Below are 57,671 nucleotides of genomic sequence, written 5' to 3'. Positions count from 1 at the left end.
GCAGGCGAACACGGCGGCGGGCGAGCCGGGGATGCGCCTGCTGACCGGAGCGGGCCCCTCCCGGGCGATCGAGGCCTACCTGGCGCCGTTGGTGGCCGGGGGCTCCGTGGTGCTGCACCACGATCTGGCGAACCTGAGCAACGAGGAACGCGAACACCTGGCCGCACAGGAGCAGGTCACCGTCACCGACCTGGGGCCCTCCCTCTAGAACTCCAAACTGAGGACGGGTCGTCCCCGACCAAGTCGGGGACGACCCGTCCTCAATTGCTGAAGCCCTTACCCGAACACGAAGCCGGGCGAGCGCAGGCCCAGCCGGTAGCGCACGTCGGCCCCGGTGAACGTCTTGGTCACCTTCTTGCCGTCGATCTTCCCGGTGACCTTCACCCCGGCCAGCCGCGAGGCCTTGCCCCGGCCGGCCACCGACCACGAGCTCACCGAGTCGAACCCGAGCTTCTTGGCGAACACCTTCCGGGTCATCCCGACGCTCCAGTTGCGGTACGGGTTGTCGGAGGCGGCGTCCCACCGGCTGTCGTCGACCGGCTTCAGGTAGCTGATCTCGTAGTTGCCCCAGACATACTCGCGGTTCTCGGTGTAGCCACCCATCGACGAGGAGTACAGCGCCTCGATGGTGCGGCCGGAACCGTCCACGATCACCTGGTCACCGGTGGCGATCACGGCCTTGCGCCAGTTGCCGCCGTAGCGGGCGTCGACCGACTCCACGTCCCAGCCCTTGTAGACCTGGTCGGAGGTGGTCGTACTGAGCACGTAGGCCCCGGCCGAGCTGCTGTACTTCGAGCTGAGGAAGGTGCGCGCGGCCACGGTCTGGGCCTTCAGCGCCTCCAGCGGCCAGGCCACCGGCACCTCACCCAGACCCATCAGGTACTTCTGCACCGCGCTCTGCCCGTCCGAGGCAGTGATCGTCTCGGTGACCTTGATGCCGGAGTCGGACCCCACGTAGCGCGCGGTGTCGTAACGGGTGGAAAGGGCCGAGGACCCGCCGTAGGGGTAGACGTTGACCACCTTGCCGGTGTGCGCGGCCGACATGACCCCGGCGTTGGGCACGAACATCCGCCGCTTGCCGGTGTGGTCGAACAGAGCGATGCCGGGCCGGCTGTTGATCGTCTTCCGGCCGACCGTCCAGGTGGTCCCCCGGGGCTGCACCACGCTACGGACGCTGCTGGACCAGCGCACGGTGCCGGTCTCGGCCTCCAGCCGGGAGGTCTTCGCCCCCGAGGCCAGGTTCAGGACCACCGGCGCGTTCAGGTCCTTCTTCACCATCGAGGCGTCGTGGTAGTAGGTCTTGAGAATGGTCTTGTAGTCGCACCCCAGACGGGCAGCACCCTGGGCGCCGTACTGGCTCATGCCCATGCCGTGGCCCCAGCCGTGGCCGTAGATCTTGACCTCGCCCTCCGGCACGGAGGCCTTACCGAGCTTGCCGCCCGAAGACGAAGGGCACTTGCCCTGGGCGCCGATCTCGGTGGGCGTGGAGGCGGCCACCGCGGCGGACGAGGTCGCCATGACGGCCAGTGCAGTTCCCAGGACGGTCAGTGTGATCGAGCGGGGACGGCGCATCGGGTGGGGCTCCCTCGGGTTGTGGACACAAGGGTGGCCGGGCTGATTCGTCTCAGCCGGCCACGAGGTGTCCATCGGCCGCATCCGTGCACGGGTGAGGGGTCGCCCCCGGCGCCCATCGTCCGGAGTAACCCCGAGGAGACGTAGGCAAAGTCCACGAACCAGCCGCATTCCGGCCCCCGCAGCACGCCGCCCGTCCCCTGTAGAGAGCAGTCCACCACTCTCCTGGCGCTTCTCTCGACTCCTCGGAGCTACCTTTGCCGATCTTGAGCCCAACGGAACGGGTGATGCGGAACTGTGGGTGAGCGATCTACCCACCATCACCGCACATATCCGAGGACATCCACCCGAACTCCGGTGTTCCCCGCGTTGTTGAACAAGGTGATGGCCCCCGCCGTACCGATCGGCACCAGCACCTGGTTGGAACGCGTGGCTCCCTTGGCCACCCTCAGAGCGGCAGCATTCGTGGCTGAGCGCCCCCAGGGGTAGGCCCCCAGCGCGGTACTGGAGGCGGGCTTGTCGGCAGTCAGGCTGATCAGAACCCCCGAGGCGGTGCTGGGTACGGCCGTCTGGCTACCGGTGACGGTCACCTTTTTCGGCGTCTGGTGCTTCAGCGTGGCGCTGGTGAGCAGTACCGGCTTGACCGCCGTGAACTGACCCGCCACCTGGCTGGTGATCACACCCCGTACGTCGAGCACCGCATTGGTGGGCGAACCGGAGTTCCGTAGCAACAGCTGACCGTTCACGACCGGGACGATCGCGAGATTGTCGATCGTCTCGCCCTTGCGGTAGTACAGCGTGGGCAGGTCGCCCGGACCGGCGGTCAGCGTTCCCGCGCCCGAGGGCCCGATTGCCGAGACATCAACCAGAACCGCACTGACAGTGGACGAGTCAACGCCCCCGACGGTGGCCGGGAGGACGACGGTGCGGGGCTGGCTTTCGGTCAGCAGGCCTCCCTCGGCACGGCTGTCGAAGACCCGGGTGCCCTCCACGGCCTGGACCTGGCCGGCCTCGGGCACCTCGTCGGTGTAGTAGCCGACGATGTCGGCATCGAGCTCGGTCACCCCCTGGGCGTTCCCCACGCTGATCGAGCCGTCCGCACCGACCCGGGTGGTGACCAGCACGGAACGGGTCACACCGGCAGGCACGGTGGCCACCGGACGGGCCGAGGGACGACCGGTCGGGTAGGCGGTCAGCGTGGTCTCGGCGGTGGCGCAGGAGGCGGTCAGGTTCAGCACCACCGAGGTGACGCCGCTGACCGGAACTCCGGCCCGGCCGAGAACGGGGATGCGCGCGTACCCGTTCGGGCCCACCCCGATGTTCAGGCCGGCGCGGGAGTCGTACAGCCGGGCCGGGGTCACCGGCACGTAGCCGCCGGCACCGTTCGAGGGTTCGGTCATCGGCTGGGCCGCCTGCTTGGGCGGAAGCACGAGAACGGTTTTCGTCACCGGCCGAGCCTTACCGGCACTGGACGACGAGGTGAGGGTGAGCGTGTAGTTGCCGGGACGGGCCGGCGTGCCGTCGGCCAGACGCCCGTTCCAGGTGGCCCGGATCTCCTTACCAGCCGCCGCCTTCCCCGAAAGGCGCGCCACTCGTCCACCATTACAAGGAGCCGTCACGTCGAGCTGCCAGCTCTGCGCTCGCAACGCCCGTGCCGTGACGGTCAGCGCACTGCCGCGTGGTGCGGTGCTTTTCGGCGTGCTCGGGTTGACCAGCGCGGCCTGCATGAGCTTCGTCGCCTTGGAACGGATCTCGTCCATGTACGAGTACAGGTACTTGCCCGGGCAGGCGGTGTGCCCGGTGTTCCGGTGCCCCATGATCACCGGGAAGGTCACCGACTTGCCCGAGGCATAACGCGAGGTGCCGCCCCCGGCCGAGACCAGCGTGGCCTTCCCCTTCGGATCACGGTGGTACTGCTGCAGTTTCCAGGCGAAGACCTTGGCCACGGCATTGACCGCAGCCGCGCTCGGGCGCGCGGTGTCGTAGTTGCCGATCATCGACACCCCGAACGTGTTCGTGTTGAAACCGCCCGCGTGAGCGCCGGTCACGGCCCGCTCCAGACCTCCGCCCCGGCCTTCCCAGATCCGGCCGAACTTGTCCACGAGCACGTTGTAGCCGATGTCGCACCAGCCGCGGGACAGGTGATAGGCGTAGTCGCCGCGCAGGATCGAGGGCACCTGCGAGGCGGAGTAGCGGTTGGAACCGGCGGTGTGGTGCAGCACCCCGGCCTTGATCGTGGAAGTGAGCTCCGGGGGGCAGTTCAGCTTCGATTCGTCGGCCCCCCACTGCGCCCGGCGCAGGATGGTCGGCTCGGCCGCCTGGGCTGCACCGTAGGTACTGGTGGCGGCGATCGCGTCATAGGCCGACGTGCCGGGGTCGACGAGTTCGAGCTTGAGGTCGGAAGGCAGCTCCCCAGAAGCAACCTCGATCCGGGCCTGCACACCCTCACTCGGACCGACGTACAGCGGATCAGTGCCGCCTCGTACGTTCTGCTTCGCCACCGCATCGTCACCGACGTCGTTGTGCAGGGCCTGCCAGCCACCCCAGACGCCGCTCTGCAGCGTGCGCACCGAGATCCGGAGGTTCTCGGCCGTGACGTCACGCCCCGGCCAGGTCACCCCCACGGTCTGGAAGTCGTCGGTGGACAGCTGCCGGGTGAGGATCGCCGGCTTCCCGGCCGCGGACGAGATACCTCGTCCCAGATCGATCTTGACGATGGACGGCTCGACCACCCTGGGCCCGTCGGCCGTTGCGGCGGAGCTCGCCGCCGTCAGGCCGGTGAGCAGGGGCGCGACGGTGAGGCAGGACAAGAGGAAAACGGGCGCTTTACGCATGCTTGGAGTGACCCCAGACCACAGAAATTACGTTCAGTTTCACACTAGATACTCAACGTAATTTCACTGGAACGTGGCCATCCCCCGTCCGCCCGATGCCACCTGGTGATGGCAGCAACGGCGATCGGCCGGTCGGCCGAATCAGCTCTTCACAGGCTTCCGCAGCACCAGCAGGAAGTAGTCCCGGCGCAGATCGGCCCGCGGGTACCGGCCCAGCACGTCCTCGAACCGGGTGTAGAAGTCCTCGTCGATCGGGGTCTCGGTGAAGGCCCGGTGCGCGATCTCGAAACCGAGCTGATCGGCGTAGAACTCGTAGTGCAGCCAGCTCAGCCGGTTCACCCAGGCGTGCCCGATCGGCCGTCGCCCGCAGGCCACGTCCCATTCCCGCACCACCGCATCGGTGAAAAGCAGGTGCGGCCAAGGGAAGTAGATGTCGCGATAGCGGTGCGAGGCCTGCGGCCCGGCGTGCAGATTGGCCCGGATCCACGCCATTCCGCCCGGTTTCAGCAGATCGTAGGTGGCCTTGAGCATCGCGTAGGGGTGGGTGACGTGTTCCCACACGGTGAAGCTGATCACCCGGTCGAAGCTGTTCGCCGGGTACGGGCTCTGCAGGGCCAGGTCGGCACACTCGAAATGCACCTTCTCACCGGCCAACTGGTCCCAGGGGCGGTAGTGCGTGACATCCACCCCGTGCGCGTCGCAGTCCAGGTTGTGCGCCAGTGCCCAGACCTCGAACCCGTTGCCGCAGCCGATCTCCAGTGTGCGCTGCCCGGTCAGGCCGACCATGTCGTGCACCCAGCGCACCCGTCGCTTCGCCGACTCGGCCAGCGCGGTGTCGCTGTACGAGGGCGGGCTGGGCACCAGCCGCCGGTCCTTGTACTCCTCGTTCAGCTGCTCCAGCAGGGCGATGTCGTAGACCTGCCCGCCGCCCTCACCCGTCTCGTACAGGCTGCGCACCTTGTGGCCGGATCCGGTGATGCCCTGCGGTAGTTGCCATTCCAGGTTCTCCGGCAAACTGGGGACGTTTGCCAGCCCAGTCGGTCGGCGCACCATCGGGCTGGGGTCGGCTTTCAGGACACGGGCGGCCGGCCTGCGGCCCAGCACCAGGTCGCGGGTGGCGAGGGCGGCGCGGATCGCCGCCTCGTCCCGCGGCTCGGGCAGGCGCTTCAACGTGTTGAGAACGCTACGGCGCAGGTTCATCGGGCCGCCAGCCAGTCGAGGATCACCTGGGCAATGCGTGGGCCGGCCGCGCCGTCCCACAGCGGGGGCCGCTGCTCCGGCGGTGCCGGTCGCGGCCGGGCCGGCTCTGCGAGCACCTCGTCCAGGGCCGTCAGCACCCCGTCGACACCCACTAGGCGGTTGGTGCCGTGCGTGATGGTCACCGGGCGTTCGGTGTTGGGCCGCATGGTCAGGCAGGGCACGCCGAGCACGCTGGTCTCCTCCTGCACTCCCCCGGAGTCGGTCAGCACCGCGGCCGCCCCGCGCACCAGGCCCAGAAAACCGGTATAGGGCAATGGATCGAGCAACCGAACACCTGAGGACGAGTCCAGGCCCGCCTTCTGCAGTCCGGCCCGCCCGCGCGGGTGCAGCGGGATCACCAGCGGCATCCGCTCGGCCGCCTTGTGCAGCACGGAGACCAGTTCGCCGGCTGCCTCCGGCTCGTCCACGTTCGCGGGCCGGTGCAGGGTGGCCACCAGATAGCTCTCCGGCAGACCGAACTCGGCCCGGGCGGCGGCCGGGTCGAACCGGTCGAGGTGTCTGAGCAGGGTGTCGATCATCGGGTTGCCCACGAAGTGGATCCGCCCGGCCGGCACGCCTTCCCGGGCCAGGTGCCCCACCGCGTCGGCGCTGGTGACCAGCAGCAGGTCGGAGAGCTGGTCGGTGACCCGGCGGTTCACCTCTTCCGGCATGCTCAGGTCGAAGCTGCGCAGCCCGGCCTCCACGTGCGCCACCGGGATCTGCAGCTTGGCCGCGACCAGGGCGGCGGCGAGGGTGGAGTTGATGTCGCCGTAGACCACCACCAGGTCGGGCCGCCGCTCGGTGAAGACCTGCTCCAGGCCGATCATCACCGCGGCGGTCTGCTGGGCGTGGCTGCCGGAGCCCGCGCCCAGGTTCAGGTCCGGCTCGGGCAGGTCGAGCTCGTCGAAGAAGACCCGGCTGAGCCGATCGTCGTAGTGCTGGCCGGTGTGCACGAGCACCTGCTCGGCCCGGCCGCGCAACGCCGCCAGAACCGGCGCCGCCTTGGGGAAGTTGGGCCGTGCGCCGGTGACGTGGACGATCCGGCTCATCGGGCCGCCCCCGGCGGGATCCCGGCCGCGATCCCGGCCACCACCTCGGTCTGGACCGAGAGTTCGGCGGCCGGGGCGGTTTCCGGAACCACCCCGGTATCGGCCCAGGAGCGCATGTCGGCGGCGAACCGTTCGCTGATCAGCGTGCGGTCGATCCGGCGGCCGGCCGCCGCCGCAGCCCGGTCCAGCGCGGCCAGATCAGCGTCCAGGCAACGGAAGACGGCATCGGTCAGCGCCTCCACCCCGTCGGGCGGATACACCAGGGCCGCCCCGCCGTCGACCACCGGCAGCGAGCCCGAGTTCGACGGGAGCAGCACCGGACGGCCGAAACTCAGGGCCAGGGCGAGCACTCCGGAGTTCAGCGAGCGCCGGTAGGGCAAGGCGACCAGGTCGGCCGCGCGCATCAGCACCTGGATGTCCGTGTCCGGCACCTGGGCCGGGAGCAGCCGCACGGCCGGATGGGCGGCCGCCGCCGTCACGAACTCCTTGGTCTCGGGTGCCTCGTCGGGCCGGCCCGCCACGATCAGCACGACCTCACCAGGCCGCGCCCGGGAGACCCGGTCCACCGCCTCGAGCAGGTCGGCAATGCCTTTGTAGGGCTTGACCGCACCGGTCAGCAGCAGGGCCACCGCCGCGTCGGGGATACGCAGGCGGCGCCGCGCCTCCACCCGGCTGATCCAGTCCGGATACACCCCCTGATAGCCGGGATGATCGCACTGGTAGAGCTTCTCGCGGGGCAGGGCGAACCAGTCCTCCACCGCCTCGACCGTGCGTGAACTCATCACGTGCACCAGGTCGGCCCGCTGCACCACCTGCTCGCGCAGCCGCACCTCCTGGGCCTCGAACCGGGCGTCGTGCGGCAGCACGTTGTGCACCGTCCAGACCAGCTTCGCGCCCCGGGCGAGGAGCTTGTCGAGCATCTCGCCGTGCCGGCCCACCGCCTCGTCGGCCGTCCGGTCGTCGGCGGCCCGGGCCAGCACCTGGTTCAGCCAGTGCAGGTGCACCACCAGCGGCACGTCACCCGGCCAGTTGCGGGTGGTGGTGAGCAGGTCGGCGGCCCGGAAAGTGGGCGCGGCGACCAGGTTCTGCGCGCCGAACCGGCTGTAGAGCACGCTCTGGAACGGGTTGCCGGTGTAGTACGGGGTGAACGGCCAGACCACCGGCTCGGGGCCCTCGACCGGCATCCGGGCCAGGGCCGAGAACGTCTCGGCGGCCCAGCCCTCGGTGCTCTGGTCGCGCCCGGGCATCGAGATCAGCATCAGCGGGCCCTCTCGGCGTAACGTTCTACGGCGAAGCGGTACACGGCGTCGAACGCCTTGCCGTTCCCGGCCCAGGTGCGCTCGCGGCGCACCCAGTCGGCCGCCTCGGTCACCTTCTTGGCCAGTTCCTGGGGGTGTCCGGCCAGATCCGCGACCACCGCGGCCAGCGAGTCCGCGTCGCCCGCGGTGAAAACACTCGCCCGGGAGAGCCCTTCGCCGGCGATCTCGACCAGCGCAGGAAGATCGCTGACCAGGACCGGGACCTCCATCGCCATCGCCTCGAACGGTTTCATCGGCGAGACCATCCGCCCGGCCCGTTCCGGCACCCGGGGCACCACGAACAGGTCGATCTGCGCGTACCAGTCGGGCACCTCGTCGAACGGCACCGAACCGGCGAACACCGCGGCCGGCCCCAGCCCGAGTTCTTTGGCCTGCTGCTCCAGTTCGGCCCGCCGACGCCCTTCGCCGACCAGCAGCACGCTGACCGCCAGGCCCTGGGCGCGTAGCTTCGCCGCGGCTGCGAGCAGCACCTCCTGACCTTCGCGGAAGTGGTCGAGGTTGCTGATGTAGCCGAGCACGAAGGTTCCGTCCAGGCCGAGCCGCGAGCGCAGTTCCGCCGAGCGCGGGCGGGGCCGGAACCGGTCCAGGTCGACCGCGTTGGGAATGACGAAGACCTTGTCCTCGGCCACCCCGTGACCGTGCACGATCTCCTCGCGCATCGGCCCGCTCAGGGTGACCACCGCGTCGGCCGCCCGCATCGCCCGGGTCTCGGCCGCGAACCGGCGCCGGTAGTACTCGGCGTGCTCGGCGTAGCGCTCGTCGGCGGTCCAGGTGGTCTCGAAGAACGAGCGCACCTCGTAGATCCACGGCAGCCCGGCCCAGTCGGACAGCGCCTGCCCGACCACCCCCAGGTCGTAGCCACGGTGGCCGGACCCGGCGTGCAGCACCTCGGGCCGCACCCGGGCCACCTGCCGGGCGAACGTGGTGGTGGTCAGCTGCACGTACTCCTCCCAGGTCACCGCCGAGAGCTGGCCGGCCCCGGGCATGACGTGGTGGTACTCGATGTCGTCGACCCACGAGGTCGGCGCGACCGCCTCGTCCTCGTCGGCCGCCGCGGGGAAGCCGGGCAGGGTGACCGCGACCGGCTCCCGCCCGGCGCCGCGGACCGCCAGGAGGGTCTCGTGGGTGCGGGTGCAGTAGCCGTTGTTGCGGTGCGGCATCGACTCCTTGGCGAGGTAGAGCACCCGGCCCGGCACCGGGGTCGGGAGCCGAGCGGGGCGGGCGCCGGGCACGCTGGGCCGCCAGGCCGCGTCGGTCTCCACCAGCCGGCCCTGCACCGCCCGCTGCAGCCGGACGTTCTTGCTGCTGGGAGCGGCCATGGCCAGCCGGGAGGCCTCGGCCACCGCGTCGGACAGCTGACCGGTGCGGGCCAGAACCTGCGAGCGCAGCCGGGCCACCCGCATGTCCATCGGGCTGCGCCGGGCCGCGTCCTGCAGCAGCCGCAGCGCGTCGTCGTGCCGGCGCTCCTTGTCCCGCCGCACCGCCGCCGCGGTCTCCGCGTAGGTGATCGCGATCCGGGCGGCCCGGCGGCTGCCCTTGGGTACGGACCTGACCTGACGCCTGAGCTTGCGCCGCCAGCGGGCGAGCGCTCCCATCCCCGGACCTCTCCTCGAACGAACGATGACCGCCGACCCGTCCGATGCGGACAGTGACTGGATGCACCGGCTCTGCGACCGCCCAGTCTGCCGTATGTTGAACCCCACCACGGTTACCGAGGGTCCACCCCTCCGAACGGCCGAGGTGGCAGAACCGAGACAGCAGCCGGTGACAAGGCTCTGAGATGCAGATGAGGACGGCGACCTCACTCGATGCGTAGCGGACCGCCCACGGTGGTGCTGGCCACCACCAACGGCAAGGGCATGGGGCACCTGTCCCGCCAGCTGGCGCTGGCCCTGGCCTCGCTCGGCGGGATGGACCCGGTGATCTTCTCGCTGTCCTCAGCGGTCACCGTGGTCAACCAGTACGGCATGCGCGCCGAGTGGGCCCCCAGCTCACTGCGCAAGCAGGTGCCCCGCCGGCACTGGGACGCGTACCTGGCCGAGCGGATCACCGCGCTGGTCACCGAGACCAACGCCAGCGCGTTCGTGTTCGACGGGGTCTACCCCTACGACGGGGTGCTGCGGGCGCTGCGCCGGATGCCCGACGTGCCGTTCATCTGGAGCCGCCGGGCGATGTGGCAGAAGGGCGTCGGCGCCCGGGCCCTGCGCTACCGCCGGCTGTTCGCCGCCGTGCTCGAGCCCGGCGACCTGGCCGCGGCCGGTGACGTCGGCCGCACCGTCTACCTGGAGGACGCGCGCCGGGTCGGCCCGATCACCCTGGTCGGTCAGGTGCCCCAGCTCAGCCGCGAGCAGGCGGTGGCCGACCTGGGGCTCGACCCCGACCGACCGCGTCTGCTGCTCACCCTGGGCAGCAGCAAGCGCAGCGACCTGTACGCCGCCTACACGCGCACGGTCGAGCAGTTCAGCGCAGCCGGCTGGCAGGTGGTGGTCACCTCCTCGCCGTTGCGCGGGCGGGCCGCCACCGCCGCCGGGCCCAAGCAGATCTCGGTGTTCCCGCTGGTGCGCTACATGAAGGCGTTCGACGCGGCGGTCTCGGCCAGCGGCTACAACGCCGTGCACGAGCTGCTCTACTCGGCCGTGCCCACACTGCTGGTGCCCAACGCCGACGCGGTCACCGACGACCAGCGCACCCGGGCCCGGATCGTGGCCAACACCGGCCTGGCCCTGTCGGCCGACCCGGACCGGCCGCGCGAGTTCGACGCCGCCCTGACCCGTCTGCTCGACGAGCGGGTGCGCAGCCGGCTGACCGCCTCCTGCCTCGACCTCGACCCGCCCACCGGCGCCACCGAGGCCGCCCGCGCAGTGATCGGCCTGGCCGCGGTCGGGGTGCCCAGCGGCGAGCGGATGGAGGCCGCCTCACTGCACGCCCAGCGTTTCGCCCGGCGCACGGTGGGCCGGGTGCTGCCGCCCGCGCTGGCCAACACCCTGGGCCGCCCGCCCCGCCTCACCCGGCCCGGCGACCTGCGCGGCCCGCTGACGGTCAGCCCGGTGCTGGCTCCCGGTCTGCAGGGGGTGCCCCAGATCAGCCGCGAGGAGCTGCTGGTCACCGACGCCCTCACCCCCGGCCTGTTCGACGGTCGCTATGTGGAGCACCTGCTGCCCGGGGCGAGCGACGACTACGTGAAGGCCCGGGCCGAGATCGCCGCCCGCTACTACCGCCTCAACGGCCGCCCGAACGCCGAGACGATTGCCGAAATCCGGACTAAGAGTGACGAAAGGGACTGGTCGGCCCTGGGCTGGCCCGCCGTGTGACCTGCTCCTGAGCAGGCATTGATTACATGCCGCCCCACCAATGCGCACAGCGTGTCACAATTCAGTCCGGGCGCCCCGGACTGAATCCGGGCGGGCAGCATCGGGGGATGTCGGGATCAGACCTTCCACCTCGAGCCGAGCGCCCGAACACGCGGCCGGCGGGCGGAAGGACCCTGAACAGATGTCGCACGACACCCCGACAGGGCCCGACGCACCCGACCTCGTGGTGGTCGGGCTCGGCTACGTCGGCCTGCCCCTGGCCCAGGAGGCCTGCCGCAGCGGCCTCCAGGTGGCCGGGCTGGACCTCGACGTGGCGGTGGTCGAGCACCTGAACTCGGGCCGCTCGCACGTCGACGACCTGTCCGACGCCGACATCGCCGCCATGCGCCAGGCCGGGTTCAGCGCCCACACCGACGCCTCGGTGGTGGCCGGCGCCCGCACCGTGGTGATCTGCGTACCCACCCCGCTGTCCGAGGACGGCGGCCCCGACCTGCGCATGGTGCTGGCCGCCACCGCCTCGGTGGCCGCCTTCGTGCAGCGCGACACCCTGGTCGTGCTGGAGTCCACCACCTACCCGGGCACCACCGACGAACTGCTGCGCCCGATGCTCGAGGAGGGCGGCCTGAAGGTCGGCCAGGACCTGTTCCTGGCCTACTCCCCCGAGCGGATCGACCCGGGCAACGACCGCTGGGGCTTCCGTAACACCCCCAAGGTGATCGGCGGCACCACCGGTGCCTGCACCGACCGGGCGGCGGCGTTCTACCGCAAGATCGTCGACGAGGTGATCACCGCCCGCGGCACCCGCGAGGCGGAGATGTCCAAGCTGCTCGAGAACACCTACCGGCACGTCAACATCGCCCTGGTCAACGAGATGACCCGGTTCTGCCACGAGCTGGGCATCGACCTGTGGGACGTGATCCGCTGCGCCGCCACCAAACCCTTCGGCTTCCAGGCCTTCTACCCGGGCCCGGGGGTGGGCGGGCACTGCATCCCGATCGACCCGAACTACCTCTCCTACCGGGTCCGGGCCGCGCTGGGCTACCCGTTCCGGTTCGTCGAGCTGGCCCAGGAGATCAACCACGCGATGCCGGGCTACGTGGTGCAGCGGGTCCAGGACCGGCTGAACGACGTGGCCAAGCCGCTGCGCGGGTCCCGGGTGCTGCTGCTCGGAGTCACCTACAAGGCCGACATCTCCGACCAGCGCGAGTCGCCCGCGGTGCCGATTGCGATCCGATTGCAATCCGCGGGGGCCGACATCGCGTTCCATGACCCGTTCGTGACCGACTGGGCACTCAGCGGTGATCCGGTCCGGTCGCCGGGTGAACCGGTTGGTCACGATTTGGCACCGGAAGGTGAACCGGGCAACCCCGCCACCTCGCACGGGATGCTGCGCTGCGTCCCGGACCTCGCCGGGGCCCTCGGTCGGGCCGACATCGTCGTACTCCTGCAACGCCACTCAAGCTACGATCTCGACGAGATCGCCCGGCTCGCACCACTGGTGCTGGACACCCGCGGCGCCTTCGACAACGCAGCAGACAGTGCAGACAGCGCAACCGTGGAGCGACTTTGACCAGCATCCTGCCGATCCGGCCCGAGACGGGCGCATCGCAGCGGGCGGCAGCAAGCGCGGCCCAGTACGGGCTGGTCCAGCTCGGGGGCCGGCCCCCGCTGGGAAAGTACCTGAGTGAACTGTGGTCACGCCGCCACCTGACCTGGGAGTTCGCCAAGTCGCGCTTCCGGGCCCAGAACGAGGCCAACCGCCTGGGCATGGGCTGGGTGGTGCTGAACCCGCTGATCCAGGCCGGTGTCTACGGCCTGGTGTTCGGCCTGATCATGCCGAACAGCAGCCGCCCGGAGAACTACCCCGCGTTCCTGGTGGTCGGGGTCTTCACCTTCTCCTTCTTCTCCGGCTGCTTCGCCGACGGCGCCAAGTCGCTGATCAGCAACCGGGGCATGGTGCGGGCACTGCACTTCCCACGGGCCGTGCTGCCGCTGGCCACCGTGCTGCAGAAGATGTTCGAGCTGGTCGCCATGGTTGCCGTGATGGCGATCATCGTGATGTTCACCGGTGAGACGCCGGACCTGGACTGGCTGATGATCATTCCGGCCTACGCGCTGATGGCGCTGTTCTGCGGAGGGGTGGCCTTCCTGGCCGCCCGGCTGACCGTGCACATGCGCGACATCACCCAGCTGATCCCGTTCATCACGCGACTGTTCTTCTACATGTCCGGGATCTTCTTCATCATCGGTGAGCGCTTCAAGGACAGGGCCTTCGGGCCGCTGCTGGAGCTGAACCCGCTGAACGTCTACATCAGCCTGATCCGCTACTCGATGCTCGAAGGGCTGCGGGGGGTCGAGAACGGGATCGAGATCACCGCCACCACCTGGGCCCTGGCCGGTGGTTACGGCGTGCTGCTGTTCGTTGTTGGGTTCCTCTTCTTCTGGCAAGCCGAAGGACTGTACGGACGTGACTGAGCCGACCTCTTCCCCGCGCGGTGCGGTTGCCACCGACGTGAACGGGGAAGATCTGGAGAACACCCCTGGGCAGGACGCCCCCCAGCCGGCTGCGGCCGTTCAGGAGGAACTGCCCGCACCGCCCCGACCCCCGGCCAAGAAGGCGGCCAAGAAGGGCGTCGGCCCCTCCGGGCTGAAGAAGATCAAGACCCGGGTCCCGGCCGGTCCGCGCGAGCGGCCCACCGTGATCGTGGACAACCTGCACATCACCTATAAGGTGTATGCCACCGGCAAGGCCGCCAACGGGCGCAACGGCGACAAGAAGGGGCTGCTCTCGCGCACCCCGGGCATCCGCCGGGCCCGTGAGGTGCACGCCGTGCGGGGCATCAGCTTCACCGCCTACGAGGGCGACGCGATCGGCGTGGTCGGCACCAACGGCTCCGGCAAGTCGACCCTGCTGCAGGCCGTCGCCGGGCTGGTCCCGGCCCGCCGCGGCTCGATCTACTCGCTCGGCAACCCCACCCTGCTCGGGGTCGGGGCCGCGCTGATGAACGAGCTGTCCGGCGAGCGCAACGTGATGCTCGGCGGTCTGGCCCTGGGCATGAGCCGGGAAGAGGTCCGGGAGAAGTACGACAGCATCGTCGAGTTCTCCGGCCTCGACCCGGAGTTCCTCGACCTGCCGATGCGTACTTACTCGCAGGGTATGGCCGCCCGGCTGCGGTTCTCGATCGCCGCCTCGGTGTCCCACCAGGTGCTGATGATCGACGAGGCGCTCTCGGTCGGTGACCGGCAGTTCCAGCAGCGTAGTGAGGCGCGGATCCGCGAACTGCGGGAGTCGGCCGGTACGGTCTTCCTGGTCAGCCACGCTCTGCCGGCGATCACCAAGACCTGCAACCGGGTGCTGTGGATCCACAAGGGGAAACTGATCATGGACGGTGGCGTCGACGAGGTCATCGAGGCCTATGTCGAATCGGAGAACGGCCCCGAGTGAAGCGCGCGGGTGGGTGAGAAGGACGTGACCCAGTGGGGGTACCGCCCCGAGCCGGAGGCGGTTGAGGACGAGTCCTCGATGCCGCTGGGCACGTCCCCCTCGCCCGTCCCCGTCAGTGTCCCATTGGCCCCGAAAGCCCCACGCGTCCTGGTGATGACCGTGGTGCACGATCCGGACGACGCCCGCATCCGCTACCGCCAGCTCACCGCTCTGCTGGCCGCCGGCATGCAGGTGACCTACGCGGCACCGTTCGAGGCCTCCCACCGTCGCCCGCCTGAAGGTGTCACCGCGGTGGACCTACCCCGGGCAGCCGGGCGGCAGCGGCTCACCGCCATATCCTCGGCCCGTCGCCTGCTGCACAAGATCGGCCCCGAACACGATCTGGCCCTGCTGCACGACCCGGAACTGCTGCTCGCCGTACCCGGCCTCGACCGCCGTCGTTCCCCCCTGGTGGTCTGGGACGTGCACGAAGACACAGCGGCCGCCCTACGGATGAAGTCCTGGCTCCCCCGCGCGGTACGCCCGCTCACCGGCGCTGCTGTGCGGGCCGCCGAACGATGGGCCGAAGGTCGCTGCTCCCTGCTGTTGGCCGAAGAGGGGTACCGCGACAGGTTCCGGCGGGAGCACCCGGTCGTGCCCAACAGCGTCCCTGTGCCGCTGGAGAAGCCACCGCCGCCCCAGGCGGAACGCGTGGTGTACCTAGGCCGGATCACCCGCGCCCGGGGCGCTTTGGAGATGATCGAGCTGGGCCGCCGCCTGGCCGGTGATGTGCGGGTCGAGCTGATCGGCCCGGCCGACGGCGACGTGGCCGGCCTGATCGCCCACGCCCACACCGAGGGCTGGATCGTGCACCACGGCTTCGTGCCCAACCGTCAGGCGCTGGGCCTGCTGCCCGGCTCCCTGGCCGGTCTGGCTCTGCTGCACGACGAGCCCAACTACGCGGTCTCCCGCCCCACCAAGGTGATGGAGTACATGGCCTGCGGGGTACCCGTGGTGACCACGCCCAACGCGGCGGCGGCCGAACTGGTGGGCCACTACCGCACCGGCACGGTGGTGCCCTTCGGTGATGTGGACGCGGCCGAGGCGGCGGTCAGGGCGTTGCGGGGCGACGTCGAGCGGCGCGAGCGCATGGGAGCCCTGGGCTGGTCAGCCGCCCGCGCAGATCTGGACTGGGCCCGGGACGGTCGCCTGTTCGCGGATCTGATCCGGCAGTGGAGTGTCGGCTCCCCCGTCGGCTGATCACCGACACCCGCGGGCCCCAGCACGTCTGTCACGAAGGGCCTGACAGACGTCCCCAGAGCTTTTACGGACGCTCGTGGGCACCCAAGCTCCCCGGTCACCGAAGGGGTTGGCTGGCGTCCAAACCCCTTACTGACGCCCGCGGGCACCCCAACGCTCCCAGTCACCGAAAGGGGCTTCAGGTGCCAAAAAGCTCTTACGGACGCCCGTCAGCACTTAAGGCTTCCCGGTCGCCAAAGGGCTGCCAGGCGTTCACAAAGCTCTTACGGACGCCTGTGGGCACCCAAGCCGCCGGGTCACCAGTGGGCTGGCAGACGTCCCCAAACTCCTACGCACGCCCGCGGGCACCCAAGCCGCCAGACCACCAGTGAGCCGACAAACGTCCCCAAACTCCTACGCACGCCCGCGGGCACCCAAGCCGCCAGACCACCAGTGAGCCGACAAACGTCCCCAAACACCTACGCACGCCCGCGGGCACCCAAGCCGCCAGACCACCACTGGGCCGACAGACGCCCCAAACACCTACGCACGCCCGCGGGCACCCAAGCCGCCAGACCACCACTGGACCGGCAGACGTCCCCAACTCCTACGGACGCTGGTTGGCACCCAAGGAGCCGGGTCACCGATGGGCTGGCGGGCGTCCGCAAAAGCCCCTACGGACGCTGGTTGGCACCAAGCCCGCCGCACGCTGGCAGGCGGACGGACGTCTGTAATCGGCAACCATCCAGGCCAGACGGCTCAGGAGGTGGAGGCGTCCGGCATGGTCAGGCCGGTGATCCGGCTCGGCAGCTCGGCCAGCTTCTTCGGGCTCAGCAGGAAGCCTGCTCCCCAGCTGAGGTGCATGGTGGCCGTGACCACGGGCAGCCGGACCCAGGCGCCCGGGGGCAGCCCCCGGCCCTCGAACGCCGACCCCGCGCAGATCGCCACCAGGTAGCCCGCGGGCAGAACCGCGCCGGCCTTGACGCCGGCGGCGGCCAGACCGAGGCCACCGACCACACCGGCCAGCGCGATCGGCGGAGCCAGGTAGCGGAAGTTGACCGTGCCCTCGTGCCGACGCATGACCACGCGCCGCCAGCGACCGTAGAAGAAGTACTGCCGGCTCAGGGCCTTGACGGTGGAGCGCGGCCGGTAGGATACCCGCAGCTTGGGCTGGAACCAGATCCGGCCACCGCTGCGGCGGATGCGCAGGTTCATCTCCCAGTCCTGCGCGCGCAGGAAGGTCTCGTCGTAGCCACCCACCCGCTCGAGCGCGGAACGACGGAACACGCCCAGGTAGACCGTGTCGGCCTCGCCCGCGGCGCCGCCGGTGTGGAAGGAGGCGTTGCCGACGCCCAGCCGGCTGGTCATCGCGGCGGCCACGGCCTGCTCGAACGGCGTCTCGCCCTCGGCGGCCATCACGCCGCCGACGTTGTCAGCACCGGTCTCCCGCATGGTCTCGACGGCGACGCGGACATAGTCGCGCGGCAGCATCGAGTGGCCGTCGATGCGCACCACCACCGGGTACTTGGTCTCGGCGATGGCGGCGTTCAGGCCTGCCGGGGTGCTGCCCTTGGCGTCGGGGTTGCGCACCAGCGTGATCCGCGAGTCGGCCTGGGCCAGGCGCTCGGCGATCTGGTCGGTGTGGTCCTTCGAAGGGCCGAGCGCGATCACCATCTGCAGCTGACCGGCGTGGTCCTGGTCGAGCGCGTGGCGCACGGCCTGCTCGAGGTGACGCTGCTCGTTGAGCACGCAGAGCACGATGCTCACCGGCGCGTCAGCCGGCAGCTGATCGATGCGGGAGGGGGCGCCGAGCGCCTCAGGCAGGTGGCCGTCCATGTCTCGGCCAGCCTATCCGGGGTGAAGGTGTGCCTGGTGCGCGCATCGGCGCCAGTTCTGCGCCGACTTGTCCGCAGAAGCCTCTGATCAGGCAACTCCGTACCGGGAGGGCACAGAATGTCACAGCAAAGTTATGCACGTAAGGGCGGCCGCCGCCCCGATCTTCACCTCCGGAAGCCGTACTTCCCTTCCCTCCGAACAGAAGTCGGTCCGCTCAGCAGACGGAGCGCACATCCACGGCTGCGCTGGGTGACGATGTCGCCTCCTTCGCCTCCGGTGCCGGGGCGGGCGAGATGACCGCCTCCGAGGCCGGTTCCGGATCCTGCTTCTTCACCGGTGCGGCCGTGGTGGAGGGGGCCTGGTCCTTCGCCGGGGACCCGCCCTCGAGCCGGTCGATCGTCTCGGTGACCTGACGCCGGATCTCGGCGAAGTCGGGGTGCTTGGGCACGATCACCGGCGGCACGAACTGCACGCTCTCGATCTCGTTGCGCTTGGCCTTCTGCGCCAGGTCGAGGAAGGCCGGGAGCCGGCCGGCCGGGACGTCGGTGGCGACCACCTGGGAACCGGCCGCGGCGATGCCCTGGAAGTTGCGCAGCACCTTGGCCGGGTCGAGCTGGTTGACCATGGCCGTCATCACGCAGCGCTGCCGGGCCATCCGGTCGTAGTCGCTGGTGGTGACCCGGGAGCGGGCGTACCAGAGGGCGTGGTAGCCGTCGAGGTGCTGCTCGCCGGGCTCGATCCAGCCGTGGATCTTCGAGCCGCCACCGCCGATCGGGGTGCGGGCGACGACGTTGATGTCCACTCCGCCGACCGCATTGATGAGCTCCTCGAAGCCCTGCAGGTCGATGATCACGTAGTAGTTGACCTTGAGCCCGGTGACTCCCTCGGCGGCCTGCATCATCGCCTCGGCGCCCGGGTCCTGCGCCCCGGGGAAGAGCTGCGGGTTGTCGCTGCCGTACTTGTAGATCGCGTTCAGCAGGCAGTCGTCGCCGCAGCTCCAGCCCTGCGGCAGGGCCTCCGCGGCAGGGGTACCGGCCGGGAAGGGCACGTTCTGCAGGTTGCGGGGCAGGCTGAACAGGGCGGTCCGGCCGCTCTTCTCGTCGATGCTGGCCAGGTGGATGCTGTCGGGCCGGGTGCCGACGCGGGTCGGGCCGGTGTCGCCGCCGAGCAGGAGAACGTTGTAACGGCCGTCGACCGCGGCCGAGTCCTTGCCCGAGCCGAACACGCCGGAGAGCAGGTCGGCACCGGCCCAGACCCGGCGGCCGAGGGCCAGCGGCACGGCGAACGTGGCGATCATCAGGACGGCGGTGAGCAGGGCGATCCAGCGGCGGGAGCGGCGGCCGAGCTCGGGGGCCTGGCCGATGCGCCAGGCGTCGACCAGCAGCAGCGGCCAGGTCAGCGCGCCTACGAAGAAGACCACGGCCAGGGGCCGGAGCACCCACTGGTGGGTGAACAGGCTCAGGACCCAGTCGCGGTCGACCAGAGCGAAGAGGGTCAGGAGCACGGCCAGGCCGGCGAAGGCGAACCACAGGCGCAGCGAGACCCGGGCGACGGTCAGCCGGAGGCGGCCGAGGGGCTCGGGGCGGCGCGAGGAGGGAGACCGGCCGGTGAGCACCTGGGCGGAGCCGGGGGCGAGCAGGGTGAGCACGAGCAGGGTGATCGAGCGCCGCACCTTGAGCGCGCCGGCTCCGGGCTGCTCGGGCCGGTGCCCTTTGCGGCCCTGCGGTCCTCTCGGCCCGCGGGGGCCCTTCGGCCCGCCGCCGGACGGGCGCCGGGGAAGGGTGATCACTTCGCCCTCGCCGGAGCGCCCACCCTTCACCCGCTGGACCCGCGGGTGGCGTCTGAGTGCATGACCCGTTCCCGGTCCGGGGCGCGAAGAACGCCGAGCGGCCGGTGAACGGGAGTCGGACATTGCCTCAGTATTGCCCCGAGGCGCACCTGAGCCGGTGGACCGACACCGCCGTGTCGCGTTTCCGGCCTCAGAGATTTGCCGATATAGGCCGGACGACCGTTGCCGGGTAGGCAGTCTGGCGAGAACGGCCAGCAAAAGGTGTGTGCCCCCGACGGGGGGCGGGGGCACACATGGGCAATCCTAGCCGTCACGGACGGACGGGGACAGGGCATGTCAGAGGTAACTCACGGCTCATCCCTATCGCGCAAGGAGTAACGGTTTTGGCGGGACATTCCCGCCCGGAAGCTGAGGTACCACCCACCCGGCGGCCTTTCGCGCTACTGCACCGACGCTGCCGCCGCACCGACGACGCTTACGACAGACACCCTGTCCTAAAGCCTGCGGTCCGGACTACGCACCTTTCCGCCTTGGGCAGTCTCGCTCGAGACGTCACCGGTTCGAGCCAGGCGACCGATTCTGCAACTGCTCGAGCGTCAGCCCGTCGTGAGCAGGAGACAGGCCGAAACCCGTTTCCGAGCAAGTAGCGGTTCGTCGTCGGTACCTCCAGTGGCACCGGCCGGTCCAGCACAGATGCCCCGCCGCCGATCTACGCCCCCGAGGTGGTGGGCCGACGCCGTAGTTCCGGGCCCCGAGCACCCCCGCCGCGGGTCCCGGTGGGTGGCACCACCGCCTCGATCCTGACCATCGCCGAGCGCTTCTACTTCACCCTCGGGGGCCGGGAGCCCAGGCGGCCACCGACTTCCTCCTCACGGGCGGGGAGGGCGGGAGCCCAGGCGGCCACCGGCTACATCCTCACGGGCGGGGAAGGCGGGAGGCCCGGCGGCCGGCTACATCCTCACGGGCAGGGAAGGCGAGAGCCCCGGCGGCCGGCTACATCCTCACGGGCAGGGAAGGCGAGAGCCCCGGCGGCCACCGGCTACATCCTCACGGGCGGGGAAGGCGAGAGACCAGGCCACCGACTGCAACCGCGCGGGCGGAGGGGCGGGAGGCCACCGCCTTCATCCGCGCGGGGGGAGCCCAGGCGACCACTGGCTACATCCTCTCGGGCGGCCATTGAGTCTGGTGCCGGCGCTGATGCCTGCAGTCGGCGTGCACTTCCACACACGACCACGACCCGCATTCACACCATGCCCGCTTCTCCAGCCAGCGCGAGCACCTCGCACCGGTCACCCACGGACGCACAGACACAGGCCTGCCCGGGGAAGGGGATACGAAAAAATGATTCCCGGTAAAACGATAAAGCCCGGGGCTCGAAAGTTTACGGATCGTCGCATCCATCCTTACTCGAACCTCCGTTCCGACTGGATGAGCCCAGACGCTCGGCCGAGGACATCGATGGCATCAGCGACAGCGGCCCGGACTTCACGGATAGCTCTAGGCGACACTCAGCCAGGGCTGAGTGTCGGGGCTGCCCCTCCGGATCGAGCAGGAAGAGGTGTCCAGGCGACTCAGAAGAGGTGTCCGGGCCGTTCATTCACGGGCCTTTGACGAAGGCCCACGCTGAGGCGCCGGGGCCAGGGGCGGGGCTGGGGCGGCGCTGGGGCGGGGCTCGGCCAGGGCAGGACCGAGCCAGAGCTAGGGCAGAAGCAGGGGCAGGGCCACCGGGCAGGGCCGGGCCAGGGCCAGGCCAGGGCAGGGCCGGGGTCAGGGGCGGGTCCGGGGCGGGGCGGGGCCGGGCCAGGGCCGAGCCGGGGCCGAGCCAGAGCTAGGGCCGACCCAGAGCTAGGACCGCCCCAGAGCTAGGACCGCCCCAGAGCTAGGACCGCCCCAGAGCTAGGACCGCCCCAGAGCTAGGACCGACCCAGAGCTAGGGCAGAGCCAGAGCTAGGGCAGAGGCAGGGGCAGGGTCACCGGGCAGGGCCAGACCAGGGCAGGGCCGGGCCAGGCCCCCGGGCAGGGCCACCGGGCAGGGCCGGGCCACCGGGCGGGGCCGGGCCACCGGGCGGGGCCGGGGCCGGGGGCGTTGTCGGCCCGGCCCGGTGCCCGCGGGCTTACTTCAACAGCGACCGCGCCATCACCAGCCGCTGGATCTGGTTGGTGCCCTCGTAGATCTGGGTGATCTTGGCGTCGCGCATCATCCGCTCCACCGGGTGGTCGTTCACGTAGCCGGCGCCGCCGAGCAGCTGTACCGCGTCAACCGTCACCTTCATCGCCACGTCGGAGGCGTGGCACTTGGCCGCCGCTCCGAAGAAGCCCAGGTCGGCGTCGTTGCGCTCGCTCTTGGCGGCCGCCGCGTAGACCATCTGCCGGGCCGACTCCACCGCCATCGCCATGTCGGCCAGCATGAACTGCAGGCCCTGGAACTCGGCCAGGTGCTTGCCGAACTGCTTGCGCTCCTTCACGTAGCCCACTGCGTAGTCGAGCGCGCCCTGGGCGATGCCCACGGCCTGGGCGCCGATCGTCACCCGCGTGTGGTCGAGCGTGCGCAGCGCCAGCTGCAGGCCCTCCGAGGGGTCGCCGACCAGCCGGTCGCCGGGCAGCCGCACGTTGTCGAAGTGCAGCTCCCGGGTGGGGCTGCCCTTGATGCCGAGCTTGCGCTCCTTGGCTCCCCAGGAGAAGCCCTCGTCGTCGGTCTCGACCACGAACGCGCCGATGTTGCGCCCGCGACGGCCGTCCGGATCGGTCACCGCCAGCACGGTGTAGTACTTGCTCTCGCCGGCGTTGGTGATCCACGACTTCTGGCCGTTCAGGATCCAGTCGTCGCCGTCGCGCACCGCCCGGGTGCGCATGCTCGCGGTGTCGCTGCCGGCCTCACGCTCGGAGAGCCCGTAGGAGAACATCGCCTCCCCGGTGGCCACCGGCGTCAGGTACCGCTTCTTCAGCTCCTCGCTGCCGCCGAGCATCAGCGGCAGCGTGCCGAGCTTGTTCACCGCCGGGATGAGCGCGCTGGAGGCGCAGACCCGGGAGATCTCCTCGATCACCAGGCAGGTGGCCAGGGCGTCGGCGCCCACCCCCTGGTAGGCCTCCGGGATGTGCGGAGCATGGAAGTCGCCCGCCTTCAGCGCCTGGTAGGACGCCTGGGGGAACTCGCTGGTCAGATCCGCCTCGGCCGCGTGCGGGGCGATCTTGCTGGTGCACAGCTCCCGGACCGCCACCTGCAGCTCGCGGTGGTCGTCGGACAGCGCGAAGTACGGGAAGTCAGCCACGTCGCTCATGCCATCGAGGGTAATCACGCCCGTCCCTCGGCGCTGCCCTCCGAAGGAGCCGAAAATCACCCGTCAGGACAGTGCCGGGACGACCTCTTTCTGGAACAGTTCCACGCCGCTGAAATCGGTTGCGACCTCGGGGAAGTACAGGATCGAGTAGTCGAGCCCGTGGCCCTGCATCTTCTTCAGCTGCTCCACGATCTGCTCGGGGGTGCCGACCAGCCCGGCGTTGCGCACGCCCTCGACCGTGCGGCTGACCGCCTCGGCCGCCATGAACGGCCGGTAGCGCTCCTCCAGGCGGGCCAGCCGGTCGGCCACCTCGGCCTCGTCGCGGCCGATCACCACGTTGTAGTCGGCGGTGCGGGTGATCTCGGCGAAGTCGCGGCCCAGGTCGCGGCAGTGCCCGGCGAGCACCTCGGACTTGTGCAGGAACGTCTCCTCGTCACCGGAGTAGTTGGTGTACGAGGCGTATTTCGCGGCGATCTTCAGGGTCTTCTTCTCGCCGCCACCGGCCACCCAGAACGGGATACCGCCCTCCTGCACCGGCCGGGGGTAGCAGAGCGCGCCGTCTACCTGGTAGTGCTCACCGGAGAACGTGGCCACGCCGTTCTCCCAGGCCTGGCGCATGATCTCGACGCCGTCGGCCAGCATCCCGAGCCGGTCTCCGGCCCCCGGGAAGCCGTAACCGTAGGCGTTCCACTCGTGTTCGTACCAGCCCGCGCCGATGCCCATGTCCAGCCGGCCGGCCGAGATCACGTCCACCGTGGCGGCCACCTTGGCCAGGTACATCGGATTGCGGTAGCCCACGCAGGTGCACATCTGGCCCAGCCGGATCCGGCTGGTGGAGGCGGCCAGCGCGGACATCAGGGTCCAGGCCTCGTGGGTGGCCTCGGAGGTGGGCACCGGGGTGGTGTGGAAGTGGTCGTAGACCCAGACCGACTCCCAGGGGCCCGCCTCGGCGAACTGGGCCACCCTGAGCATCGTCGGCCAGTGGTCGCTGACGTCGACCCCGACCAGGTCGAGCCGCCAGCCCTGCGGGATGAACAATCCGAAGCGCATACGGTCACACTACGGCCCACAACGGGCCGGCGGCCCGGCCTGAACGGAATTCGTTTCAGGTCACCGGGGTGCCGGTTCGGTCCAGATCTTCAATGACGGACCTCCGTCACGGCCGCGCCCGCGGCTCCCGCAGGTGCCGCGGGTGCTGCCGGCGACAGTCGCGTCAGCTCGGCTGCCAGGATCAGGCCACCCTCGGTGGTGAGCACCGACTCGGGGTGGAACTGGAACCCGGCGACGTTGCGGCCCCTGAGGGCATGGACGAACCGCTGCTCCTCGTCCAGCGCGAGCATCACCCCGGCCGGCTCCGGCGGGGCGGTGACCGCGAAGCTGTTGTAGAAGCCGACCTGGTGCGCGCGGCCGAACAGGTCGATCCCCCGCTGCCGGCCCTGGTCCGGCACCGGCAGCCGGGAAACCGCGAGTCCCAGGCTCAGGGAAAGGATCTGGTGGCCCAGGCAGATCCCGACCGTGGGCAGCCCGACGGCCAGCCGGGCCTGGGCGAGCGAGCGCAGCGCGCGGATCCGCCGGTCCATGATGTCCCGGGGATCGCCCGGGCCGGGGCCCAGCACGACCGGATCGGAAGTACCGCTCAGTTCGTCACCCACCGGGCCGGACAGCTCTTCCCAGGAGTGCCGGCGAACCGTGAACCCCAGCGACCGCAGCAGGTGCCCGAGCATGGCAGTGAAGTCGTCCTCGGCGTCGACCACGGCCACCCGGCCACCCACCGGCTGCGACTCGACGAGACCGAAAGGCTGCATCCAGTAACGCGCCAGCGTACGGTTGCGCCCTTCCAGCAACTCCCCCAGCCGCCCTCTCCGGTGACCCTGGCCGCCTTCGGGGCCCACGGACGTCTTCAAGTTGTTGCTCTGGTTCTTCTCGATCCCGTGCAGGGCCGCCATGATTCCGGCTGCCTTGGCCCGGGTCTCGGCCAGTTCGGACTCGGGCCGCGAGCCGCGCACGAGCGTTGCGCCCGCCGGAACCCGCACCTTGCCGTCGGGGGCGATCTCGGCCGTACGGATCAGGATCGGGGCATCGATCCGGGGCCTACCCTGGTCGTCCGCGTCGATCAACGCCAGAATGCCCGCATAGTAGCGCCTTCCACGCTTCTCGTGCCGGGCGATCACGCGACACGCGTTGCGGATGGGACTTCCGGTGACCGTGGGCGCGAACATGGTGGCCGTCAGGATGTCCCGGACATCCGCCTGGGTGCGGCCGTCCAGCACGTACTCGGTATGCGTGAGGTGGGCCATCGGTTTGAGGAAGGGACCCCTGACCCGGCCGCCGTTCTCGGTGACCATGGCCATCATCTTGAGCTCCTCGTCCACCACCATGGCCAGCTCGTCGCGTTCCTTCTCGTCGGCCAGGAAGGCCTCGAGCGCGCGCTCACGAGCCGCCTCGTCGGCGAAACCGCCCGCCGGGTGACGTAACGTGCCGGAGATCGGGTTCATCGTCACCACACCGGCTTCCAGGCTCACGTGCCGCTCCGGAGTGGCCCCGACCAGAGTGGTCGACGGGGTGTGCAGCAGGAACGTCCAGTAGGCGTTGCGCTCGCTGCGCAGAAGCCGATTGAGGACGCCCAGGGCGGCTCGGGCGCGAGGCTCCCGTTCGGTGTCGATGCGGCCTTCGAGGCATCGGTGGATGACGAAGTTGGATCCCTCGCCGGCCGCGATCTCCTGCTCCAGGACGTCCCGGACGATCCGCTCGTAGGTGACGTCGTCCACGTCGTACCCGTTCTCCACGAAGGTTTCCGGGCCGGAGGGCAGCAGGTTCAGGAGTTCGGCCAGGTCGACGGTGATCCGTTCGGACACCTTCAGGGCCAGGATGGGCGTGCCGTCGTCGACCACCTCGAAGCCGCGCTCGGCGATCTGCCGGAACCCGATGGCGGCGAGCACCGGCCGGTCGGCCCCGTCGGGCTGTGGGAGGTCACGCATCTCGGTGACTTCCGTCGCCTCACCGATGAGCACTTCGGCCCTGGGCGGGTTTTCGCCGTCCAGGCTCGGGCGGTGCAGCACCGCGAAGGCCGGGGCGGCCTCCAGCCGGGCCCGCAGATCGTTCGCCGGGGACTCGTGGGTGAGCTGTTGTTGCTGGTGAAGAGGCATCGGACGCCCTGTTCGGTCGGGCGGCGCCCGCCGGTTCGGTCCCGGCACAAATGCCGACGGCCGCCTCGACGAGGCGGCCGCGATGAGAAACGAATGAGAATCGTTCAGCGCGAGAGTGGGCCGCCGGTCAGGCGGGCCACCAGAAGGTGCGGCTGATTCTCATACGTACACCGTATCGCACCCCGTTCGACAGGTGCCCGTTTCATCGACACCGATAGTCTCCCTTTCATGCGCTTATCAGTGATGGGGTGCGGTTACCTCGGCGCCGTGCACGCGGCGTGCATGGCCGACTTCGGCCACGAGGTCATCGGTGTCGACGTCGACGAACGCAAGATCGCCGACCTCACCCAGGCCAAGGCCCCGTTCTTCGAGCCGGGGCTGCCCGAGCTGTTGCGGCGGGCGATGGACTCCGGCCGGCTCTCCTTCACCACCGACGTGAACGTGCTGGCCCACGACACCGGGCAGCCCACGGTGCACTTCATCTGCGTGGGCACCCCGCAGCGGGCCGGTGAGTTCGCGGCCGACACCACGTACGTCGACTCGGCGGTCCGGGCCCTGCTGCCCCACCTGCGGCCCGGCGACCTGGTGGTGGGCAAGTCCACCGTGCCGGTCGGCACCGCGGCCCGGCTGGCCGCGATGATCAGTGCGGCGGTGCCCGGCGCGATGCTGGCCTGGAACCCGGAGTTCCTGCGCGAGGGCCACGCGGTGCAGGACACGCAGCGCCCCGACCGGATCGTCTACGGCCTGCCGCCCGAGCCGGAAGAGGCGGCGAAGGCCCGCGCCCTGCTCGACGAGGTGTACGCCAACCCGATCGCCACCGGCACGATCCCGGTGCTGGCCTCCGACTACGCCACCGCCGAGCTGGTCAAGGCGGCCGCCAACGCGTTCCTGGCCACCAAGATCTCGTTCATCAACGCGATGGCCGAGGTCTGCGAGGCGGCCGGGGCCGACGTGTCCGCGCTGGCCGCGGCGATCGGCCACGACGAGCGGATCGGGCCGAAGTTCCTCGGCGCCGGTCTCGGCTTCGGCGGCGGCTGCCTGCCCAAGGACATCCGGGCATTCATGGCCCGCGCCGGTGAGCTGGGGGCCGACCAGGCCCTGACCTTCCTGCGCGAGGTGGACGCGATCAACATGCGCCGCCGCACCCGCATGGTCGACCTGGCCCGCGAGGTGCTGCAGGGTTCGTTCCTGGGCCGCAAGGTCGCCGTGCTGGGCGCCGCGTTCAAGCCCGAGAGCGACGACATCCGCGACTCGCCGGCCCTGAACGTGGCCGCGCAGATCCGGCTGCAGGGCGCGGAGGTCGTGGTCACCGACCCGGCCGCGCTCGAGAACGCCCGCCGCGCCTGGCCCGACCTGCACTACGAGGACAAGGTGGAGGTGGCCTGCGACGGGGCCGACGTGGTGCTGCTGCTGACCGAGTGGAAGCAGTACAAGGCGATCGACCCGGCCCAGCTGGCCGGCATCGTGCGGGCCCACAACGTGCTCGACGGCCGCAACGCGCTCGACCCGCAGCGCTGGCGGGAGGCGGGCTGGACGTACCGTGCGCTGGGCCGCCCGCGGGTGTAGGTCACAGTCGTTCTCGCAGAAGGGGTGGGCGCGTCTCGGCGTGCCCACCCCTTCTGGGTTTGTCTGGCATTGTTTGGGGCAATTCGTACCTTTGCCCTCAGGAGGCACCCGTGGTTGCGCGTCGAATCCGGTATTCAGCTCTCGCGGGCGCTGCCGTGCTGGCCGCGGGAACCGGTGCCGCCTTCCTCACCCCGGGTAATGCCACCGCTGCCCCGGCTGCCCCGGCTGAGGTCGGGCCCGCCACGGTCTACGTGGCGCACTCGGACACCGACGGCCTGGACTCCCAGGTCATCTACGAGTCGGTGGAGGGGCAGCGCAACGTGGTCACGGTGACGCTGGAGAACGCCGACGACAAGACCCGGTTCCGCTACACGATCTTCGACGACGTGGAGATCAAGCCCGGCTATGGCTGCTCGCACCCCGACGCAGCCTCCCTCACCCACGTGGTCTGCACGATCGACAACTTCGAGGCGACCGAGACCGGGCCTTACCCCTCGCTGGTGATGAATCTGGGTGACCAGAACGACGTGGTGCGGTTCGCGAATCTGGCGGGCGCGGACATCTACAACGGGTTCTCGCTGGGTGCCGGCAACGACACGTTCATGACGAACCAGACGAACACCTTCGACGGTAGCTCGGTCTGGGGCGAGTGGGGCAACGACTCGATCACCACCCGCGCGGGCTCCATGGTCGATGCGGGCGAGGGCAACGACACGGTGCATGCGCTGGGCCGCAAGGCCTTCGCTACCGGGGGCAAGGGGCACGACACGCTCTACGGAGGCGCCGGGTCACAGGAGCTGGTCGGCTGGACCGGGAACGACGTGATCCGGGGTGGGGCCGGGGCCGACGTCATCCAGGGCGACAAGGGCAACGACACGCTCTACGGCGGGGCCGGGGCCGACGTTGTGCGGGGCAACAGCGGCAACGACCGGCTGTTCGGTGGCCCGGGCAAGGACAAGCTGATCGGCGGTCCGGGTCGGGACGTGATCCGGCAGAGCTGAATACCGGCCGGTGGCTGGGCGTTCTGGCCGGTAGCGGGGAACCGGGTTCGGCGGGCCCTGTGGGGATCAGACGGTGGGCAGCTCTGCAGCCGGGCCGGGCCAGGGCCGGCCAGCCTCCGCGCCCGTCGGACGTGAGCAGCTCTACAGCAAAGCCGGGCCGAGCCAGGCGCGGCCGGCCCCCACGTCCGTCAGACAGTGAGCAGCTCCTCGAGCGCGGCCTCGTCGAGGATGTCGACGGGTCGCACCGTGCGGCCCACCGAGGCGTAGAAGAAGGCGGCGCTCACCTGCTCCACCGGGATGCCCTGCAGTCGGGACCAGGCCAGCCGGTAGACCGCGAGCTGCACCGACAGGGCGGGCATCTGCTCGCGGGTCGGCGGCCGCCCCGTCTTCCAGTCGACCACGTCCCACATTCCGTCTGGCCGACGGAACACCGCGTCTATCCGGCCGCGCAGGGCCACCCCGGCCACCGGCGTCTCGATCGAGACCTCGACCGCCTCGGCCGTGCGCTCGGCCCACTCCGAGGCCAGGAAGTTCTGCTGCAGCGTCTCCAGCCGAAGGTCTTCGTAGTCGTCGCCGACGCCCGGCAGGTCGTCGATGTCGACCAGCGCAGCGGCCCCGAAGCGCCGCTCCAGCCAGGCGTGGAAGGCACTGCCGCGCCGGGCCTGAGGACTGGGCTGGGCCGGCATCGGACGCCGGAGCCGCTCAGCCAGGCCCTGCCGGTCTGCAGCCAGGGCCACGGCGCGGGACGCGGACAGGTGCGCGGGCAGCCGCACGGTGAGCTCACCGCTGGCGGCCGCGTCGCGCTCGGCCAGCAGCACGTCCACCTCACGGGCCCAGGCCGCCTCTTCGGTGGTCTGGGGAGCGAGCAGGCCGAAGGCATGGCTGTCGTCGGCCGGGTTCAGCGGCGTCCCCGCCCCTTCGTAGGCGTTCTCACGCGCCGACCGGTCTGCCGGAACACCCGGAACACCCGGAACCCCCGCGCCCGGCGCGGTTCGCTCACCGCCGAGATCGTCCGGCGGAGGCTCGAACTCGCCGTCCGGCGCCCACTCGTCCAACGGCATCCAGTCGTCGTCCGGCGCCCAGCCCACCTCGGTGACCCCGAACTCGGTGACCTGGACCTCGGACATACCCATCTCCGAGGCGTCCACCTCGACGGCCGAACCATCCTCCAGCGCAGCCTGTTCGGCTTGGGCAGTAATGCCTTCCCGTTCACCGCCCTGGGCACTCGTCTCAGGGATCTCCTGCCCAGGCCCGGCCGTAGCGCCGGAGAGACCCCGGTCGGCACCCTGCGAACCGGCCCCCGGACCACCCGAACCAACTGGGCCGTCCGCACCCAGCCCACCCAGGCCGTCCGCACCCAGACCGTAAGAGCCGTCCGCATCAAGCCCACCCGGGCCGTCCGCACCGGTCAGATCATCCGGGCCGTCCGCACCCAGACCGCCCCGACCGTCCCCACCACCGAGACGATCGGGGCCCTCCGCACCACCCGGACCACGGCCGTCTTCCGCAATGAACTGCCGGGTGCCGTAGAGCCGGCGCCGCTCACCACTCAGAGCCTCGATCGCCAGCCGCACGAGCTCGGCGCCGTCTTCCACGACCTCCCGCCGCTCTCCCAGCGGATCCGGCCACACCGCCATTCGTCCTTCTACCGCGCGCGGGTTCTCGGCCCCCTCGTCCGGCTGATCCGTCCACAGCCCCACCGCGATCCGCTCACGTGTGGTGGCCGCCTCGCCTGCCCCCGGCAGCAGCCCGCCCTCGGCGCGACGCAACAGTTCTCGCACCTCAACCAGGAACCGTGACGGCTCGCGCGGGGTTGATCCGTCGCCCCAGATCGCCCCGGTCAGCAGCAGCGAGTCTTTCGCCCGGGTGGCCGCCACGTAGGCCAGCCGGCGCTCCTCGGCAACCTCGTGCTCACCGCAGTAGTCCATGAACCGTTTGAGCTCGACGTCCAGCTCGTCCTGGGTGGTGGCCGCCCGGAAGTCCCACTGCGGCAGACCACCCGCGTCTCCGCGCAGGGGGAAGGGCACCGCACCGATGTCTCCGAGCCAACCCTTGGAACGCTTCGGCGCCCGGCCCGCGTGACCGGCCGGGAAGGTGCCCTCGACCAGCCCGCAGACCGCGACCACGTCCCACTCCAGCCCCTTGGAGCCGTGCACGGTGAGCAGCTGGATCGCGTCCTCGTGCTGCTCGACCACCCCGGTGTCGAGCCCGCGCTCGCGGTCCTCGGCAGCGGTGAGCCAGCCCAGGAAGGTGCCCAGGGTGGGCCGGTCGCCGCTGTCGGCGAACTGGGCCGCGACATCGGCGAACGCATCGAGATGGGCCCGGGCCGCGGCCGGGGAACGGTTGGGCTGGGCCGCCACCTCGACGTCGAGCAGCAACGCCCGCTCGGCCTCGAGCACCAGGTCGGGCAGGGGGAGTGCGAGCCGGCTGCGCAGGCCGCGCAGCACCGCGGCCAGCCGTTCCAGCCGCCGCCTGCCCTCCGCCGAGATGCCCTGCCCCTGGGTGCCTTCCCAGTCGGGCTCGGGCAGGGCGTCGATCGCGTCCACCACCGACACCTCGTCGACCGCGTCGACCTGGATGGTGGCCGACTTCAGGCCCGAGTCGGCCGGCGGCCGCACCCGGCCCTCCTCGCCCGCGCCACGCCAGGTCGCGGCCAGCTCCCGGGCCCAGGCCCCGAGGCCGTCCAGGTCGCGGGGCCCGATCCGCCAGGCCGGCCCGGTGAGCAGCCGCATCAGCGCGTCGCCGCGGGTCGGGTCGTGCACCACCTCGAGGGCGGCGCGTAGGTCGGCGATCTCAGGCACGTGCAGCAGGCCGCCCAGGCCGATCACCTCGACCGGCAGCCCGCGCCCACGCAGCGCCGCCTCGATCAGCGGGAACTGCGCTCGGGCCCGGCAGAGCACGGCCACCGAGGGCCGGTCGTTACCGGATTCAGTGTCGTGCCAGGCGAATTCGGCGATGTCGGCGATCGCCCGAGCCTCGTCCTCCAGGGTGGCGTGCCATTCCAGGCGCACCCGGCCGGGCCCGGCGTCGGGCCGCGCGGCCAGGGGCTGCACGTCGACGCTCAGATCCGGGTCGCTCCAGATCGGGGTGTGCCGCAGCGGCGCCGCCAGCTCGTTCGCCACCTGCAGGATGGCCAGGTCGTTGCGCCAACTGGTGGACAGGTGACGGGTGGCCGCCCGGCCCCCGTCGGCGGCCGGGAAGTCGAGCCCGAAGCGCTGCAGGTTGCCGGCCGAGGCACCTCGCCAGGCGTAGATCGACTGGTGCGGGTCGCCGACCGCGATCACCGGGTGCCCGCCGCCGAAAAGCTCCTGCAGCAGCACCACCTGGGCGTGACTGGTGTCCTGGTACTCGTCGAGCAGGACCACCCGGAAACGCTGGCGTTCCACCTCGCCGACCTCGGGCACGGTGCGGGCCAGCTGGGCGGCCAGTGCCACCTGGTCGCCGAAGTCGAGCACCTCCAGCTCGCGCTTGCGCCGCTGGTAGGCGGCGACCAGGGGGACCAGCGCCCGCCGCGCCTGCATCCGCTGCACGACCTGCTTGACGTCGGTCTTGGGTTTGCCGGGCACCGCGTCGCCGACGTTCTTGGGCAGCTCCTGCACCCGCTCGATGGCGGCTTCGGCGAGCGCGTCGATGCCCTCGGGATCGAGCAGGTGCTCGGCGATCTCGCCGGCCAGCCCGAGCACCGCGTCGACCACCGTGGCCCGGGCCGAGTCGACCCCGGTCATGTCGCCGTCCCAGCGCTCGACCAGCTCGTCGACGAGCTGCCAGCTACCGGCCTCGCCGAGCAGCCGCGCCCCGGGCTCGATGCCCAGGCGCAGCGAGTGGTCGCCGAGCACGGCGGCGGCGTAGGAGTGATAGGTGGAGACGGTGACGGGCAGCGCCTGAGGCGTGAGGCCCTTGCGGTGCAGTGCGCGCAGCCGGGCCCGGATGCGCTCGGCCAGCTCGCCCGCGGCCTTGCGGGTGAACGTCAGGCCGAGCACCTCGTCGGGCTGGACCAGCCCGTTGGCCACCAGCCAGACCACCCGCGCGGCCATCGTCTCGGTCTTGCCCGAGCCCGCGCCGGCCACCACCAGCAGGGGTTCCAGCGGCGCCTCGATCACCGCGACCTGCTCGGGCGTGGGCTCGGGGCGCCCCAGGGCCTGGGCGATCGCTGAGGCCGAGATGGTGCGCCGCGGAGCCGGTCTGGGAGTAGGTGCCTTGCCGCGCACCGGGCCGGCAGCGGGCTCGACCGTCGGGACATCGAGGTCGAAGCCGAGCTGCCCTTCCATCGGTGATCTCGAAACCGATTTGGGGACGGATGCGGGCACCGAACGCCCAACCTCACCCGAGCCGCCACTCACCTCGTCGAGATCCAGCTGCCCCTCCGCCGGCGCCTCCGAGCCCGGCTCCTTCGAACCCGGCTTGCGGACGGATGCGGGCACCGAACGCCCAACCTCACCCGAGCCGCTGCTCACCTCTTCGAGACCGGGCAGTTCCGGCGGTTCCTGGCTCACTGGCCCACCTGCCGGCCCTCGTTCTGCAGCGGGCAGGTGCGCTTCACGTCGCACACCTGGCACATGGTGTTGGACTTGGCCGGGAACTCGCCCGCTGCCATCCCCTCGGCCGTGTCCTGCACCAGATCGCGGGCCCAGGCCGGCTCGGCGTCCTTGGCCAGGGGCAGCTGCGACTGCACCGAGACGCTCTTGTTCTTCGTGCCCAGCTGCACCAGCATCGCGCCGCCGGAAGCCTTCCCGGCCTGCGGCCCGACCTCAGGACCGGCCTCACCGGGAGCAGGAGCCATCGGATCGCCCAGCAGATCACCCACCGGATCACCCGCGGGACTGCCCGGCAGCAGACCAGCCTTGGCCACCGCCCGGGCGAAGCCGCCCTCCTCGATGGTGACCTGGTAGACGCCCAGCTGCGCGTGCCGGGCCAGCTCGGCCCGGCTCGGCGCGGACTTGCCCGTCTTCAGGTCGACCACCACCAGCCGGCCCTGCTCGTCGCGCTCCAGCCGGTCGACCTTGCCGGAGATCCGCGCCCGGCCGACATCCACCTGCACGGACTGCTCGGTGGCGACCAGGGTGCGCCCCGCCTGCCGGGCGGCGGCGGCGTACTCGGCCAGCTTGGCCACCATGCCCTCGGCCCGGGCCCGCTCGGTCTCGGCCACCCAGCCGCTGCCCAGCCCCAGCCGGCTCCAGCGTTCGGCCAGCAGCGTGCGCAGCCGGATCAGGTTGCCGTCGGGCACCTCCTCGGCCAGCTCGTGCACCAGCTCGCCGAGCCCCTGCGCGGTGGACGACGGCCGACGCCCCCCGGAGGCCCCGAGCAGCCAGCGCAGCGAGCACCGGTCGAACGACTCGACCTGCGACGGCGAGACCCGGACCAGCGCGTGCGGCGAGCGCAGCGGCCCCCTCACGGAAACCGGTGCCAGCCCGTACCATTCGCCGGGATCGGCGCCGGGGACCCCGGCCAGCGCGAGCCGGGCCAACTGCCGGGCCGCCCCTTCCCGCCGCGACGAGCCCGCCCGCGGATCCACCACCACCGCCCGCAGCTGGGCCACCAGGGCGGACAGCGTCATCATCCGCGGCACCTCGGCCAGCGGCCGGACCTCCTGCTCGCCGGTGACCCCTTCCGGGTCGACCAGATCGAGGAAGGTGGAGGGCATCACCTCGTCGGACCGGACCGCGGTGACCAGCAGATGGCTGCGCGGGCGGCTCACCGCGACGTGGAACAGCCGCAGCTCGTCGTCCTGAATGGCCTTGCGCTGGGCCACGAATCCCTCGTCGCCCCGGCCGTCCACCGCATCGGCCAGGCGCTGACCGCCGAGCAGCGAGTCGCGCAGGCGCAGGTCGGGCCACAGCCCCTCCTGCACCCCGGCCACCGCCACCACGTCCCACTCCAGCCCGGCCGCGCCGGTGGCGGTGACCAGGGCCACCGCCTCGTCGGTGGGGGCGCGCTCGGCCAGGGTGTCGGCCGGCACGTCCTGAGCCTCGAGGAAGTCGAGGAAGGCCTGGGCGTCGGCGCCGGGGAACCGGTCGGTGAAGCGGGCCGCGGCCTCGAAAAGGGCCATCACGGCGTCGAGATCGCGGTCGGCCCGGGTGCCCGCGACGCCACCGGCCAGCGCCGTGCGCCGCCACGACAACGCCAGCTCGGTGCCGGCCCAGATCTCCCAGAGCACCGTCTCGGGGCTGGCGTCCGGCCGGGCGGCAGCCTCACGACCGGCCGCCAGCACGGCCGCCACCCGGCGCGCGGGCGCGGAGATGCGCGGCTCGAGCCCGGCCAGGTGCACCGGCTCGGCCAGGGCCTGCACCAGCAGCGCATCGCTGGCCCGGCCCCCGCCCGCGGCGATCTCCTCGGAACGCAGGGCCTGCCGCAGACGCCGCACGGCGATCGCATCGGCCCCGCCGATCGGGCTGGTGAGCAGATCGCCCGCCACGTCGGCGGTGAGCTCGGCCGGGCGCAGGGCGCAGCGCAGGGCCAGACGCAGCGGTACGACGGCGATCTCGTCGCGCACCGGCACCTCGGCGGTGGGGATGGCGACCGGCACCCCGGCCGAGCCCAGCGCCCGGCGCAGCGCCGAGGTGGCCTTGGTGGAGCGGACCACCACGGCCATCCGCGACCAGGGCAGCTTCTGCTCCAGGTGCAGCCGGCGCAGGTACTGCGCGATGTAGGCGCCCTCGCGGGCGGGTGAGGCGAACACCTGCACGTCGATCGAGGCCGAGGCGGGCCCGGCGGCGGCGACCGAACGGTGCGCGGCCTTGCCCGCCGCCCCGATGCGCTCGGCCACCCGCCCGGCCACCGCCCGCAGCCCGGCCCCGTGCCGGTGCACGGTGGCCAGGGTGATGACGTGGGCCGGCGAGCCGTCGGCGTGGGTGAACTTGTGCACCGCGTCGGCCAGGCCACGGGGGCGGGCACCACGGAAGGTCTGGGTGGCCGAGTCCGGGTCTCCGGCCAGGACGATGTCGCGCCCGCCCCCGGCGACCAGGCGCAGCAGGTGTTCGGCGGCCACCGTGAGCTCGTGCGCGTCGTCGACCACGATCAGCCGGCGCTGGGCCCGCTCGGCGTCGAGCAGCTCCTCGTCGGCCAGCAGCAGCTCGGCTGCCGCGTCGACGATGCCCGCCGGGTCGAAGGCGCCGGGCGTGGACAGGGCCGTGACATCGAGGTACTCGGCCATCACGTCGGCCGCGGCCAGCCAGTCGGGCCGGCCCTGGCGGGCGCCCAGCCGGCGCAGGTCTTCCGGGGTGAGGCCGCGCTCGACCGCGCGCATCAGCAGATCGCGCAGCTCGTTGCGGAAGCCCCGCAGCTGCCGGATCTCCTGGCTGGTGGCCTCGGGCCAGACCGGCGCCCGGCCCTGCCCCTGGGCGTGCCCGGCCAGCAGGTCGGCCAGCATCCGGTCCTGCTCGGGACCGGAGATCAGCCGGGGGGCGGGAGCCCCGTCGAACGAGAGGGCCCGGTGCAGCAGACCGAAGGCGTAGGAGTGCGGGGTGCGGCAGATCGGCTCCTGCAGCGTGCCCCCGATACGGGCCGACAGCCGCTCACGCAGCCGGGCCGCGGCCAGCCGGGTGGGGGCGACGGCCAGCACCGAACCAGGCCCCAGCCCGTCCCGCGAGACCCGGGCCGCGACCGTCTCGATCAGCATCGCCGTCTTGCCCGTGCCCGGGGCCCCGAAGACCACCACCGGCCCACTGCCCTGCCGCCGGCCGATCAGCTCGGCCTGGGCCGGGTCGGGCACCAGCAGCTCGGCCGGCCCCGAGCCCGGGCCGACCAGCCGGACTGCGGGCCCGGAAAGGCGGCGTTCTCGGGTCGCGGTGCTCACGGCCAACCATGAGACCACAGCCCACCGACAACATCCGCTTCGTCCGAACTGCGGCCCTGTCCGAGGCCCTGTCCGGGGCCCTATTCAGGTGACCACCGCGCCGTCTTCAGATCGACCCGCTCCCCGTCGGCCCGCAACGGCGTGCCCTCGTCCCGGTAGTGCTTCAACGCCCGCTGTTCATGGCCTGTCGGCGGAGCACCCCCGGCCCGCAACACCCGCCACCAGGGCACCAGACTCCCCCACTGCGACATCACCTTTCCCACCTGCCGGGGACCACCCCGCCCGACCAGCGCGGCCACGTCGCCGTAGGTCAGGACCCGGCCCGGCGGAATGGCGTGCACCACATCCAGGACGTCGGCCACGAACGTCTCGGCCGACGAGGCCTCCGTCTCCTCCGCCCCCTGGGCACCACCAGTCACCGCGTCCTGCGAAGACGTCACCTCAACGACCTTCCTGGGGGACGGAGCGGACATCACAACCGCCCGGGATCCTCTGTGCGACAGCATCATCCGTTCGACCGATGCCCGATGAGTAGGACGCCGGAAGGCCCTAAGCTTCCCTGACCCGGGCCCCATCCGCACACCCCATAGGCACCGCACCGCCGCCCCGGGCCGGCACCAGATCACCGAACGAGCCACCGGACATCCAGCGCCCCGACCGATCTGCGGACATGGTCTTCTCCTCGCCGACGTTCCTTTTCCTGTTCCTGCCGCTGACCCTGCTGGCGTACCTGCTGGTGCCCCTGTCGTGGCGGAACACCTGCCTCCTGCTCGCCAGCATCGTGTTCTACGTGTGGGGAGCCGGCGGCCACGTTTTCGTCCTGCTCTACGTGGCCCTGGTCAGTTTCTCCGGCGCCCGCCTGGCCGGCCAGGCCCGTCGGCGGGCGGCCGACGGACGGCCGACCTCGCGCACCGCCGTGGCCGGCCTGATCCTGCTGGTCCTGGTCCCGATCGGGCTCTACAAGTACCTGCCCCCGGTCAGCGACTTCATCGCCGGCACCGCCTGGCCGGGCGCCCCACAGATCCACTGGGCCCTGCCCCTGGGCATCTCCTTCTTCACCTTCCACGCCATCTCGTACGTGGTCGACGTGGGCCGCGGCGGCCTCACCCCGGAGCACTCCGGGCGCGACTACCTGCTCTACCTCTTCCTCTTCCCGCACCAGATCGCCGGGCCGATCGTGCGGTACTCGGAGATCGCCAAGGAGCTCAAGGACAGCCGCGAGGTCACTCTGGGCAACGCCACCTACGGCCTGACCCGGTTCGCCTGGGGGCTGACCAAGAAGGCCTACATCGCCGACTCGTGCGGTGTGGTGGCCGATGCGGCATTCAGCACCCCGGCCGGGAGTTTCGACTCCGGCACCGCCTGGATCGGGGCCGGGGCCTACGCCCTGCAGATCTATTTCGACTTCAGCGGCTATTCGGACATGGCCATCGGACTGGCCGCAATCTTCGGTTTCCGGTTCCCCGAGAATTTCCGTTCGCCCTATACCTCCACCGGCCCCGCAGATTTCTGGCGACGCTGGCACATCACCCTCTCGCGCTGGTTCCGCGATTACGTCTACATTCCTCTCGGCGGCAACCGGCACGGGATCCGCCGCGAGTACGCCGCCCTGCTGATCACCTTTCTGCTCACCGCGCTCTGGCACGGTGCGACCTGGGGATTCCTGGTGTGGGGCGGTCTGCACGGCCTGGCCCTGCTCGCCGAGCGTGTCACCGGACTGCACCGCAGCCCCCCGGGACGGCTCTCGAGGTGGCCGCGACGTGCGGCGATGGCGTTCTTCGTGGTCCTCAGCTGGGTGCCGTTCCGGGCCCCGACACTGACCGACGCGGTCGGCGTCTGGGAGGCGATGTTCGGTTTCTCGGGAGGCGCACCATCACCAGACGTCCTGATCACACTGACCCCGTGGAATCTCACCGCTCTGGGACTGGGGATGCTGGTGTTTCTCATGCCCCGGAATGTCACGGGTTTCCAGCTGGTCCACGGCGGGCATTCCGGGCAACTGCGATTCCGCTATCCGATGGCTGCGGTCACCGCGCCGGTCCTGCTCTCGGTTGCGGTGATCTCGGTGCTCTGGCTCGATTTCAGCCCGTTCCTGTACTTCCAGTTCTGATTGTTCTGCCATGCTGTGGGCCGTGGGCCGAACCATCATCCTTCCGGACGACGACGAACCCCCGAACCCGCCCGGCGAGAGCGACCGGGCGGTCGAGCCGATCGGATCGTTCGGCCGGTTCGGCTCCGGGCCCGGCGCGTCGCCTTCCCACCCGACCCCCGTGCAACATCACTCTCAGCAACGCCCGTCCGGGCTGGCCGTCCGGGTCGCCGAGCATCCCGACCGGCTCGAGGTCATCCATCACCCGGCTCCGGACCCGGCCGTGGCTGACCCCACCGAGCCCGCCGAAACCACCGAGCCCGACGAGCCCGGAGAGCCCGACGAACCGGGCCCGGCCGCCGAGGCCCCAGAACCGCAGAGCCCGGCCCCACCGACGAAAACCGGGCCCCGCTCAGCCACGCAGGAACTCGACGAACTGCTGGCCCGGTTCAGCGCCGAGCGCCGCCGCAGGCGCAGCGTGAGGGCCGCCCGGGTGCTGGTCGCCCTGTTCGCCGCCGCCCTGCTCGCGGTCTGGCTGCTCAAGCCGCCCCTGCCCTGGGGCGCCGAGAACCGTGACCGCGCCGCCTTCCCCCACGTGACCCCCTCCGGCCTGCTCAGCGGGGCCGACAGCAAGCAGACCGACGAGGCCCTGCGCGACCGGCTGGCGTTGCGCCAGTACGTCACCGAGGCGATCGGCCAGGCCTCCCGCGACCGCCTGGGCACCAGCCTCAACCCGGCCGTGGTGCTCGGCCGCCACCGGACCCCGTTCCTCTCCGAGGACTTCACCCTGCCCTGCCGGTTCGACTTCGACCCGGCCCCGGTCGACGCCGGGCTGCAGCGGCTCACCGGGATCGCGGCCGGCACCGAAAAGTCGATCATGGTGGCGATCGCTCCGGACAAGTCGGCGATCATGAGCGCCGACCTCGGCTCCCGCGCCGACGCCCTGCTGGCCTGCTCCGACCAGGTGCGCCGGCAGACCGAGCAGACCTGGGGCGGGCACCCCGACGGGCCGGTGGTGATCTCCTGGGACCAACTGCAGGCGGCGCACGACGCCCGGCCCGGCTCGGTCTTCCAGAAGGGCGACAGCCACTGGACCAGCGAGGGCGCCCTGGTCTGGTCGAAGACCGTGATCGACGCCCTGATCGCCCGGGACGAGGCGCCCGAGGCCCTGGCCGGGGCCCCCAAGGCGGTCCAGGTGCAGGACGAGAAGGCCGACAACGACCTCTACCGGCTGATGGGCATCTCGCGGAACACGACCGTGCCGGTGTACCAGGTCCTGCGCGACGACGTGACGATCCGGGCGAAGACCGAGAAGTCGCCGTCGGGGCGGGGAGTGGCGGTCTTCCGGGCCTGGTCCACCACCGCGCCGATGATCAAGGGCCGCACCCTGGTGGTGAACGACTCGTTCATCTCCCGCGCCGAGGGCCTGCTCGCGCCCTACTTCACCCACCTCGAGGTGATGCACTGGTCGGACTTCCTGACCGCGGTGCAGCAGGACGACCTGCCCGGGTTCGACCGGATCATCATCGAGACGGTGCAGCGGGGCTGGCCGCAGCGGGCCGGCTGGCTGGCCGAGGGGCAGCCGATGCACGAGGCCCTGGCCCGGGAACTGGCCACCCCGACGAAGAAGAAGCCGTCAGGTTCGTGAGCCGCGAAAAGCCACGAGCAGGGCGCACAACAGCACGGCCACCAACCCGGCCCCACCTCCGTAGGTAGACACCAGGTAGGCCAGCGAGCCGGTGCCCAGCGAGTCAGTCACACTGGCCCACAACCCGACCGCCGCACCAATTCCCGCGCACGCCAGCACAATCGTCCATACTCCGATCGAAATGGCCGGGCGCAGAGCGGCTATCCGCTGGGCGCCCGGCTGCGGGGCTGTGCGCAGCCACCATCGCCCCAACACCCAGGCGATCAGCATTAACCCCAGCACACTGCTCGCGTACTGCCCCCAGCGGTACCCCGCCAGGATTCCGTGCTGTTCCGCCAGCCACGGAATGTTCTCGGTGCCCCAGCGGCCAGGGTGCGTGAACTCGTCCCACACCACGTGGGTGATCGCACCGACCCACAGCGACGCCACGACCAGGGCAATCGCGCGCGGGCTGGCCCAATGAGCACGCAGTGGCACCGGCAACTCGGGGCCGAGCCGGTCGCGCAGGGCCGACGGCGCCACGGCCACCGCCAGCGGCACGATCAGCGCCTGCCAGAGCACGAACGCCACCAGCCCCATGGCCAGGTCGAAACCCAGGATGCCGAGCGCGGAATGGCTGACCTCCGACCACCGCCAGCGCACCGGATCGGGCAGCGCCAGGTAGTACAGCAGGTCGGGACTCATGCTGCCGATCACCAGCGCAGACGGCACCAGGGGCGTGCGGAGCAGAGGAAGTACTGCTGCGGGGTGACTGCCCGTGAATGGCACCACTTGCTCCTAAGGGCGGGTATTGGGGGTCGCTGCCGTAGCGAGGAGGTGCCCGGTGGCAGTCTGGCAAGCCGTTGGGGCCCCCTCGTAGCGGTGTTCTACGTGGGGGCCCCAACGGCGCAGTCCAGACTGCCACCGGGTGCCCCGCAGTAGGCATGGACCCCCAATACGCGCCCTAAGTCACACTGACTGGGGGTTGCCCCGAAATGCGCGATCACCTACGCGGCCCCATGATCATCCCAACGCCCGGTGATCACCGGGCCAGGATCGTCCTCACCCTTGGGGACCCTCACCAGGAGGTAACCATGCTCGCGATCGCTGCCGCGGTGGTCTTCGGCCTTGCGCTCCTGCTCGACTTCGCGAACGCCGACCTCGGTGACGCGTTCACGAACACGACCCTGACGACGCTGGGCCTGTTCCTGCTGGCCCTGCACTTCGCCGGTGTCGGCGTGGGCGCCCGCAGCCGGATCGGTTCCCGTCGCTGATCCTCGCAGTCACCTCACCCCGGGCAGCGTGCTGCCCGGGGTGAACTGCTCTGCGGGTGGTTCAGTAACGCGGCTGGCTCGGGTCGATCTCGTCGATCCAGGCCAGGACGCCTCCGGGCACGTGGAGCACGTCGCTCACCCCGGCTTCCCGGGCCAGTTCGAGAGCCTGCGCCGAACGGCCCCCGCTCTTGCAGTGCAGAACCAACGGACGTCCGTCGGCGACTTCTGTGAGGAGCGCACCGACGTCTCCAGTTCGAAGCACTGAAAGCGGCAACCCGACCGCCCCGGGGATCGAGGCGATCCGTCGCTCTTCGGGTTCCCGGACGTCTACCAGGACGAAATCGTCCTGCCCACGTTCGCGTCGCTCAAGTCTGCGGGCGAGCTCACCAACGCTCAGATCACCAATTGAAGACGCTGGTGGGCCTACCCCACAAAAGGCCTCGTAGTCTTCGGAGAGTTGGGTGACAGGGGCCGAATCCGGCGCCGGCCGCACCCGGATCGTCTGCCAGGTCATGCCCATCGCGTCGAACAGCATGATGCGGCCCAGCAGGGGTTCGCCGACCCCGGTGATCAGTTTGATCGCTTCCGTCGCCATCACCGAGCCGATGGCAGCGCAGGTCACCCCCAGCACTCCACCCTCGGCGCAGGAAGGCACCGAACCGGGCGGCGGCGGGGTGGGGTGCAGGTCTCGGTAGGTGACCGGCTCGTACCCCTCGCCGGGCTGCGACCAGAACACCGAGACCTGCCCGTCGAAGCGGAACACCGAGCCCCAGACCAGCGGCACCCCGGCCACTGCGCAGGCGTCGCCGACCAGGTAGCGGGTGGCGAAGTTGTCGGTGCCGTCGATGACCAGGTGGTGCCCCTGGATCAGCTCCAGCGCGTTCTCCGGGGTGATCCGGGTGTGGTGGGGCTGCACCGTGACCAACGGGTTCAGCTCGGCCAGAGCCGCCACCGCGCTCTGCACCTTGGGCGTACCGGCTGCCGCTGCGGCGTGCAGCACCTGCCGATGCAGGTTGGACAGCTCCACCGAGTCGTCGTCGACCACGCTGATCGAGCCCACCCCGGCGGCGGCCAGATAAGTGAGCACCGGGCTGCCCAGTCCACCGGCCCCGACCACCAGCACCCGGGCGTTCTTCAGCCGGCGCTGGCCCGCTGAACCGAGCCCGGGCAGCAGCACCTGCCGCGAGTAGCGGGTCAGCTCGTGCGCGGTCAGCTCCGCACCGGGCCCGACCAGCGGCCTCACGGGTGCGGCCAGGGGTTGGGACGGCAGCCCAGCAGGCCCTTGGTCTGCTGCATCATCAGCGGCGCGAGTTCGCCCTTGCCGGCGCAGTACTCGTGCCCGTGCCCGAGCGCATGACCGACCTCGTGGTTGACCACGTACTGACGGTACCCCTCGCGGTTCTTCTTGTACTCGGGGATGGCCTTGACCCAGCGGTAGTTGGTGAGCACCACCCGGTCGCCGTTGCGGCAGGACAGCTTGCCCATGGTCTGCAGCGGCCGGCACAGCTCGGCCGAGGTCTGCGGGCTGGCCAGGGTGACGGTGGTGAAGGCCTGGCCGGCGTCGTCGGTGCGGGCGAAGCGCCGGGTGCCCTTCTCGGTCCAGCTGCGCCTGTCGTTCAGCGTGGCCAGGACGAAGTCGGCGAACTTGTCACCGTCGATCTTCAGGCCCTTCTCCACCTGGATCCGGACCTTGATCACCTGGCCCTTGCCGGGGGCCTTGGTGCTGCCCTTGACGGTCTGCAGCTTGCCCGAGGCCTTCCACTTCACCTTGGCCGAGAGCACCCCCGCGTTCACGTCCTTCTGAGTGAGCCCCTTGGGCAGCGACGTGGCCGGTTCGCTGGGGGCAGCGTCGGACTCACCGGCCGCCGTGGGTTCGGCAGTCGCCGCAACTGCGGATTCCGGCGGCGTGGACGACGGGGTGGAAGTCTGCGCCGAGGAGTCGTCGGACGATCCGCCGGGCAGGGCGCCGCAGCCGGCCAGGGTGAGCATCACCACCGCCAGGGGCAGGGCCATCGATGTTGCGAGCCGCTTACCCGTGCGCATCCGCCGCTTCTTCCTTTCACCCACGCCAGTTCCGCCTCGCACGCTACCCGCCCGGGTCGTGACGTCCGAGTCCGGAGGGCAGCCGGGTGACGGAGGTGACTACGGCCCGACCGGAACGGCAGGCTGGGACCCACCCAGGAACAGCCGTGACTACACCGAGGAGGCGGTTAGGGACCCGCAGGTAGCGGCTATACCCCGTTGCGTGATGATGAAACGTGGGAACGATCACCCGAATGGACGTCCCTCCCGGCGCAGAGTGTCTACTCGCGGTGGGATTTGGTAACGCCTCGTAGCCTTACAATCACTTAAAGCATCGGAATCGCGGGGGCGCAGCCGAAGCGTCTTAGCATCCGCTGACGGGCACTGATGCGGGGAGGCAAGAAATGTCGACACCAGAGGTGCGCTCGCGCGGAACCAGGCTGCCGAGAACGGCACGCCGCAGCCAGTTGCTCGGAGCAGCGCGAGAGGTATTCGTGGCCCAGGGCTACCACGCGGCGGCGATGGACGAGATCGCCGAGCGCGCCGGGGTCAGCAAGCCGGTCCTCTACCAGCACTTCCCGGGCAAGCGTGAGCTCTACCTGGCCCTGGTCGAGCAGCATTCCGCCGAGGTGGTGGAACTGCTGCGCGGAGCCATCGAGAACACCCCGGACAACAAACAGCGGGTGGCCAACGCCCTGGGCGCCTTCTTCGACTTCATCGACCGGGAGAACGAGTCGTTCCGGCTCATCTTCGAGTCCGACCTGACCAACGACCCGGACGTGCGCGGCCGGGTGGAGGCGGTCAACGACCAGTGCGGCCGGATGATCGCCGAGGTGATCCACGAGGAGACCGGGCAGCCCTGGCCGGAGTGCGAGCTGATCGGCATCGGCCTGTCCGGGATGGCCCACGTGGCCGCGCGCTTCTGGCTGCAGAAGGGGCGCCCGATGCCCCGGGAAGACGCCGTGCGCCTGCTGGCCGGCCTGAACTGGCGCGGCATCGGCGCCATCCCGCTGCACGAGGAACGGGCCGAGGAGCGACTGGACGGCACGGCGAACCCGGTCGTCCCGGTGGCCGACCTCACCGGTCTGGGCGAGAGCCAGGAGACCGCGGGCCGGCCCTGAGACCGCTGCGCAGGCCCGCGAGCACCCCGGGCAATTCCGCTGTTGGCTAAGCCGAGCGTGCCACCGGGACCGGCAGGCCCGCTGCCGGTTAGGCTCATCCCGACCAGTCGGAAAAGCTGCGCTGCCCCGCGAGGGGGCCGGCCAGGACGGAAGGGGCCACTCGCGTGGAGGTCAAGATCGGCGTCCGGGACATCCCGCGCGACATCGTGCTGGAGTCACCCGACTCGGCCGAGTCCGTCGTGAACGCGGTCGAGGCCGCGATCAACTCGAGCTCGCTGCTGCGTCTGAAGGACGACAAGGGCCGCCTCATCGTCGTGCCGGGCACCCAGATCGGCTACGTCGAGATCGGCGCGGAGGAAACCCGCCGGGTCGGTTTCGGCACGCTGTAGCACCACCGCACCACGAACACCGCAGTACGCACCACGAAGGCGCCGTTCTCGCTGGAGAGCGGCGCCTTCGCCGTCCGGGCCGCGCTAGGCGGACAGACCCATCTGCGCCATCCGCCGGGTGTGCTGCTCGGTGATCCGGCTGAACATCGAGACGATGCCGGCCAGGCCCATGCCCGGGTGCTCCCCGGTGCCGGTGAGCAGGGTGGAGAAGGTGTCGCGGTCGGCCGCCACCCGCTGGCCCTGGCTGAGCGCCTCACCGACCAGGCGGCGGGCCCACAGCGCCAGCCGGCTGCCCTGGATCGGGTCCTCACCGATCGCCTGGCGCACCTCCTGCAGCACGAACGACGAGCGCTGGTCCGACTCCAGGGTGCCCAGCACCAGGTCGCGGGTGTCCGGGTCGAGGTAGGTGGTGATCTCCCGGTAGAAGTCCGAGGCGATGCCGTCGCCCACGTAGAACTTCACCAGGCCCTCGAGCCAGGTGGAGGGCCGGGTGCGCTCGTGGAAACCGTCCAGCGCCTCGACGAACGGGGCCATCGCCTCCTCCGGGTCGGCCCCGATCTCGACCAGACGGGCGCGCAGCCGGTCGTAGTGCGCGAACTCGGTGGCGGCGAGCCCGGCCACGGCCGCCTTGGCCGCCAGCCGCGGGGCCAGGTCCGCGTCGCCGGAAAGGCGGATGAATGCACTCAGTTCACCGTAGGCCAGTGTGCCCAATAGGTCGACGACGGCCGCCCGGTATGCCGGATCGGTGAACCTGTCCTCCTGCTGCTCCATGGACAGGAGGGTACTGAGCCCCCCGACCAGGTAGGATCAGTCAGTTAGAGGTACCTGCTACACCTGCCAGACCCCTGTACGTGGATGACCGGTCGCTCACACGGTCGGCTTCCGAATGCCGCAGCGCGGCCCGCCGGAGCGCCTTTCTCCCTCCGCCACCCCACCGGGGTCGGCGCGGTCCGGCCCGCAGGCCAGCGCCCCCGAAGAGTTAGGCACCGCGTGTCCGCTTCATCCAGTAACCCCACCGACCGGCCGGACGAGAACCCCGCCCTCGACCTCGAGAACGCCGGCGAGATCGTCGCCGTCGTCGAGGACGAGGTCAAGCCCGGCGCCCAGGCCCCGGGCTGGGCCGACCTCGGCACCGACCCGCGCGTCACCGAGGCCCTGCTCAAGGCCGGGATGAGCGCCCCGTTCCCGATCCAGGCGATGACGCTGCCGGTGGCGATCGCCGGCAGCGACGTGATCGGCCAGGCCAAGACCGGTACCGGCAAGACCCTGGGCTTCGGCATCCCGCTGCTGCACCGGGTGGTCGGCCCGAAGGACGAGGGCTTCGCCGAGCTGGCCGCCCCGGGCGCCCCGCAGGCCCTGGCCATCGTGCCCACCCGGGAGCTGGCCACCCAGGTCGCCGAGGACCTGAAGGTCGCCTCGAAGAACCTGAGCGCGCGGATCCTCACCGTCTACGGCGGCCGGGCCTACGAACCGCAGGTCGAGGCGCTGAAGAAGGGCATCGAGGTGGTCGTCGGCACGCCCGGCCGGCTGCTCGACCTGGCCCAGCAGGGCCTGCTGAACCTGGCCCACGTGCGCACCCTGGTGCTCGACGAGGCCGACGAGATGCTCGACCTGGGCTTCCTGCCCGACGTCGAGAAGCTGATGTCGCTGACCCCCGACGGCCGTCAGACCCTGCTGTTCTCGGCCACCATGCCGGGCGCCGTGGTGTCGCTGGCCCGCAAGTACATGACCCAGCCCACGCACATCCGGGCCTCCGACCCGGACGACTCCGGCGCCACCGTGCTGGCGATCGCCCAGTTCATCTATCGCGCCCACGCGATGGACAAGGTCGAGATGCTGGCCCGGCTGCTGCAGTCCGAGGGCCGCGGCCTGTCGATCATCTTCACCCGCACCAAGCGCACCGCCGCCAAGGTCGCCGAGGAACTGGCGATGCGGGGCTTCGCCGCCGCGGCGATCCACGGTGACCTCGGGCAGGGGGCCCGGGAGCAGGCGCTGCGCGCCTTCCGCAACGGCAAGATCGACGTGCTGGTGGCCACCGACGTGGCGGCCCGGGGCATCGACGTGGAGAACGTCACCCACGTGGTCAACTACGCCTGCCCGGAGGACGAGAAGACGTACCTGCACCGGATCGGCCGCACCGGCCGGGCCGGCAACACCGGGGTCGCGGTCACCTTCGTCGACTGGGACGACCTGCACCGCTGGATGATGATCGACAAGGCGCTCGACCTGGGCATCCCGGAGCCGGCCGAGACGTACTCCTCGTCCGAGCACTTCTTCGAGGACCTGAACATCCCGGCCGGGGTCCGCGGCACCCTCCCCCGGGCCTCGCGCACCCGCGCCGGCCTCGACGCCGAAGAGCTGGAAGACCTGGGCGAGACCGGCAAGCGCGGTGGCGGTACCCCGACCCGTTCCTCTGGCTCCGGCGGGTCCCGTCGCGACGCACGCGACTCGAAGGACGGCGGGCGCGGCTCGCGCTCCCGCAGCCGTACCCGGTCCGAGGGCTCCGACGAGTCCCAGGCTCCCGAGGTCACCGGCGGCGACCCGGAGACGTCGGGCGAGGAGACGCCGCGGCGTACCCGCACCCGTCAGCGTCGCCGCACCCGGGCCGGTGTCCCGGTCGAGGCGGGCGAAGCGTCCGAGACGTCCGAGGCCGTCGAGAGCGTGGAGGTCGGCGAGGCCACCGCGGTCGTCGAGTCGACCACCGAAGACGCCGACCCCGAAGGTGCCGAGGCCCAGCGCCGGCGCCGTCGTCGGCGCCGGGGCGGCCGGGGTTCGGGCTCGTCCAGCGCGGCCCCCGCCGAGAGCGCGTCGGCCGGTTCCACCGACAGCTGAGCATCGAGAACCGAAGTGGCCCGCGCCTTCCGGCGCGGGCCACTTTCGTTCCGTACCGGGTGGGTGCCGGTCGAGGGCTCAGAGTGCCTCGGCGTCGGCCTGCCCGTGCCCCGAGACGGGCGGGCGCAGGCTGGTGTGCATGCGGGAAGTGCGGGCCGGAGCGACTTTACGGCCGCCGAACCGCCAGGCCCGCAGCAATCCGTCGGCGATCCGGAAGTAGGCCCGGGCCCCCGACGAGCTGGGCGAGGTGCCGACGATGGTGGCGCCCACGCTGGGGGCCTCGGCGAACTTCACCGAGCGCGGGATCGGGTTCAGCACCGGCACCCGGTAGCGGCGCTTGACGTCGCCGAGCACGGCCCGGGCGTGCACCGAGCGCTTGTCGTACATGGTGGGCAGCAGCCCCCGCACCCGCAGCCGCGGATTGAGCAGCCGGTGCACGTCGGCCACCGTGTCCAGCAGCTGGCCCACCCCCCGGTGGCTGAGCATCTCGCACTGCAGCGGCACGATCACCTCGTCGGCCGCCGCCAGCGCGTTCAGCGTGAGCAGGCCCAGGCTGGGCGAACAGTCGAGCAGGATCACGTCGTAGGTGGAGAGCACCTCTTCCAGGCCCCGGCGCACCACGAACTCACGCTGCGGGGCCGGCAGCAGCATGGCCTCCGCCGCCAGCAGGTCGATCGTCGAGGGCACCAGGTCCATGCCCTCGCTGGTGCGCAGCCGCGCGGCCGGCAGCTCGACCTCGCCGCGGACCACGTCGGAGATCGAGTACTCCACCACGTCCGGGTCGATGCCCAGGCTGAAGGTGAGCGACGACTGCGGGTCGAGGTCGATCAACAGCACGCGCAGCCCCCGCAGCACGAACGCGGCGCCGAGCGAGGCCACCGTGGTGGTCTTGGCGACGCCACCCTTCTGGTTGGCGACGGCGATTACGCGGCCCATGCATCTGCTCCCGGAGACGGCGGGCCGGAAAGACCCGCTTTCAGACTATCGACTGCCTGTGTCCCGATGGGCCGTCGGTGGGCTCGACAGGCGATCAAGGGTCGAATCCGACAGTCTTTACCCCATGGCAGCGAGCGCGACGGATGACAGCTGGGAACGGAGCAGTGCCCTTCTACCTCTGACCGGGGCCGCACGGTTCGATCTCGACGAGGTCGAGCACGCCCCCGGCCGTCGCCGGCGAACCACCGTGGAAACCGCTGCCGGGCGAGCCCGACGGGCCTGGGGACAGGGACAGGTGGAGCAGACTCGAGCGCATCACGAAGAGCCGCCGCGGCTGGAGCAGTGGGACTACCTGGAGCACCCGGCCGACACCGGCCGCGCCGAGGACCACGAGGCCGAGCCGGAGACCGACCACGAGGCCGACCAGGCCGGTCAGTGGGGGCTTTTCGGCCCCCGCACGGTCACCTGGCGGGTGCACTCCGACCCGCTGATCGGCCTGGCCACCCTGCGGGCCCTGACCATGCAGGTGCTGCACCCCGAGGGCATGGCGAACGTGTTCGCCACCGCCCGCCGGGTGGACGACCCGTGGGACCGGCTGCAGTGGGCGCAGCGTCACATCGGCGCGGTGATCTTCGGCAACAGCATCGAGGCCGCGATGACCGGCGCGCGGCTGCGCGCGGTGATGGGCCAGGTCGTCGGTTTCGCCGGCGACGGTGACGAGTTCCGCGGCGACGACGAGGATCTCGTGCTGTGGATGCACTGCTGCCAGGTCGCCTCGTTCGTGGAGGTGACCCGGCGCGGTGGCCTGGCGCTCACCGACGCCGAGCACGAGACGTACCTCGCCGAGCAGCTGCGCACCGCCGCGGTCTGGGGCCTGGAGCCCGACCGGGTGCCGGCCACCCGCCGCGACCTGACCCGGTACTTCCGCCGGATGCGGCCCAAGCTGCGGATGACGCACGAGGCCCGGGCGTTCATCGGCTCGCTGGTCAGCCCGGCCGTGCCCGCCCTGCTGGCGATGACCCAGCGCAACCGGCCGAACTGGGCCCCGGTGGCCGGTCTGGCCTGGTCGTCGCAGCCCAACTGGGCGCGGGCCATGTACTCGTCCATGCCCGGTGACGGCGCCGGCGCACTGGCCCCGGCCGCCGCCACGGTGGCCCTGCACTCCCTGCGCGACGAACTGCACCGCACCCGCCACTGAACCGTCGCGCTCAGGCGCGCACCGACGTCCTCAAGCTCTTGATCAAAAGGGCTTGAGGACGTCGGTGTGCCCGGACCGGATCGCGTCAAGTATGCGATCAGTCACGCAACGTCCCGATTCGACTCCCCTGTCTGCGGTTCTGCCACTAACCTGGGCCCGTTCCGATCTGCTCATCGAGGCGACGAGGCGGTCCGCGGATGAACCGATTGCCTGCGCCCGGCAGCCGGGCCGGAGTCGACCACGAGCTGCTCGACCAGCTCGCTGCCCAGGTGCGCACCCTGGCCGACGCCTACCTCACCCAGCCTCCGCTCGCCCTGGTCGGCCCGGTCTGGCAGCTGCGGCGCGAGGTGTTCGAGCTCCTGGAGAAGAGCCGGCGGCCCAGCCTGACCGCCCCGCTGTACTCCCTGGCCGGGCGGCTGTGCGCGCTGATCGCCCACGCCAGCGCCGATCTCGGTGATCCGGTGGCGGCCGAGACCAACACCCGCACGGCCTGGTTGTGCGCCGAACTGGCCGACGACGACTCGCTGAGGGCCTTTCTGCGCTGGGTGCAGTCGAACGTGGCCTACTGGGGCGGCGACTACCCGCTCGCGGCCCAGATCGCGCACAGCGGGCGGCGTCACGCCACCAAGGGCAGCAATCTGCTGCGCCTGGTCAGCGCGGAGGCCCGGGCCTGGGCCGCGTGCGGCGAGACCCGGCAGGTCGAGGCCGCGCTGACGGTGGCCCGGGCAGCCCGGGAGAACGACGGGGTGGACGACCAGCCCGGCGTGTTCCGGTTCAGCCCGGCCAAGGCGGCCTACTACGCCAGCGAGGCCTGGCTGGCCCTTGGTGGCGAGAGCAACGCGCGGCTGGCCGTACGCGAGGCCGGTGAGTCGCTGCAGCTGCTCGAGGCCGCCGTCCCGGCCCAGCGCTCCCCCGAACTGCTGGCCGCCGCCCGGCTCGATCTCTGCAATGCCCACCTGGCCCTGTCCGACCTGGACGCGGCCGCCGCCGAGCTGCGCTCGGTGCTCGCCCTGCCCGCCGACAACCGCACCGGGCCGATCGTCGGCCGGGTCGTCGCGGCGGCACACACCCTCGAATCCGGCGTTTTCACCCGTTCGGCCCTATCGCGGGAGCTACTGGGCGAGATCGCCTTGTTCCGGGCCTATCCGGCGCGGCGGGACCTCTCCGACGCACTGAGCTGACCGAGCCGGAAGCCGTCCGTCCTCGAGGCTCTGCGAAGGGATCCGCATCGTGCCCGTTCCGAACACCTCCGCCCGCCCTCTGCAGGTCGCGGTCTGCGGCCCCCGCAACTGCACCGAACAACAGGCCGAGGCCGCCCGGCGGGTCGGGGTGCTCCTGGCCGAGGCCGGAGCAGTGGTGATCTGCGGCGGGGGCACCGGGGTGATGGCCGCGGTGGCCGCCGGCGCGCGTTCGGCGGGCGGGCTGGTGGTCGGCATCCGCCCCGGCGCCGATCGCGAGGGGGCGAGCCCGGACCTGTCGGTCACCGTGGTCACGAACATCGGGGAAGCACGCAACGCCGTCATCGTCTGGAGCGCCGACGCGGTGATCGCGGTCGGCGGCTCCTGGGGCACGCTGAGCGAGGTGGCGCTGGCCCGGCGACGCGGCGGGGTGCCGGTGGTGGTGCTGGACGGCTGGCGGGTGGTGGGGCCGGACGGCAGAACTGTGGACGACGGCATCGCCTACGTGGAGAGCGCCGAGGAAGCAGTGAGCCGGGTCCTGGTCACGACCTGACTGCGGTCCAGGCCGGTCGCTCCTCGGAGGCGGCCCGCCCTTCCGGGCAAGACCGCCGGAAGTCGCAGAACGAGCAGCCGGGGCCCGGTTTCGGCGGGAACACCGTGTCGTCCCGGCGGCCGGCGGCGAACTCGGCGTCGGCCGCGGCCGCCGCGGCGCCCAGCGCATCGGCCTCGGCCAGCTTGCGTTCCAGCCCGGCCAGGTCGTAGCGGGCCACCGCCCGGGTGCCGGTGGGCAGGTGGTGCAGCTCGACCTGCAGGCACGGCCGCCGGTAGGTGCGCGCGGTGGCGACCGCGTAGACGGCCAGGGCCAGGCTGGCGAAGGCGTCCTCCTCGGTGGGCTCGTGCCGCCCGGTCTTGTAGTCGACCACCACCAGCTCGTCGTCGCGCAGGTCGATCAGGTCGACCCGGCCGGACAGGGCCAGCCGCTCGGTGTGGGCGCTGACCGTCTGCTCCACCCCGGCCGGCTGCGCCAGCGGATCGGTCGGCGACTCGAACAGGTAGTTGCGCACCCAGTCCACGGCCCGCCGGCCTGCGGCGGCCGACTGCTCCCGGTCGGCGAAACCGTCGTTCAGCCAGCGCCTGCGCACCAGCTGATAGGCGAGCTCCGGGTCCCGGCGTTCGGGCGGGGTGGCCCACCAGTCGGCCAGGGCCGAGTGCACCGCTGCGCCGATGCTGGTGTGGGCCCAGACCTGGCCCCTCGAGGGCGAGGGCCGGTCGAGGTAGGTGAACCGGTAGCGGCGCGGGCAGGTGCGCCAGTTGACCAGGCGGGTGGGCGTGCAGGAGTAGAGCGGTTCCGGCATGCCCAGCAGTTCGAGCTGGTCGTTCACCCGCGGATCACCCGCGACGGGGTACCGAGGGCGATGATCTTCTCCAGTACCTCCGGCGCGGTGGTGTTCTCGGCGATCCGGTTGACCTTGCCGGTGCCGTGGTAGTCGCTCGAGCCGGTGGTGAGCAGGCCGAGCTCGGCGGCCAGCCCGCGCAGCACCGCCTTGTCCGGCTCCTCGTGGTCCCGGTGGTCCACCTCCAGCCCGACCAGCCCGGCCTCGGCCAGGTCGGCGATGTCCTGGTCGGAGACCAGCCACCCGCGCTTGCCGGCCCGCGGGTGCGCCATCACCGGCACCCCGCCGGCGGCCCGCACCAGGCGCACGATCAGTTCCGCCTCGGGCGCGTGATAGGGCAGGTAGTAGGGCGAGCGGCCGTTCAGCACGGTGGCGAACGCCTCGTCCCGGGTGGCCACCGCACCGGCCTCGATCAGCGCGTCGGCGATGTGCGGCCGGCCCACCGCGGCGTCCGGCTCGCACTGCCGTTGCACGTCGGCCCAGGTGATGGCGAAGTCCTTGGACAGCCGCCGCACCATCCGCTCGGCCCGGGTCAGCCGGTCGGCCTTGGTCTGCTCCTGCTCGGCCAGCAGCGCCGGGTCGGCCGGGTCGTGCAGGTAGGCCAGCATGTGCACCCCGATCCCCCGCATCTGGCAGGAGATCTCGGCGCCGGGCAGCAGGGTCAGCCCCAACCGCCGGGCCACCTCGCCCGCGGCCGGGATGCCCGCGGTGGTGTCGTGGTCGGTCAGTGCGACGACGTCCAGCCCGGCCGCGGCGGCCGCCTCCATCACCCCGGCCGGGGTGTCGGTACCGTCCGAGGCGCTGGAGTGGACATGCAGGTCGATTCGCACGCAGGTCAGCGTAGGCGGGGAGTGAGCGGGCCGCAGGGCAGGTCCGGCTCGGTCTCCTCGTTGCGGGCGTCGACCAGGCAGAACCGGTTCAGCAGGGCCAGCGCGGCCGAGCTCGGCCAGGCCAGCAGCCAGAGCCAGACCCCGGAGGCCTCGCCCACGTAGGCCAGGCCGCCGTCGACCGGCACCGACCACAGCGGCACCTCGTGGTCGTCGGCCTCGAGCTTGATCTCGGCCGGGTCGTGCGCCGCCTTGTCGGCCAGCATCGGGCCCGGGTCGACCCCGCGGAGCCCGGCCAGGTGCGCCCCCAGGCCGATGCCCGGCTGCTCCGCCACGAACATCAGGTCGACGGTGGGCTCCTCGTCCCCCACCTCCGGCAGCGGGTGCGGCCCGGAGACCGCGACCACGCAGGCCACCGTGCCGCCGGCGCCCGCTCCGGCCCACTGCAGACCGGTGACCTCCCAGCCCTGCGGCAGCGGGCGCGGCATCCAGACCGGCACCAGCGAGTCGAGCGCGACCTGTCGGATCAGTTTCTGCGTGGGCGCCTGGGCGGGGCCGACCGGCACCACCGGGCCGTGTTCCTCACAGGTCCAGCTGGCCGTGTGCTCGCCCGGCTCCCGGGCGACCGCACCACACCGGGGGCAGGTCCGCAGAAGGGTCACACACCGACGGTTCCTTGCCCGGCGCCGCAGGTCAAGCCGCCGCGCGTGCCATCTGGTGATCCAGCGCCGAACCGGCCGCCGGGCGGCGCAGCACCCTTCGAACGGCCCAACCGGAACGGCCGCCGACCGCCGGAAAGCTCCTGAACCCGCGAAACCCCGCTGACCGGTCCCGGGCCGAGACGGCAGAATGTTGCCCATGAGCGAGAACGAACCCGTTGTGCAGGGCCCTGAGGGCGAATCCGCGAAACCTCAGGAGGTCGAGCACCGGGAGAGGCCGAACTCACCGGCCTTCCGCGCGTTCATCGCCTCCGGCTGGGCCCCGCGTCCCTCCGAGCTGCCGGCCCGCCTGCCCGCCGCGGCCTACGCCGCCGAGCGCCGGGCCCGTCTGGCCGCCGAACTCCCGGGCGAGCGCCTGGTGCTGCCGGCCGGGGTGTTCCGGGTGCGCAGCAACGACACCGACCACCGCTTCCGCCCGCACTCGGCCTTCGCCCACCTCACCGGGCTGGGCACCGACCGGGAGCCGGACGCGGCGCTGGTGATCGAGCCCACCGCCGAGGGCTTCGAGGCCGTCCTCTACGTGCAGCCGCGGGCCGAGCGCGACTCCGAGCAGTTCTACGCCGACCCCCGCTACGGCGAGCTCTGGGTGGGCGTGCGCCCCAGCCTGGAAGAGGTCGAGGCGGAGACCGGTCTGACCTGCCGCCCGCTGGCCGACCTGCGCGAGGCGGTCACCAAGGACGTGGGTGCGGTGCCGGTGCGGGTGCTGCGCGAGGCCGACCCGGGTCTGGACGAGGCGCTGGCCGAGGCCCGGGAGGCGGCCGGGGTGGACGCCGCCGAGGCGCTCACCGCCGACCACGACCTGGCCCGCATCGTGTCCGAGCTGCGCCTGGTGAAGGACGAGTTCGAGGTCGCCGAGATGCGCCGGGCGGTCGACGCCACGGCCCTCGGCTTCGCCGACATCGTCCGCGCACTGCCCGAGGCGGTGGCCTCGGTGCGCGGTGAGCGGGTGGTCGAGACGGTGTTCGAGAGCCGGGCCCGGCGCGAGGGCAACGGCGTGGGCTACGACACCATCGCCGCCTCCGGCCCGCACGCCTGCACCCTGCACTGGATCCGCAACGACGGCCCGGTGCACGAGAACGACCTGGTGCTCGTCGACGCCGGGGTCGAGGTGGACACGCTCTACACCGCAGACGTCACCCGCACCCTGCCGGTCTCCGGCAAGTTCACCGAGCCGCAGCGCCGGGTCTACCAGGCCGTGCTCGACGCCGCCGACGCCGCGTTCGCCGCCGCCCGGCCGGGCGTGAAGTTCCGCGAGGTGCACGCCGCCGCCATGCAGGTGATCGCCCGCACGCTGGCCGAGTGGGACCTGCTGCCCGGCACCGCCGAGGAGTCGCTGGGCAAGGAGGGCCAGTTCCACCGCCGCTGGATGGTCCACGGCACCAGCCACCACCTCGGCATCGACGTGCACGACTGCGCCCAGGCCCGCAAGGAGATGTACCTGGACGCCGAGCTGCAGCCGGGCATGGTCTTCACGATCGAGCCGGGCCTGTACTTCGGCCCGCACGACCTGCTGGCCCCGGAGGAACTGCGCGGCATCGGGGTCCGGATCGAGGACGACGTGCTGGTCACCGCCGACGGGGTGGAGAACCTCTCGGCCGGTCTCCCGCGCCGGCCGGACGAGATCGAGGCGTGGATGGCCTCCCTGCGCGACTGAACCACCGCCTGACCGGCGGCCGAGCGCCTTCGGTCGCCGACGACGTCCTCGAACAGCCCGCCCCGAAGCCTTCGGGGCGGGCTGTAACGCTTTGGTCGTCCCGGACGATAAGTACGTGGGCGCAGGCCTGGATGACACCGTTCGGCGCACGTGTTCACGCAGCACCGACCTGACGGTCACCCGGTCTTCGGACGGATGTCCAGCTTTCGGTCGGTACTGGTGCTACCCGAGGGTTAGCATGAGCCCGGTCGAACGCCGTTCCGGCCGCCCGTACGGCTGATCAAGGGCGCAGTCGCACGGTCGATGATGCTTTTCGGCGAAGGTCCCGGATGAGGGAGGTGAGATCGGTGCCGTCCAGAGATGACACCCCTGCCAGTACCGACTCCCCCGCGGATCGCGAGCTCCGGGCCGCCGGAGCTCCCACTGGGTTGCGCCTGACCTGACGTAGCCCACCGCGGGTCTGCCTTTGCAACGGGAGGTGACCCCCTCATGGCTCGCACGAACCGCACCGGCCTCGCCCGGTCCCTGGCCCTTCCCCGGCCTCAGCTGCGCAATGTCTACCCCGCGCTGCGCTACGGCCCCCTCGACGTGCTCAAGGAACGCATCGAGCACGAGTCCGACAAGACGGGCGGGCTTCTCGACGCCGCAGTCGACTGGGGTCTGTACTGCAACGGCCGCCGGGTCCAGTCCGGCGACTTCCCGCAGGCCGTCGAAGTGGCCCAGCAGGGCGAGGGTTTCGTCTGGCTCGGCCTGCACGAACCCTCCTCCGAGCAGCTCGAGCAGCTCGGTGAGGTCTTCTCGCTGCACCCGCTCGCCCTGGAGGACGCGGCCAGCCCGCGCCAGCGGCCCAAGCTGGAGCGGCACGAGAGCGACATGTTCCTGGCCATGCGCACCCTGGCCTACCTCGACTCGACCGACCGCGACGCCGGTGGCGACGTGGTCGAGACCGGCGCCGTCATGGTGTTCGTGGGCGACTGGTTCGTGATCACCATCCGGCACGGCAAGGCCGCCGCGCTGGCCGGCCTGCGCCGCCGGCTGGAGGGCGACCAGGAGCAACTGGCCCTGGGCCCCTCGGCGGTGCTGCACGCCGTGGCCGACAAGGTGGTCGACGACTACCTGGCCGTGGTCGACGCGGTCCAGCAGGACCTGGAGGAGATCGAGAGCACGGTGTTCGCTCCCCGCGGCAACACCGACATCGAGCGCATCTACCAGCTCAAGCGCGACGTGATCGAGATGAAGCGCACGGTGCAGCCGCTGGCCGCGCCGCTGCGTGAGCTCTCCGAACGGCCGCGCCGGCTGATCCACGCCGAGATCCGCGAGTACTTCCGCGACGTGTCCGACCACCTGGCCCGGGTGCACGAGCAGGTGGCCAGTTTCGACGAGCTGCTCACCTCGATCCTGCAGGCCGGTCTGGCCCGGGTCTCGATCGCGGAGAACGAGGACATGCGCAAGATCTCGGCCTGGGTCGCGATCGCCGCGGTCCCGACCATGATCGCGGGCATCTACGGGATGAACTTCGAGCACATGCCGGAACTGCAGCAGACCTGGGGTTATCCGGCGGTGCTGACGCTGATGGCGACGATCTGCGGGGGTCTCTTCCGCGGGTTCAAGCGCAACGGCTGGCTCTAGATCGAATTATGGACGCTTCTGGGCCTTGGGCGCGCTGGGGTTCGATCACGGACGTCCCCGGCTTGCGAGTGGGGCACGCCCAGCGTGTTGGTGACGGCTGGCTGAGTGGGGTCACTGCGGTGATCCCACCACCCGGCACGGTCGGTGCGGTCGACGTGCGGGGCGGCGGGCCGGGCACCCACGAGACCGACGCCCTCGACCCGACCACGCTGGTGCCCACGGTAGACGCCGTGACCCTCACCGGCGGAAGCGCTTTCGGCCTGGCCAGCGCGGGCGGCGTGCAACGCTGGTGCCTGGAGCAGGGCCTCGGCTTCGCCGCTGGCCCGGTCCACGACCCAACATCGATCCGGGTACCCATCGTGCCCGCCGCCGCAGTGTTCGACCTCG

Annotated in this window: 42 protein-coding genes (1 of these 42 cut by a window edge); 20 read left to right on the top strand and 22 right to left on the bottom strand. The window is 71.2% G+C overall.

Features of this window, described 5'->3' with window-relative positions:
- Positions 1–208, top strand: partial view of a TIGR03089 family protein gene (locus QSK18_RS09225; RefSeq protein ID WP_232809195.1) — the 3' end only. Its footprint begins 560 nt before the window's first position; 208 of the gene's 768 nt are visible here — the last part of the coding sequence; its start codon lies off the left edge, out of view; its stop codon occupies positions 206–208.
- Positions 209–276: 68 nt separating this feature from the next.
- On the opposite strand, the gene QSK18_RS09220 is transcribed toward QSK18_RS09225, so the two are convergent.
- The 6 genes from QSK18_RS09220 to QSK18_RS09195 form a co-directional block, all read right to left on the bottom strand.
- A complete protein-coding gene (locus QSK18_RS09220) occupies positions 277–1,572 on the bottom strand; it encodes a SpoIID/LytB domain-containing protein (RefSeq protein ID WP_285617789.1) in 1,296 nt (431 codons plus the stop codon).
- A gap of 320 nt (positions 1,573–1,892) precedes the next feature.
- The gene (locus tag QSK18_RS09215) at positions 1,893–4,406 is read right to left on the bottom strand and encodes an N-acetylmuramoyl-L-alanine amidase (RefSeq protein ID WP_285617787.1); all 2,514 of its coding nucleotides are present in this window, start codon (positions 4,404–4,406) and stop codon (positions 1,893–1,895) included.
- A gap of 141 nt (positions 4,407–4,547) precedes the next feature.
- Positions 4,548–5,606 carry a class I SAM-dependent methyltransferase gene (locus tag QSK18_RS09210; RefSeq protein ID WP_285617784.1) on the bottom strand — a complete coding sequence of 353 codons (1,059 nt, stop codon included), beginning with the start codon at positions 5,604–5,606 and terminating at the stop codon, positions 4,548–4,550.
- The gene (gene wecB / locus QSK18_RS09205) at positions 5,603–6,694 is read right to left on the bottom strand and encodes a non-hydrolyzing UDP-N-acetylglucosamine 2-epimerase (RefSeq protein ID WP_285617782.1); all 1,092 of its coding nucleotides are present in this window, start codon (positions 6,692–6,694) and stop codon (positions 5,603–5,605) included. The genes QSK18_RS09210 and wecB overlap by 4 nt, the downstream gene beginning before the upstream one ends.
- The gene (locus QSK18_RS09200; protein WP_232809200.1) at positions 6,691–7,953 is read right to left on the bottom strand and encodes a glycosyltransferase; all 1,263 of its coding nucleotides are present in this window, start codon (positions 7,951–7,953) and stop codon (positions 6,691–6,693) included. The genes wecB and QSK18_RS09200 overlap by 4 nt, the downstream gene beginning before the upstream one ends.
- The gene (locus tag QSK18_RS09195; RefSeq protein WP_285617781.1) at positions 7,953–9,608 is read right to left on the bottom strand and encodes a glycosyltransferase family 4 protein; all 1,656 of its coding nucleotides are present in this window, start codon (positions 9,606–9,608) and stop codon (positions 7,953–7,955) included. Before QSK18_RS09195 ends, QSK18_RS09200 begins: the two co-directional genes overlap by 1 nt.
- Positions 9,609–9,821: 213 nt before the next feature.
- Between QSK18_RS09195 and QSK18_RS09190 the strand changes: the two genes are divergently transcribed.
- From QSK18_RS09190 to QSK18_RS09170, 5 genes are all read left to right on the top strand, one after another.
- Entirely contained in the window at positions 9,822–11,324 is a 1,503-nt protein-coding gene (locus QSK18_RS09190; protein ID WP_232809202.1) for a glycosyltransferase, read from the top strand.
- Between the two features lie 181 nt (positions 11,325–11,505).
- Positions 11,506–12,894 (top strand): nucleotide sugar dehydrogenase, encoded by a 1,389-nt coding sequence (locus QSK18_RS09185; RefSeq protein ID WP_285617778.1) that lies wholly within the window; start codon positions 11,506–11,508, stop codon positions 12,892–12,894.
- Positions 12,891–13,799, top strand: coding sequence for an ABC transporter permease (locus QSK18_RS09180; RefSeq protein ID WP_232809204.1), 909 nt, complete (start codon positions 12,891–12,893; stop codon positions 13,797–13,799). The genes QSK18_RS09185 and QSK18_RS09180 overlap by 4 nt, the downstream gene beginning before the upstream one ends.
- Positions 13,792–14,769 (top strand): ABC transporter ATP-binding protein, encoded by a 978-nt coding sequence (locus QSK18_RS09175; RefSeq protein ID WP_232809205.1) that lies wholly within the window; start codon positions 13,792–13,794, stop codon positions 14,767–14,769. The genes QSK18_RS09180 and QSK18_RS09175 overlap by 8 nt, the downstream gene beginning before the upstream one ends.
- 9 nt (positions 14,770–14,778) lie before the next feature.
- Positions 14,779–16,008, top strand: a complete 1,230-nt coding sequence (locus QSK18_RS09170) for a glycosyltransferase family 4 protein (RefSeq protein ID WP_285617773.1) — start codon at positions 14,779–14,781, stop codon at positions 16,006–16,008.
- Between the two features lie 738 nt (positions 16,009–16,746).
- On the opposite strand, the gene QSK18_RS09165 is transcribed toward QSK18_RS09170, so the two are convergent.
- The 5 genes from QSK18_RS09165 to QSK18_RS09145 all read right to left on the bottom strand — a co-directional run bounded on the left by QSK18_RS09165 (position 16,747) and on the right by QSK18_RS09145 (position 26,036).
- Positions 16,747–17,823: a glycosyltransferase family 2 protein gene (locus tag QSK18_RS09165; protein ID WP_232809207.1), complete on the bottom strand. Its 1,077-nt coding sequence runs from the start codon at positions 17,821–17,823 to the stop codon at positions 16,747–16,749.
- A 214-nt stretch (positions 17,824–18,037) separates the two neighbouring features.
- Positions 18,038–19,612, bottom strand: coding sequence for an LCP family protein (locus tag QSK18_RS09160; RefSeq protein WP_285617770.1), 1,575 nt, complete (start codon positions 19,610–19,612; stop codon positions 18,038–18,040).
- 2,114 nt (positions 19,613–21,726) lie between these two features.
- Positions 21,727–22,890, bottom strand: coding sequence for an acyl-CoA dehydrogenase family protein (locus tag QSK18_RS09155; RefSeq protein WP_285617768.1), 1,164 nt, complete (start codon positions 22,888–22,890; stop codon positions 21,727–21,729).
- Between the two features lie 63 nt (positions 22,891–22,953).
- On the bottom strand, positions 22,954–23,940 hold the full coding sequence (locus tag QSK18_RS09150; RefSeq protein WP_285617766.1) for an LLM class F420-dependent oxidoreductase: 987 nt from the start codon (positions 23,938–23,940) through the stop codon (positions 22,954–22,956).
- An 89-nt stretch (positions 23,941–24,029) separates the two neighbouring features.
- The gene (locus QSK18_RS09145; protein WP_285617764.1) at positions 24,030–26,036 is read right to left on the bottom strand and encodes an anthranilate synthase family protein; all 2,007 of its coding nucleotides are present in this window, start codon (positions 26,034–26,036) and stop codon (positions 24,030–24,032) included.
- Between the two features lie 228 nt (positions 26,037–26,264).
- Between QSK18_RS09145 and QSK18_RS09140 the strand changes: the two genes are divergently transcribed.
- Together QSK18_RS09140 and QSK18_RS09135 are read left to right on the top strand one after the other, a co-directional pair.
- On the top strand, positions 26,265–27,602 hold the full coding sequence (locus tag QSK18_RS09140; RefSeq protein WP_232809212.1) for a UDP-glucose dehydrogenase family protein: 1,338 nt from the start codon (positions 26,265–26,267) through the stop codon (positions 27,600–27,602).
- A gap of 110 nt (positions 27,603–27,712) precedes the next feature.
- A complete protein-coding gene (locus tag QSK18_RS09135; protein WP_285617761.1) occupies positions 27,713–28,603 on the top strand; it encodes a calcium-binding protein in 891 nt (296 codons plus the stop codon).
- A gap of 188 nt (positions 28,604–28,791) precedes the next feature.
- Here the strand turns inward: QSK18_RS09135 and QSK18_RS09130 are convergent, their stop codons facing one another.
- The 3 genes from QSK18_RS09130 to QSK18_RS09120 form a co-directional block, all read right to left on the bottom strand.
- A complete protein-coding gene (locus tag QSK18_RS09130; protein ID WP_285617759.1) occupies positions 28,792–33,096 on the bottom strand; it encodes a UvrD-helicase domain-containing protein in 4,305 nt (1,434 codons plus the stop codon).
- Entirely contained in the window at positions 33,093–36,395 is a 3,303-nt protein-coding gene (locus QSK18_RS09125; RefSeq protein WP_285617757.1) for an ATP-dependent helicase, read from the bottom strand. Before QSK18_RS09125 ends, QSK18_RS09130 begins: the two co-directional genes overlap by 4 nt.
- 80 nt (positions 36,396–36,475) lie before the next feature.
- Positions 36,476–36,835: an MGMT family protein gene (locus tag QSK18_RS09120; RefSeq protein WP_232809216.1), complete on the bottom strand. Its 360-nt coding sequence runs from the start codon at positions 36,833–36,835 to the stop codon at positions 36,476–36,478.
- A gap of 230 nt (positions 36,836–37,065) precedes the next feature.
- On the opposite strand from QSK18_RS09120, the gene QSK18_RS09115 reads away from it, so the two are divergent.
- Positions 37,066–38,505 carry an MBOAT family O-acyltransferase gene (locus QSK18_RS09115; protein WP_232809217.1) on the top strand — a complete coding sequence of 480 codons (1,440 nt, stop codon included), beginning with the start codon at positions 37,066–37,068 and terminating at the stop codon, positions 38,503–38,505.
- A 22-nt stretch (positions 38,506–38,527) separates the two neighbouring features.
- Positions 38,528–40,132 carry an alginate O-acetyltransferase AlgX-related protein gene (locus QSK18_RS09110; RefSeq protein WP_285617753.1) on the top strand — a complete coding sequence of 535 codons (1,605 nt, stop codon included), beginning with the start codon at positions 38,528–38,530 and terminating at the stop codon, positions 40,130–40,132.
- On the opposite strand, the gene QSK18_RS09105 is transcribed toward QSK18_RS09110, so the two are convergent.
- Positions 40,121–40,900, bottom strand: a complete 780-nt coding sequence (locus QSK18_RS09105; RefSeq protein ID WP_285617751.1) for a DUF4184 family protein — start codon at positions 40,898–40,900, stop codon at positions 40,121–40,123. The two genes, QSK18_RS09110 and QSK18_RS09105, sit on opposite strands and share 12 nt — an antisense overlap.
- A gap of 305 nt (positions 40,901–41,205) precedes the next feature.
- Here QSK18_RS09105 and QSK18_RS09100 point away from each other — a divergent pair, with 305 nt between their 5' ends.
- Positions 41,206–41,385: a hypothetical protein gene (locus tag QSK18_RS09100; protein ID WP_232809219.1), complete on the top strand. Its 180-nt coding sequence runs from the start codon at positions 41,206–41,208 to the stop codon at positions 41,383–41,385.
- Positions 41,386–41,446: 61 nt separating this feature from the next.
- Here QSK18_RS09100 and moeB read toward each other — a convergent pair whose 3' ends face one another.
- Complete coding sequence (gene moeB / locus QSK18_RS09095; RefSeq protein ID WP_285617747.1) at positions 41,447–42,628, bottom strand: molybdopterin-synthase adenylyltransferase MoeB; 1,182 nt, start codon at positions 42,626–42,628, stop codon at positions 41,447–41,449.
- A complete protein-coding gene (locus QSK18_RS09090) occupies positions 42,625–43,428 on the bottom strand; it encodes a DUF3152 domain-containing protein (protein WP_232809221.1) in 804 nt (267 codons plus the stop codon). The genes moeB and QSK18_RS09090 overlap by 4 nt, the downstream gene beginning before the upstream one ends.
- Positions 43,429–43,811: 383 nt before the next feature.
- Between QSK18_RS09090 and QSK18_RS09085 the strand changes: the two genes are divergently transcribed.
- Both QSK18_RS09085 and QSK18_RS09080 read left to right on the top strand, forming a co-directional pair.
- Positions 43,812–44,528: a TetR/AcrR family transcriptional regulator gene (locus QSK18_RS09085; RefSeq protein ID WP_285617746.1), complete on the top strand. Its 717-nt coding sequence runs from the start codon at positions 43,812–43,814 to the stop codon at positions 44,526–44,528.
- Positions 44,529–44,692: 164 nt separating this feature from the next.
- On the top strand, positions 44,693–44,917 hold the full coding sequence (locus QSK18_RS09080; RefSeq protein WP_232809223.1) for a DUF3107 domain-containing protein: 225 nt from the start codon (positions 44,693–44,695) through the stop codon (positions 44,915–44,917).
- Positions 44,918–45,001: 84 nt separating this feature from the next.
- Here the strand turns inward: QSK18_RS09080 and QSK18_RS09075 are convergent, their stop codons facing one another.
- Complete coding sequence (locus QSK18_RS09075; protein ID WP_232809224.1) at positions 45,002–45,688, bottom strand: ferritin-like fold-containing protein; 687 nt, start codon at positions 45,686–45,688, stop codon at positions 45,002–45,004.
- Positions 45,689–45,907: 219 nt separating this feature from the next.
- Between QSK18_RS09075 and QSK18_RS09070 the strand changes: the two genes are divergently transcribed.
- Positions 45,908–47,749 (top strand): DEAD/DEAH box helicase, encoded by a 1,842-nt coding sequence (locus tag QSK18_RS09070; protein WP_232809225.1) that lies wholly within the window; start codon positions 45,908–45,910, stop codon positions 47,747–47,749.
- A 78-nt stretch (positions 47,750–47,827) separates the two neighbouring features.
- Here the strand turns inward: QSK18_RS09070 and QSK18_RS09065 are convergent, their stop codons facing one another.
- A complete protein-coding gene (locus QSK18_RS09065) occupies positions 47,828–48,685 on the bottom strand; it encodes a ParA family protein (protein ID WP_232809226.1) in 858 nt (285 codons plus the stop codon).
- A gap of 295 nt (positions 48,686–48,980) precedes the next feature.
- On the opposite strand from QSK18_RS09065, the gene QSK18_RS09060 reads away from it, so the two are divergent.
- The 3 genes from QSK18_RS09060 (at position 48,981) to QSK18_RS09050 (ending at position 51,614) form a co-directional block, all read left to right on the top strand.
- Positions 48,981–49,883: an oxygenase MpaB family protein gene (locus tag QSK18_RS09060; protein ID WP_285617745.1), complete on the top strand. Its 903-nt coding sequence runs from the start codon at positions 48,981–48,983 to the stop codon at positions 49,881–49,883.
- 197 nt (positions 49,884–50,080) lie between these two features.
- Entirely contained in the window at positions 50,081–51,064 is a 984-nt protein-coding gene (locus tag QSK18_RS09055; protein ID WP_285617744.1) for an NsdA family TPR-like regulatory protein, read from the top strand.
- A gap of 49 nt (positions 51,065–51,113) precedes the next feature.
- Entirely contained in the window at positions 51,114–51,614 is a 501-nt protein-coding gene (locus QSK18_RS09050; RefSeq protein ID WP_232809229.1) for a TIGR00725 family protein, read from the top strand.
- Here the strand turns inward: QSK18_RS09050 and QSK18_RS09045 are convergent.
- Genes QSK18_RS09045 through QSK18_RS09035 form a run of 3 tightly spaced genes read right to left on the bottom strand, consistent with a single transcriptional unit; the run spans position 51,604 to position 53,944 of the window.
- Complete coding sequence (locus QSK18_RS09045; RefSeq protein ID WP_285617743.1) at positions 51,604–52,443, bottom strand: RecB family exonuclease; 840 nt, start codon at positions 52,441–52,443, stop codon at positions 51,604–51,606. The genes QSK18_RS09050 and QSK18_RS09045 overlap by 11 nt on opposite strands.
- Entirely contained in the window at positions 52,440–53,285 is an 846-nt protein-coding gene (locus tag QSK18_RS09040; protein WP_232809231.1) for a PHP domain-containing protein, read from the bottom strand. The genes QSK18_RS09045 and QSK18_RS09040 overlap by 4 nt, the downstream gene beginning before the upstream one ends.
- A gap of 5 nt (positions 53,286–53,290) precedes the next feature.
- Positions 53,291–53,944, bottom strand: a complete 654-nt coding sequence (locus QSK18_RS09035) for a DUF6758 family protein (protein ID WP_232809232.1) — start codon at positions 53,942–53,944, stop codon at positions 53,291–53,293.
- A gap of 196 nt (positions 53,945–54,140) precedes the next feature.
- Between QSK18_RS09035 and QSK18_RS09030 the strand changes: the two genes are divergently transcribed.
- From QSK18_RS09030 to QSK18_RS09020, 3 genes are all read left to right on the top strand, one after another.
- A complete protein-coding gene (locus QSK18_RS09030; RefSeq protein WP_232809233.1) occupies positions 54,141–55,655 on the top strand; it encodes an aminopeptidase P family protein in 1,515 nt (504 codons plus the stop codon).
- Between the two features lie 489 nt (positions 55,656–56,144).
- On the top strand, positions 56,145–57,284 hold the full coding sequence (gene corA, locus QSK18_RS09025) for a magnesium/cobalt transporter CorA (RefSeq protein ID WP_285617742.1): 1,140 nt from the start codon (positions 56,145–56,147) through the stop codon (positions 57,282–57,284).
- An 8-nt stretch (positions 57,285–57,292) separates the two neighbouring features.
- Positions 57,293–57,671: P1 family peptidase (locus QSK18_RS09020; protein WP_285617741.1), on the top strand; the 379-nt coding region annotated here is incomplete at its 3' end.

The organism is Kineosporia sp. NBRC 101677 (assembly GCF_030269265.1).
Classification (GTDB): domain Bacteria; phylum Actinomycetota; class Actinomycetes; order Actinomycetales; family Kineosporiaceae; genus Kineosporia; species Kineosporia rhizophila.
Note: the sequence above shows the minus strand (reverse complement) of the source record. Positions and strands in the feature narration are given on the sequence as shown.

What these genes read in the sequence shown, in the direction of transcription:
- QSK18_RS09220 (WP_285617789.1), bottom strand. Translation starts at nt 1,572, where the DNA reads ATGCGCCGTCCCCGCTCGATCACACTGACCGTCCTGGGAACTGCACTG.
- QSK18_RS09215 (WP_285617787.1), bottom strand. Translation starts at nt 4,406, where the DNA reads ATGCGTAAAGCGCCCGTTTTCCTCTTGTCCTGCCTCACCGTCGCGCCC.
- QSK18_RS09210 (WP_285617784.1), bottom strand. Translation starts at nt 5,606, where the DNA reads ATGAACCTGCGCCGTAGCGTTCTCAACACGTTGAAGCGCCTGCCCGAG.
- wecB (WP_285617782.1), bottom strand. Translation starts at nt 6,694, where the DNA reads ATGAGCCGGATCGTCCACGTCACCGGCGCACGGCCCAACTTCCCCAAG.
- QSK18_RS09200 (WP_232809200.1), bottom strand. Translation starts at nt 7,953, where the DNA reads ATGCTGATCTCGATGCCCGGGCGCGACCAGAGCACCGAGGGCTGGGCC.
- QSK18_RS09195 (WP_285617781.1), bottom strand. Translation starts at nt 9,608, where the DNA reads ATGGGAGCGCTCGCCCGCTGGCGGCGCAAGCTCAGGCGTCAGGTCAGG.
- QSK18_RS09190 (WP_232809202.1), top strand. Translation starts at nt 9,822, where the DNA reads ATGCGTAGCGGACCGCCCACGGTGGTGCTGGCCACCACCAACGGCAAG.
- QSK18_RS09185 (WP_285617778.1), top strand. Translation starts at nt 11,506, where the DNA reads ATGTCGCACGACACCCCGACAGGGCCCGACGCACCCGACCTCGTGGTG.
- QSK18_RS09165 (WP_232809207.1), bottom strand. Translation starts at nt 17,823, where the DNA reads ATGGACGGCCACCTGCCTGAGGCGCTCGGCGCCCCCTCCCGCATCGAT.
- QSK18_RS09155 (WP_285617768.1), bottom strand. Translation starts at nt 22,890, where the DNA reads ATGAGCGACGTGGCTGACTTCCCGTACTTCGCGCTGTCCGACGACCAC.
- QSK18_RS09150 (WP_285617766.1), bottom strand. Translation starts at nt 23,940, where the DNA reads ATGCGCTTCGGATTGTTCATCCCGCAGGGCTGGCGGCTCGACCTGGTC.
- QSK18_RS09145 (WP_285617764.1), bottom strand. Translation starts at nt 26,036, where the DNA reads ATGCCTCTTCACCAGCAACAACAGCTCACCCACGAGTCCCCGGCGAAC.
- QSK18_RS09140 (WP_232809212.1), top strand. Translation starts at nt 26,265, where the DNA reads ATGCGCTTATCAGTGATGGGGTGCGGTTACCTCGGCGCCGTGCACGCG.
- QSK18_RS09115 (WP_232809217.1), top strand. Translation starts at nt 37,066, where the DNA reads ATGGTCTTCTCCTCGCCGACGTTCCTTTTCCTGTTCCTGCCGCTGACC.
- QSK18_RS09100 (WP_232809219.1), top strand. Translation starts at nt 41,206, where the DNA reads ATGCTCGCGATCGCTGCCGCGGTGGTCTTCGGCCTTGCGCTCCTGCTC.
- QSK18_RS09090 (WP_232809221.1), bottom strand. Translation starts at nt 43,428, where the DNA reads ATGCGCACGGGTAAGCGGCTCGCAACATCGATGGCCCTGCCCCTGGCG.
- QSK18_RS09085 (WP_285617746.1), top strand. Translation starts at nt 43,812, where the DNA reads ATGTCGACACCAGAGGTGCGCTCGCGCGGAACCAGGCTGCCGAGAACG.
- QSK18_RS09075 (WP_232809224.1), bottom strand. Translation starts at nt 45,688, where the DNA reads ATGGAGCAGCAGGAGGACAGGTTCACCGATCCGGCATACCGGGCGGCC.
- QSK18_RS09065 (WP_232809226.1), bottom strand. Translation starts at nt 48,685, where the DNA reads ATGGGCCGCGTAATCGCCGTCGCCAACCAGAAGGGTGGCGTCGCCAAG.
- QSK18_RS09055 (WP_285617744.1), top strand. Translation starts at nt 50,081, where the DNA reads ATGAACCGATTGCCTGCGCCCGGCAGCCGGGCCGGAGTCGACCACGAG.
- QSK18_RS09030 (WP_232809233.1), top strand. Translation starts at nt 54,141, where the DNA reads ATGAGCGAGAACGAACCCGTTGTGCAGGGCCCTGAGGGCGAATCCGCG.
- corA (WP_285617742.1), top strand. Translation starts at nt 56,145, where the DNA reads ATGGCTCGCACGAACCGCACCGGCCTCGCCCGGTCCCTGGCCCTTCCC.